Here is a 57,671-nt window from a genome sequence, read left to right on the forward strand (position 1 = left end):
CCCCGTTCTTCCAGCGACGCCACATCTCGGCGTTCTGCTCGGGCTCCAGCCCTCGATCTTTTCTCGATGTCATTCCGGCCTTTCACAACATGAATCATGTTGCATTGACCGGTTGAGACCGCCGGGACCCAGGGCTCCCGATGAAAGCGGCCGCTGGCCGCTTTTCCTTTGAAAGCCCTGGATTCCCGCCTTCGCGGGAATGACGGGGGGGCGGGCGCCTGCGGGAATGACGGGGGCGGGCCCTATGCGGCAATGACGCAGCGCGTTCAGGCCAGCCCGCGCAGCGGATGCGCGTGCGCCGGCCACGGGCTGTCGAAGAACGCCCGCACCATCTCGGTCGTGACGTCCTCGATCCGCGCCGGATTCCACTTCGGCGCGTGGTCCTTGTCGATCGCCAGCGCGCGGATCCCTTCGAAAGTCTCGCTCGCGGTGCCGGGTCGCAGGCGGAAGCAGTGGCGGATCATGTCGCGCTCCATCCGCAGGTCCTGCGCCAGCGTCAGGTGGCGCGCGCGACGCAGGTGTTCCAGCGTGACGTGCAGCATCAGCGGCGAACGCTGGCGCAGCAGCGCCGCCGTGTGCGCGGCCCACGCGGAGCCCTCCGCTTCGAGGGCCGCCACGATCTCGCCCACCGAGCCCAGGCCGAAGAAGCGGTCGATCTCCGTGCGCCGGCTGGCCAGTTCCAGCCCTTGCGCCGGCGTGGCCTGCCGCAGCCGCTCGCACAGCGCCTCGAAGGCCTGCGCATCGGCCAGGCTGTCCCACACGGCGGGCAGTTCCGACGCTGCGAGCACGCCGTCGGCGAGCCGCGCCGCCAGCGCGTCGGCCCAGCCGATCGCCTGCCCGGTCAGCGCGAGGTACTCGCCGATGCGTCCCGGGCAGCGCGCCAGGAACCAGCCGCCGCCGACGTCCGGGAACAGGCCGATGTTGGTCTCGGGCATCGCCATGCGGGTGCGCTCGGTGACGATGCGCAGGCTGGTGTCGCCGCCGTGGGCCGAGATGCCCATGCCGCCGCCCATCACGATGCCGTCGAGGAACACGACGTAGGGCTTGGGGTAGCCGTGGACCAGGTGGTTGAGCGTGTATTCCTCGGTGAAGAAGTCCTCCAGCCGCGGATCGCCCGCCAGCACCGCCTGGTGGAAGAAGCGGATGTCGCCGCCGGCGCAGAAGGCGCCGAACGGGCCCTCGCGGCCCATGCCGCGCACCGCGACGCGCTCCACGCGGTCGTCGTCGCGCCATTCGAGCAGGGCCGCGGCCAGCGCGCGGATCATGGACAGCGACAGCGCGTTGAGCGCCTGCGGCCGGTTCAGCGTGATGAAGCCGGCGCTGCCGCGCACTTCGGCGATGACGTCGCTCATGGGAGCACCTCCCTCAGGCTTCGCAAGCTGGGGGCGCCGCTCATGCCCGCTGCCTCCAGCCCGCCATCTCGTTGAGCACCAGCGCGCCGATCACCAGCGCGCCGCCGGCGAGCACCGTCTGGCGCGGGACTTCGTCGGCGCCCAGCCACGCCAGCACGATGCCGAAGATCACCTCCAGCAGCGCCAGCAGCGCGATCTCCGGCGCCTTGAGCACGCGGGCGCAGACCACCGCCAGGGCGCACGGGATGGCGAGCTGCACCAGCCCCAGCAGGGCCAGCAGGCCGACGTCATGCGCCGAGGCGCGCAGCGGCATGGCCAGCGGCAGCGTGACGATCGAGGAGATCGCCGCACCCAGCAGCACGGAAGGCACGAGGTCGATGTTGCGGCCCTGCGCGCTGGCGCGCTGCGAGACCGTCCAGTTGATGCCGCTGGCGAGCGGCACGCACAGCGCCACCAGCGTGCCGGCAAGCTGCCCGCCATCGAGCTCGGTGCCGTACATCCAGGCGATGCCTGCGCCGGCGACGAGGATCGCCAGCCAGGTGCGGGCGGGAATGCGGTGGCCGATGAAGACGCGCGCGATCAGGGCCGTGAGGAAGGGGCCGATCGCCATGGTGACCAGCACGTTGGCGACGCTGGTGAGCGTGAGGGCCACCATGAAGGCGGTGAACATGACGCTCCAGCACAGCCCCGAGAGCCACAGTGCGGCGCCGCCCTTGCGCAGCTTGTCGAACACGGCGCGGCCCTGGAAGAACGGCAGGATCACCAGCAGCGACAGCACCGTGAAGAAGCTGCGCCAGAAGGTGACCTCGAAGCTGCGCGCCTGTTCGAGATGCCGCGTGATCACGCCCGCGATGGACCACATGAGCGTCACGGCGACCATGAGGAAGACGGCTTTGGTGTGGGTGAGCTTCATTGTTGTTGTTCGCGCTGGATTCGTTCGGTGCGAGGACCGCCAGATTTCAACGCAAAAGCCGCAAAGGAAGCGCAAAAGCCGCGAAAGGAGACCGGTAGAAAGTTCTATCTCCTTTGGCGGCTTTCGCGTACTTTCGCGGCTTTTGCGTTGAAGATCCCTGGATCTTACGCGGCGGCGCTTACGCCGCTTCGCGCAGCGCGCGCTTGCGCTCGTGTTCCTTCAGGTGGCGCTTGCGCAGGCGGATCGACTTCGGCGTGATTTCCACCAGTTCGTCTTCCTCGATGAATTCCACGCCGTATTCCAGCGTGAGGTCGATCGGCGGCGTGACCTTGATCGCGTCTTCCTTGCCGGAGACGCGGAAGTTCGTCAGCTGCTTGGTGCGCGTGGCATTGACCACCAGGTCGTTGTCGCGGTTGTGCACGCCCACGATCATGCCCTCGTACACCGGGTCGTTCGGCTTGACGAACATGCGGCCGCGGTCGTCCAGCTTGCCCAGCGCGTAGGTGAAGATCTCGCCGTCGTCCATCGAGATCAGCACGCCGTTCTTGCGGCTGGCGATCTCGCCCTTGTACGGCTCGTAGCCGTCGAAGATGCTGGCGATCAGGCCCGAGCCCCGCGTCAGGTTCATGAACTCGTTGGAGAAGCCGATCAGGCCCCGCGCCGGGATGCGGTACTCCAGGCGCACGCGGCCGCGGCCGTCCGGCTCCATGTTCACCAGCTCGCCCTTGCGCTCGCCCAGCGCCTGCATCACGCCGCCCTGGTGCTGGTCCTCGATGTCCACCGTCACCAGCTCGATCGGCTCGGTCTTGACGCCGTTCACCTCGTGGAACAGCACGCGCGGCTTCGACACGGCCAGCTCGTAGCCTTCGCGGCGCATGTTCTCCACCAGGATGGTCAGGTGCAGTTCGCCCCGGCCCATCACCTCGAACACGCCTTCCTCATTGGTCTCGTTGACCTTCAGCGCCACGTTGGACTGCAGTTCCTTCTGCAGGCGGTCCCAGATCTGGCGGCTGGTCACGTACTTGCCTTCGCGGCCGGCGAGCGGCGAGGTGTTGACGCAGAAATTCATCGTCAGCGTCGGCTCGTCGACCTTCAGCATCGGCAGCGGCTGCGGATTGAGCGGATCGGTGATCGTCACGCCGATGCCGATCTCCTCGATGCCGTTGATCAGCACGATGTCGCCCGGGCCGGCTTCCTTGACCTGCACGCGCGTCAGGCCTTCGAAGGTCAGGACCTGGTTGATGCGGCCCTTGAAGGACTTGCCGTCGGAACCTTCCATCACCAGCACGTCGGTCTGCGGACGGATCGTGCCCTGGTTCACGCGGCCGACGCCGATGCGGCCGACGAAGCTGGAGTAGTCCAGCGCGGAGATCTGCAGCTGCAGCGGCGCAGCGGCGTCGCCTTCGTGCTGCGGCACGTACTTCAGGATGGTGTCGAACAGGGCCGACATGTCGGGGCCCCACTGCTCGCCCGCCGCGCCCTCTTCCAGCGAGGACCAGCCGTTGATGCCGGAGGCATAGACCACCGGGAAATCGAGCTGTTCGTCGGTGGCGCCGAGCTTGTCGAACAGGTCGAAGGCGGCGTTGACCACCTTGTCCGGATTGGCGCCGGGCTTGTCCACCTTGTTCACCACCACGATGGGCCGCAGCCCGAGGGCCAGCGCCTTCTTCGTCACGAAGCGCGTCTGCGGCATCGGGCCTTCCTGGGCGTCGATCAGCAGCAGCACGCCGTCGACCATCGACAGCGCGCGCTCCACCTCGCCGCCGAAGTCGGCGTGGCCGGGCGTGTCGACGATGTTGATGTGCGTGCCCTTCCAGCTCACGGCGCAGTTCTTGGCCAGGATGGTGATGCCGCGCTCGCGCTCGATGGCGTTGTTGTCCATCACGGTGTCGACCACCTTCTCGTGCTCGGCGAAGGTGCCGGACTGCCTCAGCAGCTGGTCGACCATGGTGGTCTTGCCGTGGTCGACGTGGGCGATGATGGCGATGTTGCGGATTTGCGTGCTCATACGTTCTCTGGCTCGGCCACGCCGAGGATTTGCTGGATTTCGATCGGGCTGAGGAGGCGGGAGGGGATCAGCTCTCCCGCCGTGACGTGTGCAGTCCCGAGAAGGACCTCACTCCTCCCCCCCTTGGGGGAAGGTTGGGAGGGGGGCACCTCGGCCCGCGAGCACCCCCACCCCAGCCCTCCCCCAGGGGGGGAGGGAGCGAAGACCGCCACATCCGGCATGTCTTCCCAATTTCCGCGCCGTCGCAAGCCGCTGAGGAAGCGTCCGGCATCTTCCGTGCCGAGCGTGACCTGCGCGTGACCCGGCAGCAGCGATTCGACCGGCAGCAGCCGGCCGACCCTGTCAGACTCGGGCAGCGCCTCGAGTTCCTGCAACGTGATGCATTGGGCGATGTCGAACGGCCCGGTGGCAATTCTTCGCAGTGCCACGAGGTGGGCGCCGCATCCGAGCGCCTGCCCGATGTCTTCGCCCAGCGTGCGGATGTAGGTGCCCTTGCTGACCTTGGCGATGATCTTCAGGCGATCGGGCGCGAGCAGGTCGAGCTTCAATGTGAAGATCGTGACCTGGCGCGGCTGGCGTTCGACCTCGATGCCGGCGCGCGCGTATTCGTACAGCGCCTTGCCGTCCTTCTTCAAGGCGCTGTGCATCGGCGGTACCTGTGTGACGGGACCGGTGAACTGCGCCTGCACCTGGGCGAGCCGTTCGGGCGTGATCGCCGGCACCTCGCAGCGCGCGATCACCTCGCCTTCGCTGTCGCCGGAAGCCGTGCGCACCCCGAGCTGCGCGACGGCCTCGTAGGTCTTGTCGGCATCGAGATGCAGCTGGCTGAACTTGGTGGCGGCGCCGAAGCACAGCGGCAGCACGCCGGTGGCCTGGGGGTCGAGCGTGCCGGTGTGGCCGGCCTTTTCCGCCCGCAGCAGCCACTTGGCTTTCTGCAGTGCGTCGTTGCTGGAGAGACCCAGCGGTTTGTCGAGCAGCAACACCCCATGCACAGGGCGCCGCTGCACCCTGGTGCGTGGCGCGTTCATTCCCTACTCGTCCTTGGAACGGGACGAGACCGCCTTGGCGATCAGCGCGTTCATGTCGGCCGCACGCTCGGTGGTGCGGTCGAAGTGGAAGTGCAGCGTCGGCACGGTGTGGATGTGCAGGCGCTTGAACAGGTGGTTGCGCAGGAAGCCGGCGGCCTGGTTCAAGGCCTCGGTCGTTTCCTCCGGATCACCGACCAGGATGCTGAAGAACACCTTGGCGTGGGCGTAGTCGGGCGTGACCTCCACCGCATTGATCGTCACCATGCCCACCCGCGGGTCCTTCAGCTCGCGCGCGATCAACTCCGACAGATCCCGCTGGATCTGGTCGGCGATCTGGAAACCGCGGTTGGGTTTGGACGATTTCTTGGGCATGGTGGCTTGATGCGCAGTGCTTGAAGGCGGACTTCTCAACGCAAAAACCGCAAAGGACTCGCAAAGGCCGCAAAAGGGAGAAAGGATCTCGTGAAGGATGTCCTTTCGCGGCTTTTGCGCCACCTTTGCGGCTTCTGCGTTCCTGGCCGTCGGCCTTCCGGGTTTACAGCGTCCGCGCAATCTCCTTGACCTCGAAGAATTCGAGCTGGTCGCCTTCCTTGATGTCGTTGTAGTTGCGCAGCTTGATACCGCACTCGAAGCCTTCCTTGACTTCGCGCACGTCGTCCTTCAGGCGCTTGAGCGACTCGAGTTCGCCCGTGTAGACCACCACGTTCTGGCGCAGCAGGCGGAAATGCGCGTTGCGCGTGACCTGGCCGGACGTGACCATGCAGCCGGCCACCGTGCCGATCTTGGACGCCACGAACACCGTGCGGATCTCGGCCGAGCCGATGACCTCTTCGCGCTTCTCAGGCGCCAGCATCCCGGACATCGCCGTCTTCAGTTCATCCACGGCGTCGTAGATGATGCTGTAGTAGCGGATGTCGATGCCGTTGCCTTCGGCCAGCTTGCGCGCACCGGCGTCGGCGCGCACGTTGAAGCCCACGATCACGGCCTTGGAGGCGATCGCCAGGTTGACGTCCGACTCGCTGATGGCGCCGACGGCGGCATACACCATCTGCACCTTCACTTCCTCGGTCGACAGCTTCAGCAGCGACTGCGCCAGCGCTTCCTGCGAACCCTGCACGTCGGCCTTGATGATGATCGGCAGCGTCTTGACCTCGCCGGCCGTCATGTCCGAGAACATGTTCTCCAGCTTGGCGGCCTGCTGCTTGGCCAGCTTCGTGTTGCGGAACTTGCCCGCGCGGTAGGTCGCGATCTCGCGCGCCCGGCGCTCGTCGGACATGACCATGAACTCGTCGCCGGCCTGCGGCACTTCCGTCAGGCCCTGGATTTCCACCGGCATCGACGGTCCGGCCGCCTTGATGGTCTTGCCGTCTTCGTCCAGCATGGCGCGCACGCGGCCGAAGGTCTGGCCGGCCAGCACCACGTCGCCGACCTTGAGCGTGCCGGTCTGCACCAGCACGGTCGCGACCGGGCCGCGGCCCTTGTCCAGCTGCGCTTCGATCACCAGGCCCTTGGCCATGGATTCCGTCGGCGCCTTCAGTTCCAGCACTTCCGCCTGCAGCAGCACCTGCTCCAGCAGTTCGTCGATGCCCTGGCCGGTCTTGGCAGACACCGCCACGAAGGGCGACTCGCCGCCGTACTCTTCCGGCACGACCTGCTCGGCCACCAGCTCCTGCTTGACGCGGTCGGTGTTGGCATCCGGCTTGTCGATCTTGTTGATCGCGACCACGATCGGCACACCCGCCGCCTTCGCGTGCTTGATGGCTTCCTTGGTCTGCGGCATCACGCCGTCGTCCGCCGCGACCACCAGGATCACGATGTCCGTGGCCTGCGCGCCGCGGGCCCGCATGGCGGTGAACGCCTCGTGGCCCGGGGTGTCGAGGAAGGTGACGGTGCCGCGCGGCGTGTCGACGTGGTAGGCGCCGATGTGCTGCGTGATGCCGCCCGCCTCGCCCGCCGCCACCTTGGTGCGGCGGATATAGTCCAGCAGCGAGGTCTTGCCGTGGTCGACGTGGCCCATCACGGTCACGACCGGTGCGCGCGGCACGGCCTCGGCCGCCTGGGCGGAGGTCTCTTCCTCGGTGAAGGCTTCGGGGTCGTCCAGGGCGGCGGTGACCGCCTTGTGGCCCATTTCCTCGACCACGATCATGGCCGTGTCCTGGTCCAGCGACTGGTTGATCGTCACCAGCTGGCCCATCTTCATCAGGGCCTTGATCACCTCGGACGCCTTCACGGCCATCTTGTGCGCGAGCTCGGACACCGTGATGGTCTCCGGCACGTGGACTTCGAGGATGCGCTGTTCGACCGCCGCGGATTGCTGGTGGTCGTCGCGGTCGCGATGGTCGCGCCGGCCGCCGCCGCCACGCGGGCCGCCGCGCCACGAATTGCGGCCGACGCCGCCGGAGACGTCGCCGCGGGTCTTGATTTCCTTCTTCTTGGCCGGATCGTTGGCCCAGCTGGAGGACAGCTTGGCCGACTTGACTTCCTTGCCGGCCCCGGGCGCAGCCGGGGCGCCTGCTGGCGCGGGGGCGCCCGGCGCGCGGGCCTGCGCCGGCGGCTTGTGCAGCGTGCCCTTGACGCCCGGCTTGCCGGGTTCCGGCGCCTTGGCGACCGGCTTGGCTTCCTCGGGCTTCTTGGCGACCAGCACCTTCTTGGGCTGGGCCATCATGGAACGGATGGCCGCGGCCTCGGCTTCGGCCTTGCGGCGGCGCTCCTGCAGATCGCGGGCGCGCGCGGCTTCCTCTTCGGCGCGCTTCTTCGATTCGGCGGCAGCCTTCTCGCGCGCTTCGGCGGCGGCCCGTTCGCGCGCCTCGGCCTGCGCCTTGGCCACGGCCTGGGCGGCTTCGGCTTCCGCAGCCTTGGCGGCGGTCGCGCCTTCCTTGGCGGCGGAGTACGCATCGGCACGCGCCTGGGCTTCCTGCTCGCGCGCCCGTTCGGCGGCGGCACGCGCCTCTTCCTCGGCGCGCTGGCGGGCCTCGGCCTCCTCGCGCTCGCGGCGCTTGGCGACCAGTTCTTCTTCCTGGCGGCGGATCAGTTCGGCCTGGCGGCGCGCCTCTTCCTCGCGGCGCGCGAGTTCGGCGTCGTCCGGACCGGAGGGCGGCGGCGGTGGCGCGGCGACTTCGGGCGCCTCCACCACGGCGGTGTCGGAGCCTTCGTCGCGCTTGATGAAGGTGCGCTTCTTGCGAACCTCCACCTGGATCGTGCGGGCCTTGCCGCTCGAGTCCGCCTGCTTGATCTCGCTGGTGGACTTCTTCACCAGGGTGATCTTCTTGCGGTCGGTCGTGGCGGTGCCGTGGCTCGCCTGCAGATAGCCCAGCAGCTTCTGCTTGTCGGCATCGGTCAGGGAGTCGGTCGGTGCGCTCTTGACCACGCCGGCACTGCGGAGTTGCTCCAGCAGCGTCTCGGTCGATTTCTTGAGTTCGTTCGCGAACTCGGCGACGGTGGTACTAGACATGTTCTGCTCGTCTTCCTCCCTTTATTCATGGACGGCCGTGGCCGCCTGGCCCGTGAACCAGTGTTCACGCGCCTTCATGATCAGGGTCTTGGCCTCTTCCGCGGACTGGCCAGTGATGTCCGTGAGTTCGTCGACGGCCAGGTCGGCCAGATCGTCGCGGGTGTGCACGCCGGCATCGGCGAGCTTGGCAATCAGTTGCGGATTCAGGCCTTCGAGGTCGCGCAGGTCCTGCGAGACTTCCTCGACGCTTTCCTCGCGCGCGATCTCCATCGTCAGCAGCGCATCCTTGGCGCGCGTACGCAGTTCGTTGACCGTGTCCTCGTCGAAGGACTCGATCTCCAGCATCTCGGAGATGGGCACATAGGCCACTTCCTCCAGGCTGGTGAAGCCTTCGACGATCAGGATGTCGGCGATTTCCTCGTCCACATCCAGCTTTTCCATGAACAGCGCGCGCAGCCCCTGCTGCTCCTCGGCCTGCTTCTGCGCCGATTCGTTGGCGTCCATGATGTTGATCTTCCAGCCGGTCAGCTCGGAAGCCAGTCGCACGTTCTGGCCGCCGCGGCCGATCGCGATGGCGAGGTTCTCCTCGTCGACCACCACGTCCATCGCGTGCTTCTCCTCGTCGACGACGATGGAGCTCACGTTGGCCGGCGCCAGCGCGCCGATCACGAATTGCGCGGGGTCCTCGGACCACAGCACGATGTCGACGCGCTCGCCGGCGAGTTCGTTGGTCACGGCGTTCACGCGCGAGCCGCGCACGCCGACGCACGTGCCGATCGGGTCGACGCGCTTGTCGTGGGAGATCACGGCGATCTTGGCGCGCGAACCGGGGTCGCGGGCGCAGCTCTTGATTTCCAGCAGGCCCTGCTCGATCTCGGGCACTTCCTGCCGGAACAGCTCGATCATGAACTCGGGCGCCGCGCGCGACAGGATGATGGGCGCGCCGCGCAGCGACAGGTCCACCTCCATGATCATGGCGCGCACGCGGTCGCCGTTGCGCAGGTTCTCCTTGGGGATCATCTCGCTGCGGCGCAGGCGTCCTTCGACGCGGCCGCTCTCGACGATGATGTCGCCCTTGTCCATGCGCTTGACGGTGCCGACGAAGATCTTGTCGCCGCGCGACATGAAGTCGTTCAGCAGCATCTCGCGCTCGGCGTCGCGGATCTTCTGCAGGATCACCTGCTTGGCCGCCATGGCACCGATGCGGCCGATCGGCAGCGACTCGATGCCTTCTTCGATGTACTCGCCCGGCTCGGCGCCGGCGATGCGCTCCTGCGCGTCCATCATCAGTTCCTCGGCGTCGGGGTTCTGCAGGCCCTGTTCGTCGGGCACCACCAGCCAGCGGCGGAAGGTCTCGTAGTCGCCGCTGTCGCGGTCGATCGCCACGCGGATATCGACTTCGCCCTGGTAGAGCTTCTTGGTGGCCTGGGCCAGGGCGGCCTCGACCGCGCCGAACACGACATCGCGTTCCACGTTCTTCTCGCGCGAGATGGCATCCACCAGCATCAACAGTTCGCGATTCATGTCCCTACTCCTGAACCCCGGCGCGCCTGCGCCCCTTGAAATCCACAATCGGCGCCAGACGGGCATCCTTGACCTCGTCCAGCGTGAAACCCAGGACCTGCACCGGTGCAGGCTCCTTCTTCTTCGCGCGTTTCTGCCCCGGCTGCGGGGGCGGCGGCTCGTCGCTCCAGGTGATCTCCCACCCGGTATCGGCCTTGTGCAGCGTGCCGCGGAACTTGCGGCGGCTGGCGGACACCTGGCCCGCCGCGGCCGCGCCCATCGGCGCCCTCAAGGTGATATCGATCACTTCGCCGGCGAAGCGTTCGAAATCCCTTTCACCGCGCAGGGGCCGGTCGATCCCCGGGGAGGAGACTTCGAGCCGCTTGTAATCGACCTCTTCGACCTCCAGCGTGTACTGCAGCTGGCGCGTGACGCGCTCGCAGTCCTCGACGTTGACGAAGCGCTCTTCCTCGTCCGCGTTCCAGGGAAAGTCGATCGTCACGCGCAGGGTGCCCCCGGCGGAGCGTTCGAGCTCCACCAGTTCGTAGCCGAGTCCGGCCACCGTCTGTGCAACGAGATCCCCGAGGGACGAAGTACTTGCCAAGGTCGTGGTTCGATCCGCCAAAAAAAACGGGCGGTTGGTACCCGCCCGTTTGGTCGTGAAGCCAGTATTGTAACCGCCAAAGCCAATGGTTCGCAAGGCGTCAGGGTCAATCCGGCCCCCATGTGCGGAGCGCGCCGTGCGCCGGCCCGCGAGCTGGGGAACTGCAATCAGGTGGCTGCCGGCGCGATGATTTCAAGACCCGTCGCCAGGCGCCGCCACCGGGATGCGAACGTGGGCGTCAGAGCCCGCCGCCGGCATGCGGCCGCGGGCCGAGGCTCAGCCGCACGAGGGCCTGCACCAGGGTGACGCTGGCCACCATGCCCCACACCATGCCGGCGAACATGCCGGCCAGCACCGCGGCCGGCTCCCTCACCGCCTGCGCCCAGCCCGCGAGTTCCAGGAACACCACCGAGCCCGCGGCCATGCCGACCACCATCCAGGCGGAACAGACGAGGTTCTGACCGAGTTGCGCGCAAAGCTGGCGCCGGCAGCCGCGGCGCAGGCGCGGCATCAGGGGCAGCACCACCAGGCCGCCCGCCACCATGCCGGCGTGGGCCAGGGGGAGCTGGCTGAGGTGCAGCAGCAGCATCGCGCCCACGCCCGTGGGCCCCGTGCACAGGACCGACAGCGTCTCCAGTCCGCCGGAACGGGCGTCGATGGCCATGCCGGCCAGCATGCCGACGGCCCCGAGCAGCAGCATCCACTGCGGGGAGTTGAGGCCGCCGCGGGCCGGCCGCAGCTTGGCCAGCGCCAGCAGGCCGGCCAGGATCAGCGCGACGCCGAGGGCGGCCCAGGCGGTGCCGGTCATGTCAGGCCTCCGCCGGCTGCGGCAGGCCCAGGCGTTCCAGCAACTGCTGGTACGCCTGCGGGGTGTCGCAGTCGGTGGTGAAGCGATCGTGGTCCACGTCGTACCAGAAGGTCTCCTGCGGGTACTGCTGCGCCAGCTTGCGGCAGCCGATCAGGCGCCGGCCCGCTGCGACCTCGGGTGCGTAGGCGGCGCCGAACACGATCGGGTTGCCGCGTTCGCCCTGGTACCGCGGGATCACGATGGAGCTGTCCGGATGGGCCAGCCAGACGTCCATCAGTTCGTGCAGGTCCCCGGTGCGCAGCAGCGGCAGGTCGCCGGGGCAGACGATGATGGCGTCCGTCGCCTGGGTCAATGCCGCCACGCCAGCGGCGACGGAGCGCATCTGGCCGTCTTCGTACCGCAGGTTGGGCTGCACCGTCACCGGCAGGTCCAGCACGGCGCGCATCACGTCGCGGCCCTGGTAACCCGTGACGACCACGGTCTCCTGCATGCCGGCGGCGAGCACGGTGCGAACGGTGCGCCGCACCAGCGCTTCGCCTTCGAAGGGGAGCAGCAGCTTGTTGGCGCCGCCCATGCGGCTCGACTGGCCGGCCGCCAGGACGACGGCGGAAAAGCGGGTGCTGGAACGCTCGGGCTTCATTGCAGTGCCTCCAGGAGGTGGGGCAGGACGGCGCGGATGCTGGCCAGGTCGGCCCCGGGCGCCAGCAGGTCCAGGTGGGGCAGCGCCGCCTGCATGCCCTGGCTGACCGGCGCGAAACCGGGCCGGCTGCACAGCGGGTTGAGCCAGACGATGCGGCGGGCGCGCCGGCGCAGTTGCGCGAGCGCCCCGGACAGCAGCGCCGGATCGCCGGTGTCGTAGCCGTCGCTCATCACGATCACGGCGGTGCGCGAGTGCACGAGGCGCGACGCGTGGTCGGCATTGAACTGCGCCAGGCTTTCGCCGATGCGCGTGCCGCCGCCCCAGCCCTGCGCCATGAGGTGCAGGCGTTCCTGCGCGCGCCACGGGTCGGGGTCGCGCAGCGCCTCCGACACCGCCGTGATGCGGGTGTGGAAGATGAAGGTGTGGACGTCGGCCAGCTCCGCGCTCAGGGCCCGCGCCAGGCGCAGGTAGAAGAAGCTGTAGGCCGCCATCGAGCGGCTGACATCCAGCAGCAGCACGAGGCGCGGCCGCACGCGGCGCGGTGCCTGCCAGGCCAGGTGGATCGGCGTGCCGCCGCTGGCCACGCTGCGCCGGATCGTGGCCTGCAGCGCCAGCCGCCGGTGCTGGTGGGCGCGCGCCTGGCGGCGCAGCCGCAGGTGCTTGAGCCGCCGCGCGAGTTGCCGCATCAGGGCCTCGACGTCCAGCGCGTGCTCGCGGGCGAGGTCGCGGAAATCGGTGGTGGACAGCACTTCGGCGCGACTTGCGGCGTCGCGCGGCTTCAGGGGCTCGCCGGCGTCCTTGCCTGGCTCGCCGCCACCGGCGCGGCTGGCGGCCTGCTGCATCCCGCTTTCGACGATGCGCTGCTGCGGCGCGGCCCAGCGGTTGGCGGGCAGGAACCAGGCGTCGAACAGGGTATCGAAGCGCCGCCACTCGTCGCAGCGGCCGCACAGCAGCGCCTTGAGGCTCCAGCGCAGGACCTGCGCGTCGAGCACGCCGACCTCGCGCGCCGTCTGCAGCACTTGCACCGCGTCGGCCGCGCCGACGCCGAAGCCGTTGGCGCGCAGGAAGGCGGGGAAGCCCGCGAGGCGGTCGGCGGCGCGGGATTCCATGCAGAGGACGCCCTGGATTCCCGCCTCCGCGGGAATGACGGCAACCGCCTGCTCAGGGATGGCGAATCGGTTCAACATGCCGCCGCCAGTCGCGCGACCGCTTCGCGCGGAAACGCCGCGCGGTCGTCGCGGGTCTTGATCAGGGTGCCCAGCGTCGAAAGGATGCGCTCGGCGCCATCGCGCTCGATCGTCGCAATGCCCAGGCGCAGCAATGCCGCCGTCCAGTCCAGCGTCTCGGCGACGCCGGGCTTCTTCTGCAGTTCCATGCGACGCACGCCCTGCACGAAGGAGACGATCTGGCGCGCGAGCGCCGGCGCGGCCTGCGGCGCCTTCAGCCGCACGATCGCCAACTCCTTCTCGGGCTCGGGATAGTCGATGTACTGGTACAGGCAGCGGCGGCGCAGGGCGTCCGAGAGTTCGCGCGTGCCGTTGGAGGTGATCACCACGAGGGGCCGCGACGTCGCGCGCACGGTGCCCAGCTCGGGAATCGAGAGCTGGAAGTCCGACAGCAGTTCCAGCAGGTAGGCCTCGAAGGCCTCGTCGGCGCGGTCGACCTCGTCGATCAGCAGCACCGGCGGCTCGGCACACGTGATCGCCTCCAGCAGCGGGCGCTTGAGCAGGTAGCGCTCGGAGAAGATGTCCTGTTCCTTCTGGAAGACGCTGCGCTCGTCCTGTTCCAGCAGCTTGATCGCGAGCAGCTGCCGCTGGTAGTTCCACTCGTACATCGCGGCGTGGGTGTCCAGGCCCTCGTAGCACTGCAGGCGGATCAGGCGCGTGGCGCGCACGGCGGCCAGCGCCTTGGCGATCTCGGTCTTGCCGACGCCTGCGTCGCCTTCCAGCAGCAGCGGCCGCTGCAGGTCCAGCATCAGCAGCAGCGCCGCGGCGAGCGAGGGCTCGGCGATGTAGCCGGCCTGCGCCAGGTCGGCCTGCAGAACCGCCACTTCGGTCATCCGGCCCTCCTGCATGGGCGCCCTTCGTCAGGCCCGGCGGGCCGGGAACAGGTCGTGCAGCCAGGCCCGGAACATGGCCCACAGCAGCGCCAGGCCATTGAGTTCGCGCTTGGCCGCGGGAGGCGGGTTCGGCGCAGGCTCGGCGGGCGCCGCCTCCGCCGGCCTGGCGGCGGGCTCGTCCGGGGCCTGCACCGGCAGGCTGCGCAGCTTCTCGGCGAAATTGGCCGCGAACTGCTGCAGCACCTGGTCGGCCACGGCGGACATCAGCCGGCCGCCGAAGGTGGCCGCCTTGCCGCTGACGGAGACCTCCGCCGCGCCCACCAGGCGGCAGGCCGTGGTGCCCGCTTCCTCGATGTGGGCGCGCAGGTCCATCGCGGCGCCCGAGGTGCCGGTCGTGTCCGTGCCGCGGCCCACCAGGAACAGGCTGCGCGCGGCGGCGTCGACGTCCTTGACCTCCACCTCGCCGCGGAACGCGAGGCTGGCGGGGCCGAGCTTCACCGTGACCGTGCCCTTGACGTGGCGATCGTCCACGCGTTCGGTGATGCGGGCCCCGGGCATGCAGGCGGCGACCGCTTCCAGGTCCTGCAACAGCGTCCAGGCCGCCGCCGCGGGCCCGCCCAGCGCGAACGATTTCTCCAGCTGCACCTTCATGCCATGTCTCCCCGAGCGACTTTGCGTTTGTGATGGTTCATTCAGTGGCCGTCTATGCCCAGCGCATGGCACTGCTGCCAGACGCGATAGGCCGTGTGCGGCATGTCCATGTGCGTCACGCCCAGGTGCGCGAAGGCATCGATCACTGCGTTGCTGATGCAGGGGATGCCGCCGACGTGGGGCGACTCGGCGACGCCCTTGGCGCCCAGCGGGTGGTGCGGCGATGGCGTGACCGTATGGTCGGTTTCCCAGCGCGGCGTCTCGACCGCCGTCGGCAGGAAGTAGTCCATCAGGCTGTTGCCCAGGTGGTTGCCGTTCTCGTCGAACGGGACCTGCTGCCCCATGGCGACGGCGAAGGCTTCGGTCAGGCCGCCGTGGATCTGCCCCTCGATGATCATCGGGTTGATGCGGGTGCCGCAGTCGTCCAGGGCGTAGAAGCGCCGCACCTTCACCTCGCCGGTGTGCTTGTCGATGTCGACCACGCAGACGTAGGCGCCGAAGGGGAAGGTCAGGTTGGGCGGGTCGTAGTACGCCACGGCGTTGAGGCCCTGCTCCATCCCGTCGGGGATGTTGCCGGTGTGCGAGGCCATGCAGATCTCCTTCATGGTCTTGGTGGCCTCGGGATTGCCCTTCACGCGGAAGCGGTCGACTTCCCATTCGAGGTCGCCCTCGCCCACTTCCAGCAGGTGGGCGGCGATCTGCTTCGCCTTGTCCTTGATCTTGCGGGCCGCCTTGGCGGTGGCCGCGCCCGAGACCGGCGTGGAGCGCGAACCCCAGGTGCCCGCGCCGTAGGGCGCCTTGTCGGTATCGCCCTCCTCCACCACGATGTCGCTGGCCGGCAGGCCCAGTTCGGTTGCGATGATCTGGGCGTAGGTGGTGGCGTGGCCCTGCCCCTGGCTCATGGTGCCCAGGCGCGCGATGACGCCGCCGGTGGGATGCACGCGGATCTCGCAGCTGTCGAACAGGCCGATGCCCAGGATGTCGCAGGTCTTGGTGGGCCCCGCGCCGACGATCTCGGTGAAGGTGGAAATGCCGATCCCCATCAGCTCGCCCCGGGCGCGCTTTTCCGCCTGCTCGCGGCGCAGGCCTTCGTAGTCGACCGCCTGCAGCACCTTCTCCAGGGCCGGGGCGTAGTCGCCGCTGTCCAGGGTCCAGCCCATGGAGGTGGTGTACGGGAACTGCTCCTTCGCCACGAAGTTGCGGCGGCGGATCTCCGCCTTGTCGATCCCGAGCTTCTGCGCCAGCACGTCGATCATCCGCTCGATCAGGTACACGGCCTCGGTCACGCGCAGCGAGCAGCGGTAGGCCACCCCGCCGGGCGCCTTGTTGGTGTACACCGCGTCCACCCGGCAATACGCATTCGGGATCGCGTAGGAGCCGGTGCAGATCGAGAACAGGCCGGCCGGGAACTTGGAGGCCGAGACGTGCGAGTTGAAGGCCCCGTGGTCGGCCAGGGCGGTGAAGCGCAGGCCCTTGATGCGGCCGTCGGCATCCGCCGCCAGTTCGCCGACGCCGTGGTAGTCGCGGGCGAAGCCGGTGGTGGAGATGTTGTCGATGCGCGATTCGATCCACTTGACCGGCACGCCGGTGACGATGGAGGCGACGATCGCCACCACGTAGCCGGGATAGACCGGCACCTTGTTGCCGAAGCCGCCGCCGATGTCGCCGCCGACCACGCGGATCTTGCTTTCCGCGATGCCCGAGAGCATGGCCAGCACGGTGCGCACCAGGTGCGGGGCCTGCGTCGTCATGTAGACCGTGAGGTAGCCGGTGGTCTTGTTGAAGGAGGCCACGCAGCCGCAGGTTTCCAGCGGGCACGGATGCACGCGCGGGTTCAGGATCTCCTCGCGCACGGTGATGGGCGCGTTCTCGAAGGCGCTGTCCGCCGCCGCCTGGTCGCCCGCTTCCCAGGTGAAGATGTGGTTGGGGTGCACGCGCGGGCCGTGGCCCACGTCCTTCTTCTCGGCGATGTCCTCGCGGATGGTCGGCGCGTCGGCGTCCATGGCCTTCTTCGGATCGACGATCGCCGGCAGTTCCTCGTAGTCGACCTCGACCAGCGCCGCCCCGTCGGCCGCGGCGTAGCGGTCGTTGGCCAGCACCATCGCGACTTCCTGCAACTGGAAGCAGACCTTCTTGTCGGCCAGCACCGCCTGCACGTCGCCGCCCAGGGTGGGCATCCAGTGCAGGTTGACCGGCTTGAGGTCGTCGGCCGTGAGCACCGCCACCACGCCCGGCGAGGCCAGCGCCTTGCTCTTGTCGATGCCGCGGATGCGCGCGTGCGCGTAGGGGCTGCGCACCAGCGCGCCGAACAGCATGCCCGGGAGCTTGACGTCGTCGACGTAGCTGCCCTGCCCGCGGATGAAGCGCGCATCTTCCTTGCGCAGCAGGGACGTGCCCATGCCCTGCAGGGCATCTTCGCGTTGCTGGAGTTCCGACATGTCGCCCATGGTGCTCTCCTTCAGGCCGGTTGAGCCGCCAGTTTCTGCGCGGCGGCCTGCACGGCCTTGACGATGTTCTGGTAGCCCGTGCACCGGCACAGGTTGCCCGAGATCCAGTAGCGGATCTCTTCCTCGGTCGGATTCGGGTTCTCCTGCAGCAGCCGGTAAGCCCGCGTGATCATTCCGGGCGTGCAGTAGCCGCACTGCAGGCCGTGCTGTTCATGGAAGGCCTGTTGCAGCGCGTGCAGCGCGCCGTTCTGCTCCAGGCCCTCGATGGTCACCATGGACGCGCCCTCGCACTGCACCGTGAGCATGGTGCAGGACTTGACGCTCATGCCGTCGATGTCGACCGTGCAGGCGCCGCAGTGCGAGGTCTCGCAGCCGATGTGCGGGCCGGTGTGCAGCAGCCGCTCGCGCAGCGTGTGGATCAGCAGCTCGCGCGGTTCGACCGCCACGTCCGCTTCCTTGCCGTTCAGGGTGAACGACACCAGGATCTTCTGGGCCATGCTCGTCTCCTTGGGGGCGGTTCGGTCAGGCGGCGGCGCGGGATTGCGCCTTCAGCAGGGCGCGGCGCGTCATCTCGCCGGCCATGGCGCGCTTGTAGTCGGCGTCGCCGCGCTGGTCGGCCACGGGGTCGCAGATGTCCATCGCGAGCCGGCCGGCTTCGGCGAGGCTCGCTTCGTCGAGCGGCTGGCCGACCAGGAAGTCTTCCGCCGCGCTGGCCCTCAGCGGCGTCGGTCCCACGTTGGTCAGCGCGATGCTGGCGCTGGCCACCTTGCCGCCCTGGATGCGCAGCAGCACGGCGGAAGCGGCGGTGGCGAAGTCGCCGATCTTGCGTTTGAGTTTTTCGTAGGCATATCCGGTGCCGGCCGGCGGAACGGGCACCTGGATGCGCGTGAGGACCTCGCCCGGCTCCAGCGCGGTGGCGTAGAGGCCGAAGAAGAAGTCCGCGGCCTTGACGGTGCGCTCGCCTTTGGGGCCGCGCAGCGCGAAGGTGGCGTCGAGCGCGAGCATCAGCGCCGGATGGTCGTTGCCGGGGTCGCCGTGCGAGATGTCGCCGCCGATGGTGCCGCGGTAGCGCACCTGCGGGTCGGCGATGGCGCGGGCGCCTTCCACCAGCAGCGGCAGTTTCTCGGCCAGCAGCGGCGACCAGATCAGCTGGTTCTCGGTGGTCATCGCGCCGATGTGGATCTCGTTGCCCACCTCGGCGATCCCGCGCAGGTCCGGGATGCGCCCGAGGTCGATCAGGTGCGCCGGCTGGGCAAAGCGCAGCTTCATCATCGGCAGCAGGCTGTGGCCGCCGGCCAGCAGCTTGGCCTCGTCTCCGTAGCGGCCGAGCAGCGCGATCGCATCGGGCAGGCTGGTGGGGGCGTGGTATTCGAACGGGCTGGGAATCACGCTGGTCTCCTTCCACGCCTCGAACGCCGGACGTGGTCGCGCGACTGTAGGAAAAGCGCCGAGCTCCGAGCGGGGCAGCAAACCAAAGCGGGGAATCGCTGCACGAACGGCAGCCCGCCTGCACGAACGCGCGGCCGTTATTCGCGCGCCGCGTGCGCGAGCGAATCGCCCAGGCCGAGCTGCTCCATCAGGTGGGGCGCGCTGGCACGCGACACGGGGATGTCCGCCGGCGTCAACCCCATCATGCGCAGGGTCAGGCGGCCGTCGTCGCGCACGATCTCGTCGACCTGCGCCAGGTTGACGATGTAGCTGCGGTGCACCCGCAGGAACAGCTGCGGATCCAGCCGTGCCTCCAGGTCGCTGATCGCGAGGTTGCAGAACTGCGCGCCCTGGCTGGTGTGCACCCAGGTGTAGTGGCCCTCGGAGCGGATGAAGGAAACGGAGGGCACGTCCACCAGCAGCACGCGGTTCTTCTTGATTGTGGGGATCTTGCGCAGGCGGCGCCGCTCGGGCGCCTCCGCGGTGCCGCGCTCGGGGCCCTCCTCCACCTTCTGGCTCACGACCTCGGTGATGTCGTAGAAGACCAGCGTGTAGCCGGTGGTGGCGCCCTGGGCGTCGCCGATCTTGGAGACCTTGATCAGCAGGACGCGGTCGGGGATGTTGATCATCAGCGCCATCGGCGGCGCGTTGTTCACCGGACATTCGGCTTGGCCCAGCAGGAACTTGAGCTTGGCCTTGGCCGCCTCGGGATGGAAGGAAGTGACGATCTTGCCGAAGGGCAGCTTGTCCTGCACCGGCAGGCTGCGGCGGGCGAAGTCGTTCATGCCCGTCACGCGCAGTTCGCGGTCGACGTTCACCACGCCGACGTCGAATCGCTCGAGCAGGTACAGCCACGAACTCGAGGATGAGGGCGCAGGAACGGCAGCGCTGAACGGGCAGGACTTCACCTTCTCTCCTCGGCAACGGGACCGCAAAAGTACTCCGAACGCCTGGCCCTCGCAAGGCACCAAGGAGCCGGGCCGTGCTGCAGCGCAGCGCACTCCGTCCATCCTCTGGGGTCTTGCCTCCCCGCGGCCCCGGGCGGAGCATGGCCGGTGCCGCGCTGCTCATTCGTGGCCGCGGTCACCTCGAAGAGGAGCCCACCATGATCGAAACCCTGCGACCGGACCCGACCTTCCACCCCTCGCCGAAGATGGCGATGGAGGCGGAAGCCGAACACATCTGCTACACGGCGCTGCTCTCGCCGGACCGCTCGCGGCCCGATGCGCTGGCGGTGGTCGACGTCGATCCCGCCTCGCCCACCTATTCGACCGTGCTGCGGCGCGTGGACCTGCCGAACCGCGGCGACGAGCTGCACCACTTCGGCTGGAACGCCTGCAGTTCGGCGCTGTCGCCGCTGACCGGCCACGCCTTCCTGCAGCGGCGCTACCTGATCGTGCCGGGCATGCGCTCCTCGCGCATGTACGTGTTCGACACCCAGCCCGATCCCACCACGCCGAAGCTGGTGAAGACCATCGAGGCCGAGGAAATCCTGCGCAAGACCGGCTACTCGCGGCCGCACACCGTCCACTGCGGGCCGGAAGGGATCTACGTCAGCACGCTGGGCGGCGCAGGGCCGGACGGCACGCAAGGCCCGCCCGGCATCTTCATCATGGACTGCCAGAGCTTCGAGGTGCTGGGCCGGTGGGAGATCGACCGCGGCCCGCAGAAGCGCCACTACGACTTCTGGTGGAACCTGCCGCGCGACTACATGGTGTCCAGCGAATGGGCGCTGCCGCCGCAGTTCGAGAACGGCCTGGTGGCCGAGGACCTGCTGGCCAACAAGTACGGCCATGCCCTGCACTTCTGGAACCTGCGCGAGCGCCGGCACGTGCAGACGATCGACCTGGGGGCCAACCACCAGATGGCGCTGGAGATCCGGCCGGCGCACGACCCGACGCGCGAATACGGCTTTCTCGGCGTGGTGGTCGATACGACCAACCTGGAAGCCTCGGTGTGGACCTGGTGGCGCGAGAACGGCAAGTTCCACGCCCGCAAGACCGCCACGATCGCGCCGGAGCCGGCGCCGGCCGACCAGCTGCCGCCGCTGCTCAAGGGCTTCGGAGCCGTGCCGCCACTGGTGAGCGACATCGACCTGTCGCTCGACGACAAGTACCTCTACGTCGCGTGCTGGGGCACCGGCGAGCTGCGGCAGTACGACGTGAGCAACCCGATGCTGCCGGTGCTGGCGGGCAGCGTGCGCATCGGCGGTGTGGCGCGGCACGAGAAGCATCCGACCGGGCGCGATTTCGGCGGCGGCCCGCAGATGATCGAGATCAGCCGCGACGGCCAGCGTGTCTACTTCACCAACTCGCTGTACAGCACCTGGGACGCGCAGTTCTATCCCGACGGCGTCCCCGGCGTGCAGGCGATGTGCAAGGTGGGCGCCGGTGGCGGCCTGACCCTGGACCGCGAGTTCCTCGTGGACTTCGGGCCGGAGTACGGCGCGCACCAGGTGCGGCTGCAGGGCGGCGACTGCTCCACCGACTCCTTCTGCTATCCCTCGGCTTGAACTCCAGCGCGGCGCTCTGGACGACCGTCATCGTCCTGGGCGCGTACCACGGGCTCAATCCCGCCATGGGCTGGCCGCTGGCCGTGGCCAACGGCCTGACCGCCCGGCGCGGCGGCGCTGTCCTGGGGACGGCGCTGCCGCTGGGCGGCGGCCATTTCGCGGCGATGGCGGTGGTGCTGGTGCCGCTCGCGGCCCTGGCTTGGCTGGTCGAATGGAACCGGCCGCTGCGGCTCGGGGCCGGTGCCCTGGTGCTGCTGTTCGGGCTGTGGAAGCTGGCGGACCCGCGGCATCCGCGCGCGTTGGCGCGCATCCCGCCTTCGCGGCTGGCGTGGTGGTCGTTCCTGATGGCGACGGCGCATGGAGCGGGGTTGATGCTGGTGCCGTTCATGCTGCGGCTGTGCGAAGCGCCTGCCGTTCCCGTTGGAGGTCTCGAGCGTGCCCACGGGCGCGTGATGGAGACGCTGGCGCGCTCGGATGTGGCGACGGCACTGGCGGTCGCGGGCGTGCATACGCTGGCGATGCTGCTGGCGGGTGTGGGGATGGCTTATGCGGTGTACCGCTGGCTGGGGCTGCAGTTCCTGCGCCGGGCCTGGTTCAACCTGGATCGGGTGTGGGGGGCGAGTCTGGCGGTGGCGGGGGCGGCGGGGATTGTGATGGCCTGGTAGGCTGGCACGCGTAGGCGGGGCTCGCCGGCAAGGACGTCGAAACGGCCGGTGCGCGGGTCGCTGCCGCATCGCTGGGGTTCCGGCGCTGCGCGCGTCACCGCCAGCCTACGAAGAGCGCTGGCGCGCGGGAAGAACCGCGGCACCCGTAGGCTGGCGGTGAGCCGCGCCAGCGCGCGAACCCCAGCGCTCGCGCCGCCAAAAAATCCCGCGCCTCAACTCGCCGCCGCCACCAGCGTCTGCGTATAAGGGTTCTGCGGATTCTGCAACACCTGCGCCACCGTCCCCGACTCCACCACCTGGCCGTCCTTCATCACCAGCACGTCGTGGGCCATCGCCCAGATCACGTCCACGTCGTGCGTGATCAGCAGGTAGCTCAATCCGCGCTCCCGCTGCAGCCGCTGCAGCAGCTTCAGCACCTGCTTCTGGATCGTCACGTCCAGCGCGCTCGTGGGTTCGTCCAGCACCAGCACCTGCGGCTGCACGATCAGCGCGCGCGCGATCGCGAGGCGTTGCCGCTGGCCGCCGGAAAATTCGTGCGGGTAGCGCCCCAGCAGCCCCGGGAACTGCGCCTCGGTGAGGCCGACCTCCTGCAGCACCTGGTAGACGTGCTCGCGCCGCTGCTCCAGGCTCAGCGCAGGCTCGTGCACGAGGAGCCCTTCGCCGACGATCTCCTCCACCGTCATGCGCGGCGAGAGCGACGAGAACGGGTCCTGGAACACCACCTGCACCAGTCGGCGGATCGAACGGTTCTTGGCGCTGTCCGGGCCCCAGCGGGTGCCGACCACATCGAGCGCCCCGTGGTGCGGGATCAGGCCGAGCGCCGCGAGCGCCATGGTGGACTTGCCGGAACCGGATTCGCCGACGATGCCCAGCGTGCCCCCGGGCGGCACCTGGAACTGCGCGCCCTGGACGGCCACGAACTCGCCCTTGCGGAACCAGCCGCGAAAGCCCGGGATCGGCACCGGATACGACACGCGCAACTCCTGCGCCTGCATCACCGGCGCTTCGCCGGCACGCGGGTCCTGCACGTCGCGCTCGGGCCGGCTGTTCATCAGCTTGATCGTGTAGGGATGCTGCGGCTGCTCGAACACGCGCGCCACCGGCCCCTGCTCCACCAGGTCGCCGTTCTCCATCACCGCCACGCGGTCGGCGAAACGGCGCACGAGATTCAGGTCGTGCGTGATCAGGAGCACCGCCATGCCGTTCTGGCGCTGCAGGTCCGCCAGCAGTTCGAGGATCTGCTGGCGCAAGGTGACGTCCAGCGCAGTGGTCGGCTCGTCGGCCAGCAGAAGGCGCGGGCGGCAGGCCAGCGCCATCGCGATCATCGCGCGCTGCCGCTGCCCGCCCGAGAGCTGGTGCGGATAGGTGGAGGCGCGGCGCTGCGGCTCCGGGATGCCGGTGGCCGCCAGCGCCTCGATCGCCGCGTCCCAGGCCTGCTTGGGCGACAGGCCCTGCTTGACCTGCAGCACTTCCGCGATCTGGTCGCCGATCGTGTAGACCGGGTTGAGGGCCGTCATCGGCTCCTGGAAGATCATCGCGATGTCGCGGCCGCGGATACCGAGCAGCTCGCGCTCGGAGGCTTCCAGCAACTCCGTGGGCGCGGCGCCGGGCTCGCGCGGGGCCAGCCGCGCCGAGCCGGTGACGCGGGAGTTGTGCACCAGGCGCACGAGACTCAGGGCGGTGACCGACTTGCCCGAGCCGGACTCGCCGACCAGGGCCAGCTTCTCGCCGGGCGCGATGGAGAAGTCGACGCCGTGCACGACCTCCTTGGCGCCGAAGGAGACGCGCAGGTCCTTGACTTCGAGCAGGGGTGGGAGGGGGGTGTTCTGCTTCATGCGGGGACACCCTCACCCCTGCCCTCTCCCGCAGGCGGGAGAGGGAGAAAGTCGAAGGCCGCGCTGGTCATGTATCCGCCTTCCGCGGGTCCAGGGCATCGCGCAGCGCGTCGCCCATGAACGTGAGCAGCAGCAGAGTGATCACCAGCACGGCGAAGGTGGACAGGGAGATCCACCAGGCGTCGATGTTGTTCTTGCCCTGGCTCAGGAGCTCGCCCAGCGACGGCGTTCCCGGCGGCACGCCCAGACCCAGGAAGTCGAGCGAGGTCAGCGCCAGGATGGCGGCACTCATGCGGAACGGCAGGAAGGTGATGACGGGCGTCATGCTGTTCGGCAGGATGTGCTTGGCCATGATGCGGCCGTTGCCCACCCCCAGCGCCTTGGCGGCGCGCACGTAGTCCATCTGCCGGTTGCGCAGGAATTCGGCCCGCACGTACTGCGACAGGCCGGTCCAGCCGAACAGCGACAGCAGGATCAGCAGCAGCGCGACGCTGGGCGAGAAGATCGCACTGAAGATGATCAGCAGGTACAGCTCCGGCATCGACTCCCAGATCTCGATGAAGCGCTGGAACGCCAGGTCCGTCTTGCCGGCGAAGAAGCCCTGGATGGCGCCGGTGATCACGCCCAGGATCACGCCGATGAAGGTCAGCGCCAGTCCGAACAGCACGCTGAGGCGAAAGCCGTAGATCAGCTGGGCCAGCATGTCGCGCCCCCGGTCGTCGGTGCCCAGCAGGTTGTCGCGCGTGGGCTTCGACGGATTCGGCTCCTTGGCGAAGTAGTTCAGCGTCTTGGGGCCGTACGGGTTCGGCGGGTAGATGGCGAAGTTGTCGCCCTTGGTGAGCTGCTGGCCGATGAAGGGGTCGAGGTAGTCGGTCTCGGTGAGGAAGTCGCCGCCGAAGGTGGTTTCGGGATAGCTGTGCACCAGCGGGAAGTAGTACTGGCCGTTGTAGCGCACCACCAGCGGCCGGTCGTTCGACAGCACTTCGGCGAACAGGCTGAGGATCACGAGCGTGAGGAACAGGACCAGGCTGACGAAGCCCAGCTTGTTCTTGCGGAAACGCCGCCACGCCCTGCGCGCCGGCGAGACGTGCACCCACAGCGCCGGCGGCGTGGGGTTGGCCGAACCGGCGCCGGCCGTCTGGCCCGCCGCCGTGGGGTCCGCCAGCAGCTGGGGACTAGTCGAACTTGACACGCGGATCCACCCAGACGTACATCAGGTCGCTCAGGAGCTTGGTCAGCAGCCCCAGCACCGTGAACAGGTACAGCGTGCCCAGCACGACCGGGTAGTCGCGGCGGATCACGCTCTCGTAGCTCAGGAGCCCCAAGCCGTCGAGCGAGAACAGGGTCTCGATCAGCAGCGAGCCGGTGAAGAAGGCCCCCAGGAAAGCGGCGGGGAAGCCGGCGATGATCGGCATCAAGGCGTTGCGGAACACGTGCTTCCACAGCACGCGGCTCTCGTCGAGGCCCTTGGCCCGCGCCGTCAGCACGTACTGCTTGCGGATCTCCTCCAGGAAGGAGTTCTTCGTGAGCATCGTGGTCACGGCGAAGCTGCCGACCACCATCGCCGTGACCGGCAACGTGATGTGCCAGAGGTAGTCGACGATGCGCGCGCCCCAGCTCAGTTCCTCCCAGTTGCCGGAGGTCAGGCCCCGCAGCGGGAACCATCCGAGCTGGCCGCCGAAGATCACCAGCAGCGCCACCCCGAGCACGAAGCCCGGGATCGCATAGCCGATCAGCACGATCAGCGTGGTCACCAGGTCGAAGCGCGAGCCCGCCCGCACCGCCTTGGCCACGCCCAGCGGGACGGCGATGAGGTAGCTGATGAAGAAGGTCCACAGGCCCAGGCTGATGGAGACCGGCAGCTTGTCGCGGATCAACTCGCCCACGTCCCGGTTCTGGAAGAAGCTCTTGCCGAGGTCAAAGCGGGCGTACTGCCCCAGCATCTGGAAGAAGCGCTCGTGCGCCGGCTTGTCGAAGCCGTACAGCTTCTTGATCTGCTCGATGCGCTTGGGGTCCACGCCCTGGCCGCCCCGGTAGCTGAAGCTGCCGCCGCCCTCGCCGGCGCCACCGGCGTTATTCGCCCGCGCCTCGGCGAGGTACTGTTCGACCGGGCCGCCGGGCACGAACTGCGTGACGATGAAGGTCACCAGCAGCACGCCCAGCAGCGTCGGCAGCATGAGGAGCAGGCGCTTGAGGATGTAGGAGGCCATTACAGGTTCGCCTGCTGCGGCTTGGCCCACCAGGTGTCGATGGCCCAGCCCTCGCCCTGCGAATACGGCGGCATGGTGGCCGTGGGCTGCAGCCGCCAGGCGTTGTAGACGATGCGGTGGGTGGGCGCCGTCCACTGCGGGATGAGGATGTGCGACTGCATGATCACGCGCTCCAGCGCGCGGCACGCCGGCAGCATCTGCGCCTTGGTTTCGGCGCTGGTCATCTTGCGCAGGAGGTCGTCGACGGCGGGGCTCTTGATGCCCGTGAGGTTACCCGAATCCTCGATGTCGGCGGACTTGCTGCCGAACAGGTCGACGTAGTCCTGCCCTGGGGTCGCCGTGCCGGGATAGGCGAGCGAGATGATCTCGAACTCCTTCTTCTGGAAACGCTGCTGGTACAGCGCGAAGTCCACGGTGCGGAAGTTCAGCGTGATCCCGAGCTTTTCCAGGTTGCGCATCCAGGGCGTGACCGTGCGGGCGCCGCCCTCCTGGCTGTCCAGGTATTCCAGCACCAGCGGCTCGCCCTTGGCATTGCGCAGCGCCCCGTCGCGCACTTCCCAGCCGGCCTGCTTGAGCAGTTCGCGGGCCTGGCGCAGGTTGTCGCGCAGCGAATGCGGAGGATCGGTGCGCGGCGCCTGGTAGGCCGGGCCGAACACCGCGTCGGGCACCTGGCCGCGCCACGGCGTGAGCAGCGCCAGTTCCTCGGGCGACGGTGTCCCGGTGGACTTGCACTCGGTGTTGCCGAACAGGCCCTGCACCCGCTGGTAGGAGTTGTAGAACAGCTGCCGGTTCATGTACTCGAAGTCCACCGCGAGGTCCAGCGCCTGGCGCACCCGCGCATCCTGCAGCTTCGGGATGCGGATATTGAGCACGTAGCTCTGGAAGCCGGACGGCAGCTGGTGGCGGAACTCCGCCTTCACCAGCTCGCCGGTCTTGAAGCGCCGGCCGTTCACGCGCCGCGCCCAGTCGCCGGCGGAGAAGAAGCGCATCAGGTCGAACTCGCCGGCCTTCAGGGCCTCCAGGCGCGCCGTGTTGTCCTTGTAGATCTTGACGGTGATGCGGTCGAAGTTCGAGGTGCCGCGCCGCACGTTCAGTTCGCGGCCCCAGTAGTTCGGGTCGCGCACGTAGGTGATGTCGCGTCCGAAGTTCACCGGCCCGATCCGGTACGGCCCGCTGCCGATGGGGATGTCCATCACCACCTCGTCGAAGCGCTTGGGCTTGCCGTCCACCATCCCCCACTTGCGGCTGAAGATCGGCATGCCGCCCACGGTGAGGGGCATCTCGCGGTTCTTGCGCTTGAAGCGGAAACGCACCGTGCGGTCGTCGATCACGTCGAGGCCGGCCAGGTCGTCCAGGGTCGTCTTGTAGGCGGGCGAGGTGTAGGGGCCCAGCAGCGTGTCGAAGGTGTACTTCACGTCGGCGGCGAGCACCGGGTCGCCGTTGTGGAAGCGGGCTTCCTTGCGCAGGCGGAAGGTGGCGGCCAGGCCGTCGGGCGTGACCTCCACGTCTTCGGCCAGCAGGCCGTAGCCGGAGCCGATCTCGTCCTGGGCGCCGGAGAGCAGCGTGTCGAACATCAGCCCCGGCAGGTAGGCCGGCGGCGAGCCCTTGATCGTGAACGGGTTGTACTTGTCGAAGGTCGAGTAGCGCAGGTTGCTGACCAGCCGCAATTCGCCGCCCTTGGGGGCCTGGGGATTCACGTACGCGAAGTTGGGGAAATTCGGCGGGTACTTCAGGTCCCCCCACAGCGCATAGCCATGGGCGGCCCAGGCCGCCGGGCTGAACGCCAGGGCCAGCAATATCGGCAAACCTTGCATGCGACAATTCTGCCGAGAATTTTCAAACGAGAGACCCATGGGCTTCCTCACAGGCAAGAAATTGTTGATCACCGGCGTGCTGTCGAACCGTTCGATCGCCTACGGCATTGCCCGCGCCTGCCGCGACCAGGGCGCGGAGCTGGCCTTCAGCTATGTCGGCGAGCGGTTCAAGGACCGCATCACGGAATTCGCGGCCGAGTTCGATTCCACGCTGGTGTTCGAGTGCGACGTCGGCGACGACGCCCAGATCGACAAGCTGTTCAAGGACCTCTCGGCCACCTGGCCGACCTTCGACGGCTTCGTCCACAGCATCGGCTTCGCCCCGCGCGAGTCGATCTCCGGCGACTTCCTCGACGGCCTCTCGCGCGAGGCCTTCCGGACGGCGCAGGACATCAGCGCCTACAGCTTCCCGGCCATGGCCAAGGCTGCGCTGCCCTACCTGAACCCCAAGGCCGCGCTGCTGACGCTGACCTACCTGGGCGCGGTGAGCATCGTGCCGCACTACAACACCATGGGGCTGGCCAAGGCCTCGCTGGAGGCGTCGGTGCGCTACCTGGCGGGTTCGCTGGGCCCCAAGGGCATCCGCGTCAACGGCCTCAGCGCCGGGCCGATCAAGACGCTGGCGGCCAGCGGCATCAAGGACTTCGGCAAGCTGCTCAGCATCGTCGCCAGCGCCGCGCCCCTGCGCCGCAACGTGACGATCGAGGACGTCGGCAATGTGGCCGCCTTCCTCCTGAGCGACCTGGCCAGCGGCATGACCGCCGAGATCACCTACGTCGACGGCGGCTTCTCGCAGGTGGCCATCGGCGTCGAAGACCAGCCGACGCCGTAGCCGTCCGCTGCGCGGACGCGCAAGGCGGCGTCCCCGCGCAGGCGGGGATCCAGATCCGTCGTCCCCGCGCAGGCGGGGATCCAGATCCGATGATGACGGGGCTCAGTCCCCGTTCTTCACGCAGTCCGCGTAGTACCGCAACTTGCCCGCGTCATCCACTTCGGCCACGAGCCCGTGGATGTCGGTCTCGAAGCCTGGGCACTCCGCGTTGAAGGCCCGCGCGAACTTCAGGTAGTCCACGATCTTGCGGTTGAAGACCTCGCCGGGGATCAACAGCGGGATGCCGGGGGGATACGGCGTCACCAGGCTGGTCGTGATGCGGCCTTCCAGGTCGTCGATCTCCACCCGCTCGGTCTTGCGGTGGGCGATGTACGCGAAGGCCTCGCTGGGCTTCATCACCGGCTGCAGGTCGGACAGGTAGATGTCGGTCGACAGGCGCGCGATGTCGTACTTGGCGTACATCTCGTGCACGTACTGGCACAGGTCGGCCAGGCCCATGCGCTCGTAGCGCGGGAACTGCTGGCAGAACTCCGGCAGGATGCGCCACATCGGCTGGTTCTTGGCGTAGTCGTCCTTGAACTGCTGCAGCGCCGACAGCAGCGTGTTCCAGCGGCCCTTGGTGATGCCGATGGTGAACAGGATGAAGAAGCTGTAGAGGCCGGTCTTCTCCACGATCACGCCGTGCTCCGCCAGGAACTTGGTGACGATCGAGGCCGGGATGCCGGTCTTGGCGAACTTGCCGTTCAGGTCCAGGCCCGGCGTGACCACCGTGGCCTTGATCGGGTCCAGCATGTTGAAGCCTTCGGCCAGGTTGCCGAAGCCGTGCCACTTGGCCGCCCTCGCCTCGCCCTTGATGATCCAGTCGTCGGCGCGGCCGACGCCGGACTCGACCAGCTTGTCGGGCCCCCAGACCTTGAACCACCAGTCCTTGCTGCCGTACTCCTGTTCCACCTTGCGCATGGCGCGGCGGAAGTCCAGCGCCTCGGCGATCGACTCCTCCACCAGCGCGGTGCCGCCCGGCGGCTCCATCATCGCCGCCGCCACGTCGCAGCTGGCGATGATCGCGTACTGCGGGCTGGTCGACGTGTGCATCAGGAAGGACTCGTTGAACAGGTGCCGGTCGAGCTTGTTCTCCTGCGCGTCCTGCACCAGCACGTGGCTGGCCTGGCTGATGCCGGCCAGCAGCTTGTGGATCGACTGGGTCGAATACACCAGCGAGGTCTGCGGCCGGTTGCGCTTCTTGCCCATGGCATGGAAGGTGCCGTAGAACGGGTGGAAGGCGGCGTGCGGCAGCCAGGCCTCGTCGAAGTGCAGCGCCTCCACGTAGCCATCGAGCATGGCCTTGATGGTCTCCGTGTTGTACAGGATGCCGTCGTAGGTGGACTGCGTGAGCGTCAGGATGCGCGGCTTGACCGTCTCCGCATCGACGCCCTTCAACAGCGGGTGGGCGCGGATCTTCGCCTTGATGGCTTCCGGCGTGAACTCGCTCTGGGGGATCGGGCCGATGATGCCGAAGTGGTTGCGCGTCGGCCGCAGGAACACGGGGATCGCCCCGGTCATGATGATCGAGTGCAGGATCGACTTGTGGCAGTTGCGGTCCACCAGCACCACGTCGCCGGGCGCCACCTCGTGGTGCCACACCATCTTGTTGGAGGTGCTGGTGCCGTTGGTGACGAAGAAGCAGTGGTCGGCGTTGAAGATGCGCGCCGCGTTGCGCTCCGAGGCCGCCACCGGGCCGGTGTGATCGAGCAGTTGCCCCAGTTCGTCCACCGCGTTGCAGACGTCGGCGCGCAGCATGTTCTCGCCGAAGAACTGGTGGAACATCTGGCCCACCGGGCTCTTGAGGAAGGCGACGCCGCCCGAATGGCCCGGGCAGTGCCATGAATACGAGCCGTCCTCCGCGTAATCGAGCAGCGCCTTGAAGAACGGCGGCTGGATCCCTTCGAGGTAGGACTTGGCTTCGCGGATGATGTGGCGCGCCATGAACTCCGGCGTGTCCTCGTACATGTGGATGAAGCCGTGCAGCTCGCGCAGGATGGCGTTGGGCAGGTGCTGCGAGGTCTTGGTCTCGCCATAGACGTAGATCGGCACGTCGGGGTTCTTGCGCCGCACCTCCGAGATGAAGTTGCTCAGGTTCAGGACGGCCGGATCGAGGTCCGGCCCCGGCGAGAACTCCTCGTCGTCGATCGACAGGATGAAGGCGCTGGCACGGCTTTGCTGCTGCGCGAACTGCGACAGGTCGCCGTAGCTCGTGACGCCCAGCACCTCGAAGCCTTCGGAGACGATCGCCTCTGCGAGCGCGCGGATGCCCAGGCCGGAGGTGTTCTCGGACCGGTAGTCTTCGTCGATGATGACGATGGGGAAGCGGAACTTCATGAAGGGGCGTCGCGCGGGCGAAAAAGGGCGAAGGAAGGGGCGAAGTGTATGAAATCCGCAGCGCCCCCCGTGTCGGACGGAGGGGGAATTGGCCACAATGCGCACAAAGGGGGCTTATGGCTGACTCCACACTCTGGTGGCTGCTCGCCGGCGCGGCGGTGGCTGTCGAACTCCTGACGGGGACCTTCTACCTGTTGATGCTGGCCATCGGCGCGGCCGCCGGCGCGCTCGCGGCGTCCTCCGGCGCCGACCGCACGATCCAGCTGGTGGTGGCGGCGCTGGTGGGCGGCGGCGCGGTCGCGGCCTGGCACCTCAAGCGCGGCCGGCAGGCGGCGGAAGCGCCGGCCCAGGCCAACCCGAACGTGAACCTCGACGTCGGCGAGGAGGTCCAGGTGGAGCACTGGGGCCCGGACCACACCGCCACCGTCCGCTACCGCGGGGCGAACTGGACGGTCGTGCCCCTGGGCGGCACGTCGCAGGGGCCGGGCACCTACCGCGTGCGCGAGGTGGTCGGCAGCCGGCTGGTGGTGGAAAAGACCTGAAGACAAGGAAAACAAGAATGACCGTTGCACTCGTCCTGTTCGTGATCGCCGTCATCTTCGTGGTGCGCGCGATCAAGGTGGTCCCGCAGCAGAACGCCTGGGTGGTGGAGCGCCTGGGCAAGTACCACGCGACGCTTTCGCCGGGGCTGAATTTCCTGGTGCCCTTCGTCGACCGCGTCGCCTACAAGCACGGGCTCAAGGAGATCCCGCTGGACGTGCCCAGCCAGATCTGCATCACGCGCGACAACACGCAACTGCAGGTCGACGGCATCCTGTACTTCCAGGTGACCGACCCGATGCGGGCCAGCTACGGCTCGTCCAACTACATCGTGGCCATCACCCAGCTGGCCCAGACCACGCTGCGCAGCGTGATCGGCCGGCTCGAACTGGACAAGACCTTCGAGGAACGCGACATCATCAACTCGCAGGTGGTGCAGGCCATCGACGAGGCCGCGCTGACCTGGGGCGTGAAGGTGCTGCGCTACGAGATCAAGGACCTGACGCCGCCCAAGGAAATCCTGCATGCCATGCAGGCGCAGATCACGGCGGAGCGCGAGAAGCGCGCGCTGATCGCCGCTTCCGAAGGCCGGCGCCAGGAGCAGATCAACATCGCCACCGGGGAGCGGGAAGCCTTCATCGCGCGCTCGGAGGGAGCGAAACAGGCCGAGATCAACAAGGCCCAGGGCGAGGCGGCAGCCATCGTGGCGGTAGCGGATGCGACGGCGGACGCGATCCGCAAGGTGGCGGCGGCGATCCGCGAACCGGGCGGCGAGCAGGCGGTGCAGCTCAAGGTCGCCGAACGCGCGGTCGACGCCTTCGGCAAGGTGGCGGAGGATTCGAACACCACGCTGGTCATTCCCGCCAACATGAGCGAGGTCTCCGGCCTCATCGCATCGGCGATGAAGATGGTGGCCGGGACGCGGTCACCGGGCGTCCCCGGCGCGGCTCAATCCTCGGCCGGCCGGCTGGACCGGTAGCTTCCGTCCAGCGGGCTGGTGCGCGCGTGCAGGCCGCGCGGCAGCAGTTCCTGGAACAGCTTGCCGAGCGCATCGACCCTCTCGCGGGCCGCGGCTTCGCCGTCGATCTTGGCCAGCTGCCCCATCAGCTCGCCGCGTGAGAACCAGAGCGACTCCACGCTGACCGCATAGCGGATCCGCCGGGCCAGCGCTTCGGAGCGCGGGCTGCTGGTGAGAGCGGCCAGGGCCAGCATCTTGCGGCGGATCACTTCCAGCTTGTCGGCCTGCTCCTGAGCGCTCGGCGGCGCGGTGCTCACCGCGAAGAGGGCGGAAATGGTGCTCCTCAGCTCCTTCGTGTTCAACCAACGCATGGGGACTTCCTTCTCTCTCTCTTTTATGTTCTTCAGCGGGAACCGCCGGGGGACAGGGTTGCAGTTGCGTGCAGCGCCAGGAGTTCGGCCACGGCCAGGTCGGCCACCGCGGCCGGCGCCGCACCGGGGCCGGCCAGGTCGGCCAGCCGCGCAAAGGTGAAAAGAAGGGGTGCGTCGCCGGGCGTGCCCTCCGGGCGACGCACCCCATAGGTCAATTGCTGGCGCTCGTCGCGGGTGAGCCTGCCCACGAGGTTGCGTGTGAGCAGGATGGCGCCCATGCGGCTGCAGCGTGAAAGGTGCGTGGCACGGTCGGCGGCGTCGCCGAGCACGCGCAGGTCCGATTGCCCCGGCAGGCCGAGGGTGCCCAGCCAGTCCTGGCCCTCGTCGATGCCGATGTTGATGCGCAACTCCAGGTCCCAGCCCTTGCGCACGCGCCAGCGCTGGCTGACCCGCCGCATCGCCTCGCGTGCCTGGTGCGCGGCCGCGAGGGCGTTCCACAGGTAGCTGCCCCGGGGCTGCGGCAGGAAGTAGCAGGCGAGCGCCTGTCCTCCCGGCAGGCCGCGGCGGCCCTGATGGCTGCGGAAGATCGCGTCGAGCCCGGCGCCGACTTCGTTCAGGAGCTCGAAGTACTCCTCGGCGCTCAGGCGCACCCACAGGTCCGCCGCGTCCTGCAGCACGGCGACGAGCACGGCCACCGGCGTGAGCGCGGGCGCGCTGGCCGGCGCCGCTGCGGGCGGCAACACGGGTGCCTGCGAGGCGGCCTCCCCGAGCGCGAACAGAACGCCTTGCTGGAAATGCACGGCGTGGATCCAGCGCGCCGGCATGGCCTGCGTCGCGGGCAGCAGGAGCTGCGCGACCAGCGCCAGGGCCGGTGGCGGCGGCAGTTCGCGTGCCATCGCCTGCAGGGATTCGCGGGCCTCCGCGGCGAGCCCGGCCAGCAAGTGGGCAATCTCCAGGCCGCGCGCGCGCGCGGCTTCGAGGTGGAAGCGCACGAGCGCGTCGCGCCCGCTCGCCGGCTCCACGTGCAGCAGGTGCTCGAACACGCTGCCCGAGGCGGGCCGGCCTGCGATCGGGGAGATCGGCGAGGTGGCCGCCGGCTGGTTGGCCCAGACCAGGCCGAAGCCCTCGTTCACCAGGTAGGCCGGGTGGGAGGCATGGGCCGGGGTGAGCGCGAGGGCCGCGCCGGCCAGGGACCCGACGAAAGCGGGGGCCGGCGGCGTTGGCGTGGTCGAGGGCGCTGGCATGGCGGCTGCGTCGACGCGATCCCGCTCACCCGCTTCGGCGGCCGCAGCGGGTGTCGCGGCAGCGGGCGCGCGGGTCTCGCCGCCCGCGGCAAAGTGCTCCGCGATGCGGGTGATGCTCCAGCCTTCGCGCTTGAGACGCTGGACCGCCTCGATCCGTTCCAGGGTGTCGTCCGGGAAGTAGCCGATGCGCGGCGCGGCCCCATCCTCCGGGCCGGGCGGCAGCACCCGCGGCTTCGCGATGAGGCCGCTGGCGATGTAGTTGTTGAGAGTGGCCCGCGAAATGCCGGTGCTCTCGATGATTTCCTTGCTGGTCAGCAAGACACATTGCTCCTGGACTGTTCAGACACAACTGTAGACATAGATCAACAGTTAGTCAAACATGTTTTGGACACAGGTTGCCCGGGAGCGACGGGTGCTCCATGAAATGACCGCTCGGCCGTGGCTTTTACTGAGCAGACATGCACCGGAGTCGAAGAGGCGATCTGTCTACGTGGCGCACTTTCTGAGAGTAAGTGTCTAAGTCAGGAGGCTTCTGTCTAGGTACACTTAGACAATGAGATGGAGGCCAGAATGACCCGCCGGCGCGAGGCCATCGGAACGCGACCGGCCTTCACGGCATCTGTGGACGCAGAACCAGGAGAGCACTATGGATACGCAGACCATGCTTCGCACCGCGATCGTCCTGCTGGCCGTCACTGCAGTGGGTGGCTTGCTCATGGCCGGCATGCGCTTCAGCGGGCGCCCTCACCCGCCCAGCTTCCTCGCCATGGTGCACGGCCTGCTCGCGGCCTCGGGCCTGACCTTGATCCTGTACGCCGGCCTGACCAGCGGCCTGCCCGGGGGGGCCTGGGGCGGGCTCGTGCTGCTGCTGCTCGCGGTGCTCGGAGGCCTGGTGCTGAACCTGCGTTACCACTGGGAAAGGCGCGAGCTGCCCATCGGCCTCATGCTCGGACATGCCGGCCTGGCGGTGGTCGGCTTCGTGGTGCTGGCGATTTCGGGGTGGAACGTCGGCGGCGCCTAGCGGGGAGCACGGCTCACAAGGGCTCCCGTTCGCCCAGTTCCTGCTCGTAGAAGAGGATGCCGTGGGCGGCGATGCCAGGCGCGCGCCCCACCGGCCGCGCCAGCACCCGCGAGAGCGTGGCGTAGAGCTGCACCTTGGAGACGTGCTGCGCCAACCGCTCCAGGAACGCGATGTTCTCGCCGGGGCGGAAGAAGACAGCGAATTCTTCCTCCGTCGCGGCGAACAGCTCATGCTCGGCCGAGTCCGTGCTGCTGACGATTTCGATGTTCTTCATGCAGTCGGTGAGCCCCGGGTGCGCGGGCGTTTGGCATTCAACACGACAACGGCCGACATTCTCGGCCCAGACGCTCAAAAAAAACCCGCCGGTGGCGGGCTTTCGTTTCGGCTGGCGGAGGGGCGTGTCTCTAGACGCGGGAGACCGCCGCCAGTCGCTCTGGAGTGTACGGCCTGCGCAAGATCAGCCGTGCTCCCCCCGGCGCGGGAATGCGCCTGCCTCCCCCGTGCGGCCGTCGACCGCCGGAAGGACTTGCGTTCAACCCGCCTTCCGGCGCTCCGCGATCGCCAGTTCCTCGTCGACCAAGGTGCGCAGCTGGTCGTATCCGAACGACGGGAGCGGCCGGCCGTTCACGAAGTACTCCGGCGTGGCCGACACGTTGAGCGTGTTCGAGTCGGCAACGTCCTGCGCCACGATCCGGGCAACTTCGGGCGATTGCATGTCGACCTTGAGCCGCTCCACGTCGAGACCCGCGCGCGCGAGCGGCTGCCAGATCAGGTCAGGCTGGGCGCGATGCTGGATGACCCACTGCGGCTGCGACTCCAGCAAGGCCTCCAGGGCCTGCCAGAACTTGCCTTGCCGGCGGCTGGCCTCCAGCGCCTTCACGACCTGGTCCGACCCCGGGTGGAAGGGCGCATAGCGCAGCACGAGGCGGATCTCCTCGCGATGCGCCGCAGCCATCTTCTTCACCAGCGGGTAGAACTGCGCGCACGTTTCACACGCGGGATCGAAGAACTCCACGAGCTGGACCGGCGCCTCGGCACGCCCCAGCGCCGGTGAGTGCATGCGCACGAGGGCTTCGCGCCGGAGCTGCGCAGCGGCCGCGTCGGTTGCGCTGGAATTCCCGCCGAACTGCCATGCACCGGCGGCGACAGCACCGAGCGCCACTGCGCCCGAAATGAACAAAGTTCTACGTTTCATGGTGCTTGTCAGCGTAGGCAGGCCGCCGCCGCTCGCGCTTGATGGACGTCAACGGGACCCGGATCGCTGATCGCGGCCTTGAAAAACGCCCCGCGAGGGGGCGTTTCAGGAACTTCGCTGGAGCAAAGGGTCCCCCGCACCGCCATAGGGTAAACACGGAGTTGCATACGAATGCAAGACGGAGACACTGAGGGCTTGCATACGAATGCAAACATACCTCAGCGAAGACCAAGGACATGATCAGATACCTCAAGCGAGGCCGCGACGTGCAGGCCCGAAGTGCAGACGACGCCAAGGTGCGCGCCACCGTCGAGGGCATCATCCGCGACATCGAGCAGCGCGGCGATGAGGCGGTGCGCGAGTACAGCCGCAAGTTCGACCACTGGGACCCGGCGGACTTCCGGCTGTCTCAGGCGCAGATCGAGCAGGCCATGAAGAGCCTGACGGCGCGCGAACTGGAGGACATCCGCTTCGCCCAGGCGCAGATCCGCAACTTCGCGCAGGTGCAGCGCGACTCCATGCGCGACGTGGAAGTGGAGACGCGCCCGGGCGTGTTCCTGGGCCACCGCCACATCCCGGTGAACGCGGTGGGCTGCTACGTGCCCGGGGGCAAGTACCCCATGATCGCCTCGGCGCACATGAGCGCCCTCACGGCCAAGGTCGCCGGCGTGAAGCGCATCGTCGCCACCGCGCCGCCGTTCCAGGGCGCACCGCATCCGGCCATCGTCACGGCCATGCACCTGGCGGGCGCCGACGAGATCCTGGTGCTGGGCGGCGTGCAGGCCGTGGTCGCGATGGCCGTCGGCACTTCGCTGCTGAAGCCGGTCGACATGCTGGTCGGACCCGGCAACATGTTCGTCGCCGAAGCCAAGCGCCAGCTGTTCGGCCGCGTCGGCATCGACCTGTTCGCCGGCCCCACCGAAACGCTGGTGATCGCCGACGACTCCGTGGATGGCGAACTGGTGGCCGTGGACCTGCTGGGCCAGGCCGAACACGGCCCCACCTCGCCCTCGGTGCTGCTGACCGACAGCGAGGCCCTGGCCCACGCCACGATGGCGGAGATCGAGCGCCAGCTGAAAATGCTGCCCACCGCGGCCATCGCGGCGCAGAGCTGGGCCGATTTCGGCGAGGTGATCGTCTGCGACACCCGCGAGGAAATGCTGCAGAAGGCGGACGAACTCGCCTCCGAGCACGTCCAGGTGATGACGCGCGATGCGGACTTCTTCCTGGCCAACATGACCAACTACGGCGCGCTCTTCATCGGCCCGCGCACCAACGTGGCCTTCGGCGACAAGGTGATCGGCACCAACCACACCCTGCCCACCAACAAGGCGGCACGCTACACGGGCGGCCTGTGGGTCGGCAAGTTCCTCAAGACCTGCACCTTCCAGCGGGTGGAGACCGACGAAGCCAGCGCCCTGATCGGCGAGTACTGCTCGCGCCTGTGCCACATGGAGAACTTCGCCGGGCACGGCGAACAGGCCAACATCCGCGTGCGCCGCTACGGCACCCGCGCTGAAGTGCCCTGGTACCAGCCCGTGCCGGCGCTGGAGCCGTGAGCATGGGCACGCAGCCCCTGCCCTCCTTCCCGGGTTTCCGGGTGGACGGCAAGCGGGCCCTGGTCACCGGCGCCAGCCGCGGGCTGGGACTGGCCGCGGCCACGGCGCTGGCCCAGGCGGGCGCCGCCGTCACCCTGGCGGCGCGCTCGGCCGGGGAACTGGCGTCGGCCTGCGAAGCGATCCGGGCCCAGGGCGGCCACGCCGATGCCCTCGTTCTCGACGTCACCGATTCGAAGGCGGTTTCCGCCGCCCTCGCGGCGCGGCCCGCCTTCCACATCCTCGTCAACAACGCTGGCATGAACCGGCCCAAGCCGCTGGCCGACACGCCCGACGAGGACATCGATGCGGTGTTCGACCTCAACGTGAAGGCCACCTTCTACGTCACGCGGACGGTGGCGCGCCGCATGGTGGCGGCCGGCGAGGGCGGCTCCATCATCAACGTCAGCTCGCAGATGGGCCACGTGGGCAGCCCGCGCCGCACGCTGTACTGCGCCAGCAAGCACGCGGTGGAAGGCATGACCAAGGCGCTGGCCTGGGAACTGGGGCCGGCCCGCATCCGGGTCAACACGGTCTGCCCGACCTTCATCGAGACCGCCTTCACGGCGCCCATGTTCGCCGACCCCGCCTTCCGCGACTTCGTCGTCGGCAGGATCGCGCTGGGCCGCATCGGCCGGGTCGACGAGGTGATGGGGCCCATCGTGTTCCTGGCCAGCGAGGCCTCCAGCCTCATGACCGGCAGCGCCCTGATGCTCGATGGGGGCTGGACGGCGGCATGAAAGCCAACCCCACGGCGCACGACGTGGCGCGGCTGGCGGGCGTGTCGCAGTCGGCGGTGAGCCGCGCCTTCACGGCCGGCGCCAGCGTGGCGCCGGCCACGCGCGAACGCATCCTGGCGGCCGCCCGCGAGCTCGGCTACCGCCCCAATGCGATCGCCCGCACGCTCATCACGCGCCGCAGCCGCATCGTGGGTCTCGTCATGAGCTACCTCGAGAACCAGTTCTATCCGCTGGTGATCGAGCGCCTGTCGCAGGCCCTGCAGCGCAATGGCTACCACGTGCTGCTGTTCATCTGCGAAACCGCCGAGGCCGACGCCGTCCTGGCCGACATCCTCCAGTACCAGGTGGACGGCATCGTGATGGCTTCCACCACGCTGTCGTCCGGGCTGGCGCAGGACTGCGCCGAAGCCGGCATCCCGGTGGTGCTGTTCAACCGGGTGGCGCAGCTCGGCACCCTGGGCGGCTTCGCCACCAGCTCGGTCACCTCGCAGAACCGCGAGGGCGGCCGGCTGGTGGGCGAGATGCTGGTGCGCACCGGGCACCGGCGCGTCGCCTGGCTCGCCGGCCTGGAGAACGCCTCGACCAGCCTGGACCGCGAGGCGGGCCTGCGCGATGCGCTGGCCGAGGCCGGCATGGGGCTGCATGCGCGGGCCGTCGGCCGCTACGACTTCGCCGTGGCCCGGGAGGCCGTGCTCGCCTTGTTCCGCGATCCGGCCGACCGGCCCGACGCGCTCTTTGCCGCCAACGACCACATGGCCATCGCGGCGCTGGAGACGCTGCGCAGCGAGCTCGGCCTGAGCGTGCCGCAGGACGTCTCGGTCGTCGGCTTCGACAACGTGCCGCAGGCCGCGTGGCCCTCGTTCGCGCTGACCACGGTGCAGCAGGACGTGGACCGGATGGTGGAGGCCACCCGCGACCTGCTGTTCGAGCAGATCCACGGCGAGGTGATGGCCCGCAGCGTGACCGTCCCCTGCGCGCTGGTCGAACGCGGGACGGTGCAGACAAGGAAACGAGAGAGATGACGGAAATCGAAGAACTCAGTCGCGGCCGTCCGGTCGCGATCGTGGGCGCCGGGCTGGTGGGCTCCGGCTGGGCCATCGTGTACGCGCGCGCCGGCCTGCGGGTGAAGATGTTCGACCGCGATCCGGAGATCACCCGCAAGGCCTTTGCGCTGATCGCGGGGCAGCTCGCCAGGCTGCACGCGCACGGCCTGGTCGCCGAGGATCCGGCGGCCATCCTGGCGCGCATCACGCCGGCGGCGACGCTGGCCGACGCGGTCGAGGGCGCGTTCTACGTGCAGGAATCGGTGCTGGAGCGGGTCGACGTGAAGCGCCAGTTGATGATCGACCTGGACGCCCTCGCCGGCCCGGACCTGGTCGTCGGCAGCTCCACCTCCGGCATCCCCGGCTCGGCGTTCGCGCTGGGGCTGGGCCTTTCGGCGCGGGTGCTGATCGTGCACCCGGTCAATCCGCCATACCTGGTGCCGGTGGTCGAACTGGTGCCGTCGCCGGAAACCGTGCCGGCCACCGTCGCCTTCGCCGATGCCCTGATGCGGGCGGTGGGCCAGGCCGTGGTGCACGTGCGCAAGGAGGTCGAGGGCTTCGTCCTGAACCGGCTGCAGGCGGTGCTGCTGCGCGAAGCGTGGGCCCTGGTGCAGGACGGCGTCGCGAGCTGCGAGGACATCGACAAGACGGTGCGCGACGGCCTGGGCTGGCGCTGGTCCTTCATGGGCCCCTTCGAGACCATCGACCTGAATGCGCCGGGCGGGGTGGCCGACTACGCGGTGCGCCTCGGTCCGCTGTACCAGCGCATTGCCGATTCGCGCCGCCATCCGCAGCCCTGGGACGAGGGCCTGATCCGGGAGGTCGAGGCGCAGCGCCGCGAACGCCTGGGCCGCGACGAACTCGAAGCGCGCCGCGCCTGGCGCGACGAGCGCCTGATGGCCTTCGCGGCACGCCGCAACGCGGCTTCGGACGACTGACGCCGTCGGCGTCAGCCGGCCTGCTCCTGCTGCAGCCAGCGCCACAGCGTGCTGCGGCTGACGCCCAGCGCGCGCGCCGCGGCCTGCCGGTTGCCGCCATGCTGCTGCAGCGCCTGCCGGGCCAGCGAGGGGCGCATGTCGGCGGCCGCGGCCGGCAGCTCGGGCAGGATCGCGATCGGGGGCAGCGGCACGGGCGCCGACGCGCGCGGCATCGGAGCGGTCGCGCCGAACAGCTCGGGGCAGTCCTGCACCAGGCCGCTCCAGTCGATAGCCTCGCCGGGGCCGAACTGCAGCAGGAACACGGCCAGCCGTTCGCAGATGTTCTCCAGCTCGCGCACGTTGCCGGGCCAGTCGTAGGCCTGCAGGCGCGGCATCAGTTGCCGCAGCGCGGCTGGCGTGGAGTCGGCGGAACCCAGGCGCGCCAGGCAGCGCTGCACCCGGCGTTCGGCCATCAGGGCAACGTCGCCGGCCCGCTCCCGCAGCGGCGGCAGGGACAGCCGCAGGGTGTTGATGCGGAAGTACAGGTCCTGCCGGAAGCGGCCCTGCGCCACCATCTCCGCCAGCGGCTGGTGGGTGGCCGCGATCACGCGCACGTCCACCGGCACCGGTTCGGCGCTGCCCACCCGCAGCACCTCGCGTTCCTGCAGCACCCGCAGCAGCCGGGTCTGCAGCGAGGTCGGCATGTCGCCGATCTCGTCGAGGAACAGGGTGCCGGTGTGCGCCGCCTCGAACAGGCCGCGCTTGCCGCCGCGCCGGGCGCCGGTGAAGGCGCCCTCTTCGTAGCCGAAGAGTTCGCTCTCCAGCAGGCTCTCCGGGAAGGCGGCGCAGTTGACGGCGACGAAAGGCCGGTTGGCCCGGGTGCCCTCGTTGTGGATCGCCTGCGCGAAGAGCTCCTTGCCGGTGCCGCTCTCGCCGGCGATGAGGATGGTGAGGTCGGTGCGGGCGAAGCGCCGGGCGCTGGCCACCGCGCGCAGCAGCGCCGGGCTCTGCCCCTCCAGGTCGTCGAAGCTGTGGCGCGCGGCGGCCTGCTGGCGGCGCTGCTGCATGCGCAGACGGGTGTCGGCTTCGTGGATGGAGCGGGCGTCGTACAGGGTGAGCGCGGCGCCCACCACCTCGCCGCGCACCCGCACCGGGGCGCGCCGGGCCACCCAGTTGCGCCGGCCTATGTGCAGGACGACGCCGCCCTCCGACACGCCGCTGGTCAGGGTCTCGCGCAGCGACAGCTCCGGCTGCAGCGCCGAGAGCTCGCGTCCCAGCAGGCTGCCCGTATCCGCGCCGAGGATGCGTTGCATGGGCGGGTTCATCGCGATCACGTGGTGGCTGCGGTCGACGGCCAGCACCGCGTCGTCCAGCGTATGCAGCACCGCGCCGAGCTGGGCGTGGCGCTCGGCCTCCATGCGCGCCACGCGGGCCAGCTCGATGGCGTCCTCGAAGCCCTGGCGGATGCTGGCCTGCGAGTAGGCCAGCAGGCCGCACAGGCCCGCGGCCTCCGCCATCTCCACGACGATGCTGGAGCCCACGATCACCGAGAACCCCTCCGCCCGCAGCGCCTCCACGCTGCGGCGGGCATCGTCGGGCGTCTGGTAGGCGTACTGGGCGATCTCGAGGCGCAGCAGGTTTTTCACCGCCTCCAGGTCGGGAAGGGTCTGGCCGTAGACCACCACGCCCACCCGGCGTGAGCTGCGGCGCGCGGTGATCAGGGCCTGCAGGATGTCCAGCCCGGCGAGCTGGATGGTGGCCACGGGCGCGCGGACCTGCCGGCGCAGCAGGCCGGCGTTGGCGCCGGCGCTGATGAACGCATCCACCAGGCCCTGTTCGACCCGCTGCCGCGCCAGCGCCACCGTCTGGCTCACGGTGCCGTCGACCAGCTCGATCTCGGCCCGGTCGCGGTACTGCTCGATGACGGGCGCGGAAAACTCCCGCAGGTGGCGGTAGCCGAGGAAGCAGAGGCGCGGCAGACGGGGCGGGGCCGCAAAGACGTCGGAGGTCATGTTCCAGCAATGTTGCAGAGCGCAACGCGATTGTTGCACGGATCTGCAACACCGCAACACCGATGCAACACGAGCTTCCATAAGAATCAAGCACTTGCGCGTTGCAAGGGGCTGGCACGGGTTCTGCGAAACAGAGGCCCTGCCCCGCCAGCCGGCTCGCCCGCTGGACCCGCAAGCACCAGGAGACAAGCATGCAGAACACCCCGCCCGCCCTGACCGGCGCCTTCAACCGCCGCACCGCCCTCGGCGGCCTCGCCGCCCTGGCGCTCGCCAGGCCCACCCTGGCCGCCGGCTATCCCGCCAAGACCGTGACGCTGGTCGTGCCCTATTCGCCCGGCGGCGGCACCGACATCGTGGGGCGGCAGCTCGCCCAGAAGCTGAGCGACCGCTGGGGCCAGTCGGTGGTGGTGGACAACCGCACCGGTGCCAACGGCGTGATCGGCTCCAGCCTGGTCTCCAAGGCGCAGCCGGATGGCTACACACTGCTGCTGGTGGTGGGCTCGCACGCGGTCAATCCGGTCCTGATGAAGAAGATGCCGTACGACACCCTGACGGCCTTCACGCCCATCACCAACGTGGCGACCTCGCCCATGGTGCTGGTGGTCTCGGCCAAGGGCCCCTACAAGACGCTGCCGGACGTGCTCAAGGCGGCCCGCACCGAGGAACTGGGCGTCGGCAACTCGGAAGGCCAGACGCGGCTCACCGGCGAACTGATGCGCCAGGTCGCCGGCCTGAAGACCGTGGAGGTGTTCTACAAGGGCGGCGCGCCCATGATGGTGGACGTCATCGGCGGCCACCTTCCCATGGGCTTCACCAGCGTGCTGACCGCCCTGCCCCACGTGCAGGCCGGCAACCTGCGCGTGGTGGGCGTGGCTTCGCGCGAGCGGCTCAACGTGTTCCCGGACGCGATGACCTTCGCCGAAGCCGGCGTGCCGGGCATCGAGTCCCTGAGCTGGTACGGCATGTTCGGCCCGGCCGGCATGCCGCCCGCGCTGGTGGAGCAGATCGGCCGTGACCTGCGTGCCGTCGCCAACGAACCCGCCGTGGCGAACCAGCTGCGTGACCAGGGCGCCCAGCTGGTCCTGAGCAGCCCCGCCGACCTCGATCGCTTCCTGCGCAGCGAAGCCGCCAAGTGGGCCACCGTCGCCCAGCGCGGCGGCATCAAGCCCGAATGAGCGTCCCGTCCCAACAACTCCGGAGACATCGCACCGTGAACCTGCCCCTCCCGACCGCCCGCCGCCGCCTGCTGGCTGCCGCCCTTGCCGTGGCTGCCTGCGGCGTGACCACCGCCCACGCTCAGGACAAGTACCCCAGCCGGCCCATCCGCCTGGTCGTGCCCTTCGCCACCGCCGGCGTCACCGACACCAGCGCCCGCATCGTGGCCGAGAAGCTCAGCCACGAACTGGGCCAGCAGGTGGTGGTGGACAACAAGCCCGGCGCGGCGGGCAACATCGGCACCCAGATGGTGGCCAATGCCGAACCGGACGGCTACACCCTGCTGCTGGCCTACGACGGCACGCTGGTGATCAACCCCAGCGTGTACGCCAAGGTGCCCTTCGACCCGGTCAAGGACTTCGCCCCGATCGGCAAGATCGGCGACGCCGTCCTGATCGTGGTGGTCAATCCCAAGGTCCAGGCCACCAACCTGGCCGAGCTGCAGGCGGTGGCCAAGGCCACGCCCGGCGGCCTCTCCTACGGCAGCGCCGGCACCGGCGCCACCACGCACATCGCGGGCGAGATGCTGAAGCAGCGCACCGGCATTCCCCTCGTCCACGTGCCCTACAAGGGCGGCGGCCAGGCCATGGGCGACGTGGTGAGCGGCGTCCTGCCGATGAACTTCACGGCCGTGGCGGGCGCCATGCCCTTCATCCAGAGCAAGCAGCTGCGCCCGATCGCCGTGGCCTCGCGCCAGCGCGTGGCCTCGCTGCCGAACGTGCCCACGTTCATCGAATCGGGCCTGAAGGACTTCGAGATCAACTCCTGGGTCGGTCTGGCGGCGCCGGCCCGCACGCCGGCGCCGGTGATCGCCCGGCTCAACCAGGCCCTGAACAAGGTGCTGGGCACGCCGGAAATGCGCGAGCGCCTGGCCAAGCTGGGCATCGTGGCGCAGCCCAACACGCCCGCGGCCTTCGGCGAGGAGATCGTGCGCGACCTGGCGAAGAACAAGGCCATCGTGAAGGCCGCCGACATCCGGATCGACTGACCCGCCTCGATGACGACGCTGTTCGACAAGATCTGGGCCGCCCACGCGGTGGCCCGCAACGAAGCCGGCGATGACCTGGTCTACATCGACCGGCACCTGGTGCAGGAGGTGTCGAGCCCGCAGGCCTTCGCCAGCATGAAGGCCTCCGGGCATGGCCTGCGCTCGTCCGCCCGCCACATCGCGGTGCAGGACCACAACGTGCCGACCAGCGCCGACCGGCTGGTGAACATCCCCAACGCGGAGAGCGCCGAGCAGATCGCCACCTTGCGCCGCAACACGCAGGCCACCGGCATGCGCCTGCTGGACCTGGACGACCCGCTGCAGGGCATCGTGCACGTGATCGCTCCGGAACTGGGCTTCGTGCTGCCGGGCAGCACCGTCGTCTGCGGCGATTCGCACAGTGCCACGCTGGGCGCCATGGGCGCGCTGGCGTGGGGGATCGGCACCTCCGAAGTCGCCCACGTGATGAGCACCCAGGGCCTGTGGATGCGCAAGCCGCGCACCCTGGGCATCGAGGTGTCCGGCGCGCTGGGCCCGGGCGTCTACGCCAAGGACCTGGCGCTGGCCCTGATCCACCACATCGGCACCAGCGGCGGCGTCGGCCACGGCATCGAGTACTTCGGCCCCGCGGTCGCGGCGCTCTCCATGGAAGCGCGGCTGACGCTGTGCAACATGACGATCGAGGCCGGCTCCCGCTTCGGCCTGGTGGCGCCCGACGCCACCACCCTCGCCTACCTGCGCGAGCGGGTCCAGGGCCCGGCCCGCGAGCATTTCGAGCGCGCTGCCCAGGCCTGGGCCACGCTGCGAACCGACGCCGCGACCGATTTCGACCGCCTCGTGCGGTTCGACGCCGCCACGGTCACCCCGCGCGTCACCTGGGGCACGACCCCCGCCGACAGCGCCGCCTTCAGCGGCCGGGTGGGCGACGGCACGACGCCGGCCGATGCGGCCGAACGCAGCCGGATCGAGAAGAGCCTGGCCTACATGGGCCTGCAGCCCGGGCAGGCGCTGTCGTCGGTGCCCATCGACGTGGCCTTCATCGGCTCCTGCACCAACGGCCGCCTCGAGGACCTGCGTGCCGCCGCCGCAGTCGCCCGCGGCCGCCGCGTCGCGGCCGGCGTGCGCGCCCTGGTGGTGCCGGGCTCGGGCAGCGTCAAGCGCGCGGCGGAAGCCGAGGGGCTGGCACAGGTCTTCGTGGATGCCGGCTTCGAATGGCGCGAGCCCGGCTGCTCGATGTGCATCGGCATGAACGGCGACAGCCTGGCGCCCGGCCAGCGCTGCGCGTCCACCTCCAACCGCAATTTCGAGAACCGGCAGGGCCAGGGCGGACGCACCCACCTCATGAGCCCGGCCGCCGCGGCCGCCTCCGCCCTGCGCGGCACGCTGACCGATCCCCGGGAGTTCCTGTCATGAAGGCCGTCACCGCCCAGGTGTCCGGGCGCGCGGCCCTCATGCAGCGCGACGACATCGACACCGACGCCATCTTCCCCGGCCGCTTCCTGCGCCTCGTGCAGCGGGACGGCATGGGCGTGCACCTGTTCGCCGACTGGCGCGCCGAAGGCCGGCCCGAGGTCGGCTTCATGCAGCGCCCGGAGCCGGCGCGCCTCATCGTGGGTGCGCAGAACTTCGGTTGCGGCTCCTCGCGCGAGCATGCCGTGTGGGCCCTGGCCGACTACGGCGTGCAGGCGGTCTTGGCCCTGTCCTTCGGCGACATCTTCCGCAACAACTGCGTGAAGAATAGCGTGGTGGCCGCCACCGTCACGCCGGCCGACCATGCCACGCTGCTGCAGGCGCTCGCCGCGGCGCCCGAGGGCGTGCTGCGCCTGGACGTCGCCACGCGCTGCCTGCACCTGCCCGACGGCCGCCAGCTGCCCGTGACGCTGGCCGAGGGCCATGCCGAACAGCTGCTGTCCTCCGAGGACGAAGTGGACCGCACCCTGCGCCACGACGCCGCGCTGCGCGCGTACGAAGAGCGCGTGCGCCAGCAGCAGCCCTGGCTCGCCTCCATCGCCTGATCCCCTTTCCAGAATCCACCGAAAGCCCGCAATGGCCAATCCCATCCTCCGTCAGAAGCTCGCCGCCGGCGAATTCCTCGTCATCCCCGGTGTGCAGGACATGATCGCCACCGTCATGACCAACAAGGTCGGCTTCGACATCGTCTACGGCACCGGCTACTGGCTCACCGCCTCCGCGCTGGGCCTGCCCGACGCCGGCATCGCCACCTACACCCAGATGGTCGACCGCATGCGCACGGTGGTGCGCACCAGCAGTGCGGCCCTGATCGCCGACGCCGACACCGGCTACGGCGGCCTGCTGAACGTGCACCACACCGTGCGCGGCTACGAGGAAGCCGGCGTGACCGCCATCCAGATCGAGGACCAGGAGTTCCCCAAGAAGTGCGGCCACACGCCCTACAAGCGCTGCGTGCCGACCGAGGACATGGTGGAGAAGATCAAGGTCGCCGCCGAGGCCCGCGAGGACAAGGAGAACTTCCTGATCATCGCCCGCACCGACGCCCGCGCCAGCCTGGGCGTGGACGAGGCGATGCGCCGCATGGAGGCCTACGCGAAGGCCGGCGCCGACATCCTGTTCTTCGAGGCGCCGCAATCCGAGGAGGAGATGCGCCGCGCCTGCGAGGCCTTCGACAAGCCCATGCTGGCCAACATGGCCGACGGCGGCAAGACGCCCATCCTGCCGGCCAAGGTGCTGCAGGAGATCGGTTATGCGCTGGCGATCTATCCCTCGATGACCAGCCTGGTGGCCGCGGCCGCCATGGAAAAGGCGCTGCGCACGCTGAAGGAGCAGGGCGTGAGCCAGGCCCCCGGCATCGACATGTTCGACTTCGGCGAGTTCTGCAAGCTGATCGGCTTCCAGGAAGTCTGGGACTTCGAGAAGCGCTGGGCCCGCTGAAGAAAGGAGGCCGGACATGAAGACGCGCGCAGCCGTCCTCGGCGCCATGGGCGCCGCCCGTCCGTACGCGACGAGCCGTCCCTTGCGCATCGAGGAGGTCGACCTGGCCCCGCCGGGGCCGGGCGAGGTGCTCATTCGCATCGCGGCCGCCGGCCTGTGCCATTCGGACCTCTCGGTGATCAACGGCGACCGGCCGCGGCCCATGCCGATGGCCCTGGGCCACGAGGCCTCGGCGGTCGTGGTCGAGACCGGCGCCGGCGTGGCGGACCTGCACGCGGGTGACCACGTGGTGGTGATCTTCATGCCCAGTTGCGGCCATTGCCTGCCCTGCGCCGAAGGCCGTCCCGCCCTGTGCGAGCCGGGCGCGGCCGCCAACGGCGCGGGCACCCTGCTGTCCGGCGCGCGGCGCATCTCTCACGTGGGCCACGCGATCAATCACCACCTGGGCTGCTCGGTGTTCGCCGAACACGCGGTGGTCTCGCGCCATTCGCTGGTGCGCATAGCCCGCGACATCCCCCTGGTGGAAGCCGCCCTCTTCGGCTGCGCCGTGCTGACCGGCGTGGGCGCCGTCATCAACACCGCGCGGGTGCCGGCTGGCGCCTCGGTGGCGGTGGTCGGCCTCGGCGGCGTCGGCCTGGCGGCCCTGCTCGGTGCCCATGCCGCGGGCGCGCGGCAGATCGTGGCCATCGACCTGTCGGACGACAAGCTCGCCCATGCGCGCAAGCTGGGCGCCACCCACACGATCAACGCCAGCCTGCCCGATGCGCGCGAGCAGGTGCGCGCGCTCTCCGGCGGCGGCGTCGAATACGCCTTCGAATTCGCCGGCTCGGTGCGGGCGCTCGAACTGGCCTACGGCATCACCGCGCGCGGCGGCACCACGGTCACCGCCGGACTGCCGCCCGCCAGCGCGATGCTGCCGGTGCCGGCCGTCAGCCTGGTCGCGGAGGAGCGCACGCTCAAGGGCAGCTACATCGGCACCTGCGTGCCGGCGCGCGACATCCCGCGCTACCTCAGCCTCTGGCGCCAGGGCCGGCTGCCGGTCGACCAGTTGCTCACCGGCACGCTGCGGCTGGACCAGATCAACGAGGCCTTCGATCAGCTGCACGAGGGCAAGGCCATCCGGCAGGTGGTGGTCTTCGACCAGACGTCGTGACCATCAGCGCGGCCCGGGATGCGCCCACCGGCGGCGCGGGCACCCTGCGCGCCATCGCCGGGCACCTGGGGCTGTCGGTCTCCACCGTCTCGCGCGCGCTCTCGGGCCACCCGGCCATCAGCGCGCGCACCCGCGAAGCGGTGATCGCGGCCGCCACGCAGGTGGGCTACCGCTTCCCGGCCCAGGGCCGTGGCCGCGTGGGCGGCACCCGCATGGTGGGCGTGGTGGTGGGCGCGCTGCACAACACCTTCATGACGCTGCTGCTGCAGCACCTGCACGACGCCCTGCAGGGCGCCGGCTACCAGGTCGTGCTGCTGATCGATCCCATGACCGACCCCGAGCGGCTGCTGGCGTTCCGGCCGCTGATCGAGAGCTATCTCGACGGCCTGATCTTCGCGACCGCGACGCTGGACTCCCCCATCGTCGGCGAAGTCCGCCGCCGCGGCATTCCGACCGTGCTGGTGGTGCGCAGCGTGGAGGACGTCGGCGTGGACACCGTGGAGGTGGACAACTTCCGGGCCGGCGAGGAAGCGGTGCGCCACCTGCTCGCGCTGGGCCATCGCCGCCTCGGCTTCATCATGGGGCCGGAGAACACCTCCACCAGCCGCAACCGCGTGGCCGGCGCGCTGCGGGCCCTGCAGCAGGCTGGCCTGGACCCCGGGACGGCGCAGCTGGTGTGGGGCGAGTACACGGCCGAAATGGGCTATTCCAAGGCGATGGCCCTGATGGCCGTGCCGCAGCCCGTCACGGCCGTCGTGGCCGGCAACGACACCATCGCGCTGGGCGTGCTCGAGGCCGCCCGCGCCTGCGGCCGCGCGGTGCCGCAGGAACTGTCGGTGATCGGCTTCGACGACATGCCGCTGGCGGGTTCTCCCATCGTGGGCCTGACGTCCATTCGCCAGCCCGTGGAGGCCATGGCGCGCACCGCGGCGCGGCGCCTGCTCGATCGCATGCGCCCCGGCCAGGCCATCAGCCCGGCTTCGCACGACGTGCTGCCGATCGAGCTCATACGCCGGGGCACCACGGGCCCGGCCCGCGCGTGACGCTGCCGGCGCCAGGGAACGACCCTAGCGTTTGCGCAAGCGTTGCATCCGCATTTCACCGACAGTGGATCCCATGCAAGGAACCAGGATGCCCGCTCTTTCCAACTCTCCTCTGAAGCGCAACGTCTGCGCCATGGCCGTCGCCAGCCTGTGCGCGCTCGCCGCACCCTCGCACGCCGAAGCGCAGCCCGCGTGGAAGCCCACCCGCCCCGTCACCATCGTCGTGCCCTACGTGCCCGGCGGCGGAACCGACACCACGGCCCGCGCCACCGCCAGGCTCCTGGGTGAACTCTGGGGCCAGCCGGTGGTGGTGGAGAACCTGCCCGGCGCCGACGGCCTCATCGGCGGGCGGCGCGTGATCGAGGCCCGCGCGGACGGCCACACGCTGCTGCTGCAGACCCCGGCCATCGTGCTCACCAAGCACGCGCCCTCGTTCAAGGGACCCGATCCGCTGGCGCGACTGCTGCCGGTGACGAACATCGCGCAGTCGCCGGGCGTCATCGTGGCCAATGCGAAGATCCCGGCGAGCACGCTGCCGGAGCTGGTCGCCTGGTGCAAGAGCGCAGCGACGCCCTGCTCCATGGGCACCGGCGAGAACGTCGCCAAGCTGTTCGGCCGGCAGTTGCAGGCCGAGGTGCTGCCCAACCTCATCGTCGTCAACTACAAGGGCACCTCGGCGATCATCACCGACATGATCGCCAACAACGTGAACTTCGCCGTGACCGGCATCACCTCCGCCCTGCCGCACCAGAAGGCCGGCACGCTGAAGGTGCTCGCGAGCCAGGGCAGCAAGCGCCACAGCGCCGCGCCCGACGTGCGCACGGTGGGCGAGACCGGCATGGCGCAGTACGAGTACACCACCTGGTTCGGCCTGTTCGCGCCCAACGAGACGCCGCCCGCGGTGGCCAAGGGCATCTACGCCGCGGTGCAGGAAGTCATGCGCAATCCCGAACTGCAGAAGGCCATCGCGGCGGCCGGCGCGACTCCGCTCGTCAACACGCCCGAGGAATTCGCCGAGCAGGTTCGCAAGGAAGACGAACGCTTCACCAGCCTGGCACGCCGCTTCCCGCTCGACTGAGCCCGGGCGCACGCGGCGCGGTTCAGGATGCGCGATCCCGAATGTCGGGCTACCCGTGGCAATGATGACCCGTTCAGGGGGTAAGGCTATCCGAGGCCTTCCAGAAGGCCCGCCTCCCAATGAAAAACGCCCCGCGAGGGGCGTCTTCATTTGTTTGCTGGCGGAGAGGGCGGGATTCGAACCCGCGGAGGGCTATTAACCCTCACACGCTTTCCAGGCGTGCGACTTAAACCGCTCATCCACCTCTCCAGCAGAGCCCGCGATTGTAGCAGGCGCGCTCACCCCGTCACGCCCCTCAGGCCGTCGCTGCGACCTTGCCGCGCGCCTCGTCCGGATCGGCGAGCATCGTCAGCAGCAGGTTCACGTCGGCGGGCTTGACCATGTGGAAGTCGAAGCCGGCCTGGGCCGAACGCGAGCGGCTCTCGGCCTCGCCGTAGCCCGTCAGCGCGATCAGCAGCGCATCCTGGCACTCGGGCAGGTTGCGCAGGCCGTGGGCGACCTCGAAGCCGTTCATGCCCGGCAGGCCGATGTCCAGCAGCACCACGTTGGGCTTGAACTCGCGCGCGATCTCGAGCGCGGCCTGCCCTTCGTGCGCCACGCGCACCTCGAAGCCTTCCATCTCCAGCAGCGTCATCAGCGTCTCCGCCGAGGCGGCCAGGTCGTCGACCACGAGGATGCGCGAAACGACGGTGCGGCCGGGGACGGGCTTGTGCGAGACCGAGGGCAGCGGCTGCGCCGGCTCGGTGGCAGGCCGCGCGGGCAAGGCCAGGCACACCTGCGCGCCCTTCCCCAGCCCTTCGCTCATGGCCCACACCCGGCCGCCATGCAGTTCGACCAGGTGCTTCACCAGCGTGAGGCCGATGCCCAGGCCGCCCTGCGAGCGGTCCAGCGACTGGTCTGCCTGGGCGAACAGCTCGAACATGTGCGGCAGGAACTCCGGCGCGATCCCGGCGCCCTCGTCCTTCACGGCGATCTGCAGTTCGCCCTCCTCGAAGCTCGCCTCCAGCCGGATGCGGCTCTTCACCGGTGAGAACTTGCTGGCGTTGTTGATCAGGTTCGACAGCACCTGCGACAGCCGCACGGCGTCGCCGTCGACCTCGATCGCATCCTGGGGCAGCAGGACGTCGAGGACCTGTTCGCGCTGGCCCACGCGCGGCGCGCTGGCTTCGACCGAGCGCTCGACCAGCGTGGCCAGCTGCAGCTTCTCGGGCTTGACCGTCACCTTGCCCTGCACGATGCGCGAGACGTCCAGCAGGTCGTCGATCAGGCGCGTCATGTGGTCGGCCTGGCGGCCGATCACGTCGCGGGCCCACGCCAGCTTGGGCGGCAGCGACTCCGCCGTCGCCAGGATGTGCACCGCATTGCGGATCGGCGCCAGCGGGTTGCGCAGTTCGTGCGCCAGCATGGCCAGGAACTCGTTCTTGCGGCGGTCGGCCTCCTGCACCGCGGAGTACAGGCGCGCGTTCTCCATCGCGATGGAGGCGCGGCTGGCGAATTCGCGGATCAGCGAGACATGGCCCGAATCGAACTTGGCGGACTCCCCCAGCAGCGCGATGGCGCCGCGGATCTCGTCGCCCGCCGTCAGCGGGCAGATCGCCGCCGCCCTCCCCTCCTTCTTCCACAGCCGGAACTGCTTGTCGCGGATCACCTGGTCGGCGGCGGCACGCAGTTCGGGCGTGAACACTTCCGGGTCGTCGGCGCGCGGCGCCGGATGCATTTCCAGCCGGCGCACCCCGCCATCCTTGTCGGGGATGCCGAGGATGGCGCGGTCGCCCAGCATCGGCACCGACAGCGTCAGGATCGCCGCGATCGTGTCGTCGATGTTCAGCGAGCGCGAGAGCACCTGGCTCGCCTCGGCGAGGTAGTCGGCGCGGTGGATCGCCTCCTCCGCCGCGGTGCGGGCGGCTTCAGAGCGGGCCAGTTCCTCGCGCTGCGCCGCCTGCTTCTGCAGCTGGCGGTTCATGCGGAACAGCTCCACGAACACGCGCACCTTGGAGCGCAGCACCTCCGGCACCACCGGCGACGGGATGTAGTCGACCGCGCCCAGCGCATAGCCGCGCCGGGCCTGCAGTTCATCGACGTAGGCGGTGATGAAGACGATCGGCGTCTGGGCCGACTTCTTGTACTGGCGGATCAGGCCGGCCGTCTCGAGCCCGTCGATGTCGGGCATGTTGACGTCCAGCAGGATGACCGCGAACTCCATGTCCAGGATGTACTTCAGCGCCTCCTGCCCGGACCGGGCACTCACGATGTTCTGATCGAGCTCCTCGAGGATCGTGCGGAAGACGATGTGCTTTTCCGGCAGGTCGTCCACCACCAGGATGTTGACCTTGTCCGAGGCTTCCTGCGGATGCGCAGCGTTCGTCGTCACCGAAAACTTCCTCATCGGTCCGGGGACGGGGCAGGCATGGCCGCGCCCTGTCCCCAGGGTGGTTGCTTCATCACTGCTGCAGCCAGGCGCGCAGGACGGCGAGAAGGTCCGGCGTGTTCACCGGCTTGGCCAGGTAGTCCCAGGCACCCGCCTCGATGCATTTCTCGCGGTCGCCCTTCATCGCCTTGGCGGTCACTGCGATCATAGGCAGATTGCGGCCTTGCGGGAGCTTGCGGATCTCCTTCATGGTGGCCATGCCGTCCATCTCCGGCATCATGATGTCCATCAGGACCACCTGGATGCCCGGGTCGTTGGCCACGCGGTTGATCGCTTCCCGGCCGTTGTCGGCCCACACGATGTCCATGCCGTGCTCTTCCAGCACGGTGGCCAGCGCGAAGATGTTGCGCATGTCGTCGTCCACGATGAGCACGCGCTTGCCGGCCAGCGGCTTGGCGGATTCGTAGACGTTGTCGATCACGTTGCGCTTCACCTCGGGCAGCCGCGCCAGGCTCTTGTGCAGCGCGATCAGCGCGGCGTCGAACAGCCGCGCCTCGCCGCTCACCTCCTGCACCGTCAGGCTCTCATCCGAGTGCCAGGCGTGCCGCACGCCGCTTTCCCCGCGGTACAGGATCAGCGGCATCGGGCCGAGGCTGGCCTGCGCCGCGATGGCGCGCCGCAGGTCGCGCGGGTCGGCACCGGCGAAGCCGTCTTCCAGCACCACGGCATCGAAGCGCGCGTCGTCCAGCGCCTGCAGCAGCTGCTGCGCGCTGGCGACCACCGTCACGTCGATCTGCTCGCCCTCGATCTGCGCCAGCAGTTCGTTGCGCACGTCCTGGTCGTCCAGCGCCACCAGCAGGGCTTTCTCGCTGCGCGCCACGTAGGCGTGCAGCTTCTCGAGGATCGAGTCCAGCACTTCCTTGGAGCGGATCGGCTTTTCCAGGAAGGCCAGCGCGCCGGACTTGAACGCGCGGTCCTTGCTGTCGTCGGTGGAGATCACGCAGACCGGCACGTGGCGCAGCGACAGGTCGTGCTTGATGCGATCGAGCACGCGCCAGCCCGCCATGTCGGGCAGGTGCATGTCCAGCGTCACCGCCGAAGGCTTGTGGTGGTTGGCCAGCGTCAGGGCGCCGGCGCCGACGGTGGTGACCAGGCCCTTGAAGCCCTTGGCGCGCGCCGCATCCAGCAGGAAGCGTGCGAACGCGAGGTCGTTCTCCACGATCAGCAGCACCTGGTCGCCCTGGTGGATGGAGTCGCGATCGTCGTTGGCCACGTTGTCGGCGGCCAGCACCTCCTCGGGCTCGGCCGGCACTTCCACGACGTCGGGCTGCAGTTCCTCCGCCGGCGGCGCGGGCCGCGCGTTCTGCGGCTGCGCCGCGGGCAGGCGCTTGGGCACCGGCGTGATCGTCGTGTCGCCGCGGAAGTCGGTGGTCAGGCGCCGCGCCGTGCGCGTGGCCATGTAGACCAGCGGCAGGTACAGCGTGAAGGTGGAGCCCTGGCCGGGCACCGACACGAGCCGGATCTCGCCCCCGAGCAGCTTCGACAGCTCACGGCTGATCGCCAGGCCCAGGCCGGTGCCGCCGTACTTGCGGCTGGTGGAGCCGTCGGCCTGCTGGAAGGCCTCGAAGATGATCTGCTGCTTGTCCGGCGAGATGCCGATGCCGGTATCGGACACCGAGAAGGCCAGCACCTGCTGCGCCCGGTTCAGGTCGTCGTTGTCGCCGCTCCAGCCGGCGAAGACTTCCTCGACGGTCAGCGTGACGTGGCCCTGGTGGGTGAACTTGAAGGCGTTGGACAGCAGGTTCTTCAGGATCTGCTGCAGGCGCTTGGCGTCCGTGACCATCGAACCGGGCAGGTTCAGGCCGGTGCGGACCGTGAAGTCCACGTTCTTCGCCTCCGCCACGTGGCGGAAGGTGCGCTCCACGTACAGCTGCAGGTCGGACAGGCGCAGCTCGTTGACGTCGACCACCACCGTGCCGGACTCGATCTTGGACAGGTCCAGGATGTCGTTGATCAGCATCAGCAGGTCGTTGCCGGACGAGTGGATCGTCTTGGCGAACTCCACCTGCTTGGGCGTGAGGTTGCCCTCCGGGTTCTTGCACAGCTGGTCGGACAGGATCAGCAGCGAGTTCAGCGGCGTGCGCAGCTCGTGCGACATGTTGGCCAGGAACTCGGACTTGTACTTGGAGGTCAGCGCGAGCTGCTTGGCCTTTTCCTCCAGGGCCTGGCGCGCCTGTTCCACTTCCGCGTTCTTGCGCTCCACCTCCTGGTTCTGGTGCGCCAGCAGGCGGGCCTTTTCCTGCAGCTCCTCGTTGGTCTGCTGCAGTTCTTCCTGGCGGGACTGGAGCTCCTGGGCCAGCGACTGGGACTGCGCCAGCAGGTCCTCGGTCCGCATGTTGGCCTCGATCGTGTTGATCACGATGCCGATCGATTCCGTCAGCTGGTCGAGGAAGGCCTGGTGGGTCGGGTTGAAGCGCTCGACGCTGGCCAGTTCGATCACGCCGCGCACCTGGCCTTCGAAGATGATCGGCAGCACCAGCACGTTCAGCGGCGTCGTCTCCGTCAGGCCGGAGGCGATCTTCAGCGCCTCGGGGAAGCTGGAAGTCAGCAGGATCTTCTTCTTGTCGAAGGCGCACTGGCCGACCAGGCCCTGCCCCAGGTCGACTTCCTTGCCGTAGGCGCCGTGGCCTTCGGACGCATAGGACGCCATCAGGCGCAGCTTCGGTTGCTCGTGCGTGTAGCGCAGCACGTAGAACTCCGCCTGCTGCGCGCCCACCACGGGGGCCAGCTCGGACAGGATCAGGTGGCCCACCGCGACCAGGTCGCGCTGGCCCTGCAGCATCCGCGAGAACTTGGCCAGGTTGGTCTTGAGCCAGTCCTGCTCGGTGTTGACCTGCGTGGTGTCGCGCAGGTTGCGGATCATCTCGTTGATCGTGTCCTTCAGCGCCGCCACCTCGCCTTGCGCTTCCACGGTGATGGACCGCGTCAGGTCACCCTGCGTCACGGCGGTCGCCACTTCGGCAATGGCGCGCACCTGGGTGGTGAGGTTGGCGGCCAGCTGGTTCACGTTCTCCGTCAGGCCCTTCCAGGTGCCCGCCGCGCCCGGCACCTTGGCCTGGCCGCCCAGCTTGCCTTCCACGCCCACTTCGCGCGCCACCGTGGTCACCTGGTCGGCGAAGGTGGCGAGCGTGTCCGTCATGGAGTTGATCGTGTCGGCCAGCGAGGCGATCTCGCCCTTGGCTTCCACGGTCAGCTTCTGTTCGAGGTCGCCGTTGGCCACCGCCGTCACCACCTTGGCGATGCCGCGCACCTGGGAGGTGAGGTTGCCGGCCATGAAGTTCACGTTGTCCGTGAGGTCCTTCCAGGTGCCGCCCACGCCCTGCACGTAGGCCTGGCCGCCCAGCTTGCCTTCCGTGCCCACTTCGCGGGCCACGCGCGTGACTTCGGAGGCGAAGGAGGACAGCTGGTCCACCATCGTGTTGATGGTGTTCTTCAGCTCCAGGATCTCGCCCTTCACGTCCACGGTGATCTTCTTCGAGAGGTCACCGGCCGCCACGGCCTTGGTCACGTCCGCGATGTTGCGCACCTGCGAGGTCAGGTTGCCGGCCATGAAGTTCACGTTGTCCGTGAGGTCCTTCCAGGTGCCGGCCACCCCCTGCACGTAGGCCTGGCCGCCCAGCTTGCCCTCGGTACCCACTTCGCGCGCCACGCGGGTCACTTCCGAGGCGAAGCTCCGTAGCTGGTCCACCATCGTGTTGATGGTGTTCTTCAGCTCCAGGATTTCGCCCTTCACGTCCACCGTGATCTTCTTCGAGAGGTCACCGGCCGCCACGGCGGTCGTCACCTCCGCGATGTTCCGCACCTGCGCAGTGAGGTTGCCGGCCATCGAGTTCACGGAGTCGGTCAGGTCCTTCCAGGTACCGGCCACGCCCTGCACGTCGGCCTGGCCCCCCAGCTTGCCCTCGGTACCCACTTCGCGCGCCACCCGCGTCACTTCCGAAGCGAAGGATCGCAACTGGTCCACCATCGTGTTGATGGTGTTCTTCAGCTCCAGGATCTCGCCCTTCACGTCCACCGTGATCTTCTTCGAGAGGTCACCGGCCGCCACGGCCTTGGTCACGTCCGCGATGTTGCGCACCTGCGA

At 69.0% G+C, this 57,671-nt stretch carries 47 protein-coding genes and 1 tRNA gene (1 of these 48 running past the window's edge); 18 read left to right on the plus strand and 30 right to left on the minus strand.

The window, feature by feature from the left end:
* Positions 1-266: 266 nt before the first annotated feature.
* From JI746_RS07500 to JI746_RS07580, 17 genes are all read right to left on the minus strand, one after another.
* Positions 267-1,352, minus strand: coding sequence for an enoyl-CoA hydratase/isomerase family protein (locus JI746_RS07500; protein WP_201688201.1), 1,086 nt, complete (start codon positions 1,350-1,352; stop codon positions 267-269).
* 40 nt (positions 1,353-1,392) lie between these two features.
* Positions 1,393-2,265: a DMT family transporter gene (locus JI746_RS07505; RefSeq protein WP_201688202.1), complete on the minus strand. Its 873-nt coding sequence runs from the start codon at positions 2,263-2,265 to the stop codon at positions 1,393-1,395.
* Between the two features lie 178 nt (positions 2,266-2,443).
* Positions 2,444-4,273: a translational GTPase TypA gene (gene typA, locus JI746_RS07510; protein WP_201688203.1), complete on the minus strand. Its 1,830-nt coding sequence runs from the start codon at positions 4,271-4,273 to the stop codon at positions 2,444-2,446.
* A complete protein-coding gene (truB, locus tag JI746_RS07515) occupies positions 4,270-5,301 on the minus strand; it encodes a tRNA pseudouridine(55) synthase TruB (RefSeq protein ID WP_201688204.1) in 1,032 nt (343 codons plus the stop codon). Before truB ends, typA begins: the two co-directional genes overlap by 4 nt.
* A 3-nt stretch (positions 5,302-5,304) precedes the next feature.
* Entirely contained in the window at positions 5,305-5,673 is a 369-nt protein-coding gene (gene rbfA / locus JI746_RS07520) for a 30S ribosome-binding factor RbfA (RefSeq protein ID WP_201688205.1), read from the minus strand.
* Between the two features lie 163 nt (positions 5,674-5,836).
* Complete coding sequence (gene infB, locus JI746_RS07525) at positions 5,837-8,752, minus strand: translation initiation factor IF-2 (RefSeq protein WP_201688206.1); 2,916 nt, start codon at positions 8,750-8,752, stop codon at positions 5,837-5,839.
* A gap of 21 nt (positions 8,753-8,773) precedes the next feature.
* Positions 8,774-10,276 carry a transcription termination factor NusA gene (gene nusA, locus JI746_RS07530; RefSeq protein WP_201688207.1) on the minus strand — a complete coding sequence of 501 codons (1,503 nt, stop codon included), beginning with the start codon at positions 10,274-10,276 and terminating at the stop codon, positions 8,774-8,776.
* A 4-nt stretch (positions 10,277-10,280) separates the two neighbouring features.
* Positions 10,281-10,859: a ribosome maturation factor RimP gene (gene rimP / locus JI746_RS07535; protein WP_201688811.1), complete on the minus strand. Its 579-nt coding sequence runs from the start codon at positions 10,857-10,859 to the stop codon at positions 10,281-10,283.
* Between the two features lie 238 nt (positions 10,860-11,097).
* Entirely contained in the window at positions 11,098-11,667 is a 570-nt protein-coding gene (locus tag JI746_RS07540; protein WP_201688208.1) for a hypothetical protein, read from the minus strand.
* Position 11,668: 1 nt separating this feature from the next.
* Positions 11,669-12,307, minus strand: a complete 639-nt coding sequence (locus JI746_RS07545; RefSeq protein ID WP_201688209.1) for a nucleotidyltransferase family protein — start codon at positions 12,305-12,307, stop codon at positions 11,669-11,671.
* Positions 12,304-13,416 (minus strand): vWA domain-containing protein, encoded by a 1,113-nt coding sequence (locus JI746_RS07550; RefSeq protein ID WP_201688210.1) that lies wholly within the window; start codon positions 13,414-13,416, stop codon positions 12,304-12,306. Before JI746_RS07550 ends, JI746_RS07545 begins: the two co-directional genes overlap by 4 nt.
* 71 nt (positions 13,417-13,487) lie before the next feature.
* The gene (locus tag JI746_RS07555; RefSeq protein WP_201688211.1) at positions 13,488-14,381 is read right to left on the minus strand and encodes an AAA family ATPase; all 894 of its coding nucleotides are present in this window, start codon (positions 14,379-14,381) and stop codon (positions 13,488-13,490) included.
* A 12-nt stretch (positions 14,382-14,393) separates the two neighbouring features.
* Positions 14,394-15,017, minus strand: coding sequence for an SRPBCC family protein (locus tag JI746_RS07560; protein WP_201688212.1), 624 nt, complete (start codon positions 15,015-15,017; stop codon positions 14,394-14,396).
* Between the two features lie 41 nt (positions 15,018-15,058).
* The gene (locus JI746_RS07565; protein ID WP_201688213.1) at positions 15,059-17,464 is read right to left on the minus strand and encodes an aerobic carbon-monoxide dehydrogenase large subunit; all 2,406 of its coding nucleotides are present in this window, start codon (positions 17,462-17,464) and stop codon (positions 15,059-15,061) included.
* Between the two features lie 11 nt (positions 17,465-17,475).
* Positions 17,476-17,961 carry a (2Fe-2S)-binding protein gene (locus JI746_RS07570; RefSeq protein WP_201688214.1) on the minus strand — a complete coding sequence of 162 codons (486 nt, stop codon included), beginning with the start codon at positions 17,959-17,961 and terminating at the stop codon, positions 17,476-17,478.
* A gap of 25 nt (positions 17,962-17,986) precedes the next feature.
* A complete protein-coding gene (locus tag JI746_RS07575; protein ID WP_201688215.1) occupies positions 17,987-18,853 on the minus strand; it encodes an FAD binding domain-containing protein in 867 nt (288 codons plus the stop codon).
* A 137-nt stretch (positions 18,854-18,990) separates the two neighbouring features.
* Complete coding sequence (locus JI746_RS07580; RefSeq protein WP_201688216.1) at positions 18,991-19,800, minus strand: LytTR family transcriptional regulator DNA-binding domain-containing protein; 810 nt, start codon at positions 19,798-19,800, stop codon at positions 18,991-18,993.
* A gap of 197 nt (positions 19,801-19,997) precedes the next feature.
* Between JI746_RS07580 and JI746_RS07585 the strand changes: the two genes are divergently transcribed.
* A complete protein-coding gene (locus JI746_RS07585; protein WP_201688217.1) occupies positions 19,998-21,404 on the plus strand; it encodes a selenium-binding protein SBP56-related protein in 1,407 nt (468 codons plus the stop codon).
* Positions 21,401-22,069 (plus strand): hypothetical protein, encoded by a 669-nt coding sequence (locus JI746_RS07590; protein ID WP_236599667.1) that lies wholly within the window; start codon positions 21,401-21,403, stop codon positions 22,067-22,069. Before JI746_RS07585 ends, JI746_RS07590 begins: the two co-directional genes overlap by 4 nt.
* 212 nt (positions 22,070-22,281) lie before the next feature.
* Here JI746_RS07590 and JI746_RS07595 read toward each other — a convergent pair whose 3' ends face one another.
* From JI746_RS07595 to JI746_RS07610, 4 genes are all read right to left on the minus strand, one after another.
* Positions 22,282-23,904: an ABC transporter ATP-binding protein gene (locus tag JI746_RS07595; protein ID WP_201688218.1), complete on the minus strand. Its 1,623-nt coding sequence runs from the start codon at positions 23,902-23,904 to the stop codon at positions 22,282-22,284.
* Between the two features lie 67 nt (positions 23,905-23,971).
* A complete protein-coding gene (locus tag JI746_RS07600; RefSeq protein ID WP_236599687.1) occupies positions 23,972-25,003 on the minus strand; it encodes an ABC transporter permease in 1,032 nt (343 codons plus the stop codon).
* Between the two features lie 76 nt (positions 25,004-25,079).
* On the minus strand, positions 25,080-26,114 hold the full coding sequence (locus JI746_RS07605) for a microcin C ABC transporter permease YejB (protein ID WP_201688219.1): 1,035 nt from the start codon (positions 26,112-26,114) through the stop codon (positions 25,080-25,082).
* Positions 26,114-27,928, minus strand: coding sequence for an extracellular solute-binding protein (locus JI746_RS07610; RefSeq protein WP_201688220.1), 1,815 nt, complete (start codon positions 27,926-27,928; stop codon positions 26,114-26,116). The genes JI746_RS07605 and JI746_RS07610 overlap by 1 nt, the downstream gene beginning before the upstream one ends.
* A gap of 37 nt (positions 27,929-27,965) precedes the next feature.
* On the opposite strand from JI746_RS07610, the gene fabI reads away from it, so the two are divergent.
* Positions 27,966-28,760, plus strand: a complete 795-nt coding sequence (gene fabI, locus JI746_RS07615; protein ID WP_201688221.1) for an enoyl-ACP reductase FabI — start codon at positions 27,966-27,968, stop codon at positions 28,758-28,760.
* Between the two features lie 102 nt (positions 28,761-28,862).
* On the opposite strand, the gene JI746_RS07620 is transcribed toward fabI, so the two are convergent.
* The gene (locus tag JI746_RS07620; protein ID WP_201688222.1) at positions 28,863-31,136 is read right to left on the minus strand and encodes an arginine/lysine/ornithine decarboxylase; all 2,274 of its coding nucleotides are present in this window, start codon (positions 31,134-31,136) and stop codon (positions 28,863-28,865) included.
* Positions 31,137-31,252: 116 nt separating this feature from the next.
* Between JI746_RS07620 and JI746_RS07625 the strand changes: the two genes are divergently transcribed.
* Positions 31,253-31,678 carry an NfeD family protein gene (locus tag JI746_RS07625; RefSeq protein WP_201688223.1) on the plus strand — a complete coding sequence of 142 codons (426 nt, stop codon included), beginning with the start codon at positions 31,253-31,255 and terminating at the stop codon, positions 31,676-31,678.
* Between the two features lie 17 nt (positions 31,679-31,695).
* Entirely contained in the window at positions 31,696-32,655 is a 960-nt protein-coding gene (locus tag JI746_RS07630) for an SPFH domain-containing protein (RefSeq protein WP_201688224.1), read from the plus strand.
* Here JI746_RS07630 and JI746_RS07635 read toward each other — a convergent pair.
* Positions 32,625-33,005 (minus strand): hypothetical protein, encoded by a 381-nt coding sequence (locus JI746_RS07635; protein ID WP_201688225.1) that lies wholly within the window; start codon positions 33,003-33,005, stop codon positions 32,625-32,627. The two genes, JI746_RS07630 and JI746_RS07635, sit on opposite strands and share 31 nt — an antisense overlap.
* 32 nt (positions 33,006-33,037) lie before the next feature.
* Complete coding sequence (locus JI746_RS07640; RefSeq protein WP_201688226.1) at positions 33,038-34,567, minus strand: MerR family transcriptional regulator; 1,530 nt, start codon at positions 34,565-34,567, stop codon at positions 33,038-33,040.
* Positions 34,568-34,895: 328 nt separating this feature from the next.
* Here JI746_RS07640 and JI746_RS07645 point away from each other — a divergent pair, with 328 nt between their 5' ends.
* On the plus strand, positions 34,896-35,270 hold the full coding sequence (locus tag JI746_RS07645; protein ID WP_201688227.1) for a hypothetical protein: 375 nt from the start codon (positions 34,896-34,898) through the stop codon (positions 35,268-35,270).
* Between the two features lie 13 nt (positions 35,271-35,283).
* Here the strand turns inward: JI746_RS07645 and JI746_RS07650 are convergent, their stop codons facing one another.
* Both JI746_RS07650 and JI746_RS07655 read right to left on the minus strand, forming a co-directional pair.
* Entirely contained in the window at positions 35,284-35,544 is a 261-nt protein-coding gene (locus JI746_RS07650) for a hypothetical protein (protein ID WP_201688228.1), read from the minus strand.
* 258 nt (positions 35,545-35,802) lie between these two features.
* Positions 35,803-36,465 carry a DsbA family protein gene (locus JI746_RS07655; RefSeq protein WP_201688229.1) on the minus strand — a complete coding sequence of 221 codons (663 nt, stop codon included), beginning with the start codon at positions 36,463-36,465 and terminating at the stop codon, positions 35,803-35,805.
* A gap of 236 nt (positions 36,466-36,701) precedes the next feature.
* Between JI746_RS07655 and hisD the strand changes: the two genes are divergently transcribed.
* Genes hisD through JI746_RS07675 form a run of 4 tightly spaced genes read left to right on the plus strand, consistent with a single transcriptional unit; the run spans position 36,702 to position 40,781 of the window.
* Complete coding sequence (gene hisD / locus JI746_RS07660; RefSeq protein ID WP_201688230.1) at positions 36,702-38,024, plus strand: histidinol dehydrogenase; 1,323 nt, start codon at positions 36,702-36,704, stop codon at positions 38,022-38,024.
* Between the two features lie 2 nt (positions 38,025-38,026).
* On the plus strand, positions 38,027-38,800 hold the full coding sequence (locus tag JI746_RS07665) for an SDR family NAD(P)-dependent oxidoreductase (protein WP_201688231.1): 774 nt from the start codon (positions 38,027-38,029) through the stop codon (positions 38,798-38,800).
* Positions 38,797-39,822, plus strand: a complete 1,026-nt coding sequence (locus JI746_RS07670) for a LacI family DNA-binding transcriptional regulator (protein WP_201688232.1) — start codon at positions 38,797-38,799, stop codon at positions 39,820-39,822. The genes JI746_RS07665 and JI746_RS07670 overlap by 4 nt, the downstream gene beginning before the upstream one ends.
* On the plus strand, positions 39,819-40,781 hold the full coding sequence (locus tag JI746_RS07675; RefSeq protein WP_201688233.1) for a 3-hydroxyacyl-CoA dehydrogenase: 963 nt from the start codon (positions 39,819-39,821) through the stop codon (positions 40,779-40,781). The genes JI746_RS07670 and JI746_RS07675 overlap by 4 nt, the downstream gene beginning before the upstream one ends.
* A gap of 11 nt (positions 40,782-40,792) precedes the next feature.
* Here JI746_RS07675 and prpR read toward each other — a convergent pair whose 3' ends face one another.
* A complete protein-coding gene (gene prpR / locus JI746_RS07680; RefSeq protein WP_201688234.1) occupies positions 40,793-42,772 on the minus strand; it encodes a propionate catabolism operon regulatory protein PrpR in 1,980 nt (659 codons plus the stop codon).
* Between the two features lie 191 nt (positions 42,773-42,963).
* On the opposite strand from prpR, the gene JI746_RS07685 reads away from it, so the two are divergent.
* The 8 genes from JI746_RS07685 (at position 42,964) to JI746_RS07720 (ending at position 51,159) form a co-directional block, all read left to right on the plus strand.
* Positions 42,964-43,947, plus strand: a complete 984-nt coding sequence (locus JI746_RS07685) for a tripartite tricarboxylate transporter substrate binding protein (protein ID WP_201688235.1) — start codon at positions 42,964-42,966, stop codon at positions 43,945-43,947.
* Between the two features lie 35 nt (positions 43,948-43,982).
* Positions 43,983-44,975 (plus strand): Bug family tripartite tricarboxylate transporter substrate binding protein, encoded by a 993-nt coding sequence (locus JI746_RS07690; protein ID WP_408004083.1) that lies wholly within the window; start codon positions 43,983-43,985, stop codon positions 44,973-44,975.
* A 9-nt stretch (positions 44,976-44,984) separates the two neighbouring features.
* A complete protein-coding gene (gene leuC / locus JI746_RS07695) occupies positions 44,985-46,388 on the plus strand; it encodes a 3-isopropylmalate dehydratase large subunit (RefSeq protein WP_201688237.1) in 1,404 nt (467 codons plus the stop codon).
* Positions 46,385-46,990: a 3-isopropylmalate dehydratase small subunit gene (gene leuD / locus JI746_RS07700; RefSeq protein WP_201688238.1), complete on the plus strand. Its 606-nt coding sequence runs from the start codon at positions 46,385-46,387 to the stop codon at positions 46,988-46,990. The genes leuC and leuD overlap by 4 nt, the downstream gene beginning before the upstream one ends.
* Positions 46,991-47,021: 31 nt before the next feature.
* Positions 47,022-47,885: an isocitrate lyase/PEP mutase family protein gene (locus tag JI746_RS07705; protein WP_201688239.1), complete on the plus strand. Its 864-nt coding sequence runs from the start codon at positions 47,022-47,024 to the stop codon at positions 47,883-47,885.
* A 16-nt stretch (positions 47,886-47,901) separates the two neighbouring features.
* A complete protein-coding gene (locus JI746_RS07710) occupies positions 47,902-49,038 on the plus strand; it encodes a zinc-dependent alcohol dehydrogenase family protein (protein WP_201688240.1) in 1,137 nt (378 codons plus the stop codon).
* Positions 49,035-50,081, plus strand: a complete 1,047-nt coding sequence (locus JI746_RS07715; RefSeq protein ID WP_201688241.1) for a LacI family DNA-binding transcriptional regulator — start codon at positions 49,035-49,037, stop codon at positions 50,079-50,081. The genes JI746_RS07710 and JI746_RS07715 overlap by 4 nt, the downstream gene beginning before the upstream one ends.
* Positions 50,082-50,169: 88 nt before the next feature.
* On the plus strand, positions 50,170-51,159 hold the full coding sequence (locus JI746_RS07720; protein ID WP_201688242.1) for a Bug family tripartite tricarboxylate transporter substrate binding protein: 990 nt from the start codon (positions 50,170-50,172) through the stop codon (positions 51,157-51,159).
* Positions 51,160-51,317: 158 nt separating this feature from the next.
* On the opposite strand, the gene JI746_RS07725 is transcribed toward JI746_RS07720, so the two are convergent.
* The 3 genes from JI746_RS07725 to JI746_RS07735 all read right to left on the minus strand — a co-directional run.
* Positions 51,318-51,408, minus strand: a tRNA-Ser gene (locus tag JI746_RS07725).
* Positions 51,409-51,454: 46 nt separating this feature from the next.
* Positions 51,455-53,530: a hybrid sensor histidine kinase/response regulator gene (locus JI746_RS07730; protein ID WP_330892964.1), complete on the minus strand. Its 2,076-nt coding sequence runs from the start codon at positions 53,528-53,530 to the stop codon at positions 51,455-51,457.
* Between the two features lie 70 nt (positions 53,531-53,600).
* A protein-coding gene (locus tag JI746_RS07735) for a HAMP domain-containing protein (protein WP_456239075.1) crosses the window boundary here: on the minus strand, positions 53,601-57,671 show its 3' portion. The gene runs 2,085 nt beyond the window's last position; 4,071 of the gene's 6,156 nt are visible here — the last part of the coding sequence; its start codon lies off the right edge, out of view — the gene reads right to left on this strand; the stop codon is at positions 53,601-53,603.

This window comes from Ramlibacter alkalitolerans (assembly GCF_016722765.1).
GTDB classification, from domain to species: Bacteria; Pseudomonadota; Gammaproteobacteria; order Burkholderiales; family Burkholderiaceae_C; genus Ramlibacter; species Ramlibacter alkalitolerans.

What these genes read in the sequence shown, in the direction of transcription:
- infB (WP_201688206.1), bottom strand. Translation starts at nt 8,752, where the DNA reads ATGTCTAGTACCACCGTCGCCGAGTTCGCGAACGAACTCAAGAAATCG.
- truB (WP_201688204.1), bottom strand. Translation starts at nt 5,301, where the DNA reads ATGAACGCGCCACGCACCAGGGTGCAGCGGCGCCCTGTGCATGGGGTG.
- JI746_RS07620 (WP_201688222.1), bottom strand. Translation starts at nt 31,136, where the DNA reads ATGAAGTTCCGCTTCCCCATCGTCATCATCGACGAAGACTACCGGTCC.
- JI746_RS07665 (WP_201688231.1), top strand. Translation starts at nt 38,027, where the DNA reads ATGGGCACGCAGCCCCTGCCCTCCTTCCCGGGTTTCCGGGTGGACGGC.
- JI746_RS07500 (WP_201688201.1), bottom strand. Translation starts at nt 1,352, where the DNA reads ATGAGCGACGTCATCGCCGAAGTGCGCGGCAGCGCCGGCTTCATCACG.
- JI746_RS07540 (WP_201688208.1), bottom strand. Translation starts at nt 11,667, where the DNA reads ATGACCGGCACCGCCTGGGCCGCCCTCGGCGTCGCGCTGATCCTGGCC.
- prpR (WP_201688234.1), bottom strand. Translation starts at nt 42,772, where the DNA reads ATGACCTCCGACGTCTTTGCGGCCCCGCCCCGTCTGCCGCGCCTCTGC.
- JI746_RS07650 (WP_201688228.1), bottom strand. Translation starts at nt 35,544, where the DNA reads ATGAAGAACATCGAAATCGTCAGCAGCACGGACTCGGCCGAGCATGAG.
- JI746_RS07560 (WP_201688212.1), bottom strand. Translation starts at nt 15,017, where the DNA reads ATGAAGGTGCAGCTGGAGAAATCGTTCGCGCTGGGCGGGCCCGCGGCG.
- JI746_RS07710 (WP_201688240.1), top strand. Translation starts at nt 47,902, where the DNA reads ATGAAGACGCGCGCAGCCGTCCTCGGCGCCATGGGCGCCGCCCGTCCG.
- JI746_RS07675 (WP_201688233.1), top strand. Translation starts at nt 39,819, where the DNA reads ATGACGGAAATCGAAGAACTCAGTCGCGGCCGTCCGGTCGCGATCGTG.
- hisD (WP_201688230.1), top strand. Translation starts at nt 36,702, where the DNA reads ATGATCAGATACCTCAAGCGAGGCCGCGACGTGCAGGCCCGAAGTGCA.
- JI746_RS07545 (WP_201688209.1), bottom strand. Translation starts at nt 12,307, where the DNA reads ATGAAGCCCGAGCGTTCCAGCACCCGCTTTTCCGCCGTCGTCCTGGCG.
- JI746_RS07705 (WP_201688239.1), top strand. Translation starts at nt 47,022, where the DNA reads ATGGCCAATCCCATCCTCCGTCAGAAGCTCGCCGCCGGCGAATTCCTC.
- typA (WP_201688203.1), bottom strand. Translation starts at nt 4,273, where the DNA reads ATGAGCACGCAAATCCGCAACATCGCCATCATCGCCCACGTCGACCAC.
- fabI (WP_201688221.1), top strand. Translation starts at nt 27,966, where the DNA reads ATGGGCTTCCTCACAGGCAAGAAATTGTTGATCACCGGCGTGCTGTCG.
- JI746_RS07550 (WP_201688210.1), bottom strand. Translation starts at nt 13,416, where the DNA reads ATGGAATCCCGCGCCGCCGACCGCCTCGCGGGCTTCCCCGCCTTCCTG.
- nusA (WP_201688207.1), bottom strand. Translation starts at nt 10,276, where the DNA reads ATGAATCGCGAACTGTTGATGCTGGTGGATGCCATCTCGCGCGAGAAG.
- JI746_RS07685 (WP_201688235.1), top strand. Translation starts at nt 42,964, where the DNA reads ATGCAGAACACCCCGCCCGCCCTGACCGGCGCCTTCAACCGCCGCACC.
- JI746_RS07505 (WP_201688202.1), bottom strand. Translation starts at nt 2,265, where the DNA reads ATGAAGCTCACCCACACCAAAGCCGTCTTCCTCATGGTCGCCGTGACG.
- JI746_RS07720 (WP_201688242.1), top strand. Translation starts at nt 50,170, where the DNA reads ATGCCCGCTCTTTCCAACTCTCCTCTGAAGCGCAACGTCTGCGCCATG.
- JI746_RS07565 (WP_201688213.1), bottom strand. Translation starts at nt 17,464, where the DNA reads ATGGGCGACATGTCGGAACTCCAGCAACGCGAAGATGCCCTGCAGGGC.
- JI746_RS07655 (WP_201688229.1), bottom strand. Translation starts at nt 36,465, where the DNA reads ATGAAACGTAGAACTTTGTTCATTTCGGGCGCAGTGGCGCTCGGTGCT.
- JI746_RS07610 (WP_201688220.1), bottom strand. Translation starts at nt 27,928, where the DNA reads ATGCAAGGTTTGCCGATATTGCTGGCCCTGGCGTTCAGCCCGGCGGCC.
- JI746_RS07570 (WP_201688214.1), bottom strand. Translation starts at nt 17,961, where the DNA reads ATGGCCCAGAAGATCCTGGTGTCGTTCACCCTGAACGGCAAGGAAGCG.
- JI746_RS07625 (WP_201688223.1), top strand. Translation starts at nt 31,253, where the DNA reads ATGGCTGACTCCACACTCTGGTGGCTGCTCGCCGGCGCGGCGGTGGCT.
- JI746_RS07630 (WP_201688224.1), top strand. Translation starts at nt 31,696, where the DNA reads ATGACCGTTGCACTCGTCCTGTTCGTGATCGCCGTCATCTTCGTGGTG.
- leuD (WP_201688238.1), top strand. Translation starts at nt 46,385, where the DNA reads ATGAAGGCCGTCACCGCCCAGGTGTCCGGGCGCGCGGCCCTCATGCAG.
- JI746_RS07605 (WP_201688219.1), bottom strand. Translation starts at nt 26,114, where the DNA reads ATGGCCTCCTACATCCTCAAGCGCCTGCTCCTCATGCTGCCGACGCTG.
- leuC (WP_201688237.1), top strand. Translation starts at nt 44,985, where the DNA reads ATGACGACGCTGTTCGACAAGATCTGGGCCGCCCACGCGGTGGCCCGC.
- JI746_RS07585 (WP_201688217.1), top strand. Translation starts at nt 19,998, where the DNA reads ATGATCGAAACCCTGCGACCGGACCCGACCTTCCACCCCTCGCCGAAG.
- JI746_RS07645 (WP_201688227.1), top strand. Translation starts at nt 34,896, where the DNA reads ATGGATACGCAGACCATGCTTCGCACCGCGATCGTCCTGCTGGCCGTC.
- JI746_RS07595 (WP_201688218.1), bottom strand. Translation starts at nt 23,904, where the DNA reads ATGAAGCAGAACACCCCCCTCCCACCCCTGCTCGAAGTCAAGGACCTG.
- JI746_RS07670 (WP_201688232.1), top strand. Translation starts at nt 38,797, where the DNA reads ATGAAAGCCAACCCCACGGCGCACGACGTGGCGCGGCTGGCGGGCGTG.
- rbfA (WP_201688205.1), bottom strand. Translation starts at nt 5,673, where the DNA reads ATGCCCAAGAAATCGTCCAAACCCAACCGCGGTTTCCAGATCGCCGAC.
- JI746_RS07555 (WP_201688211.1), bottom strand. Translation starts at nt 14,381, where the DNA reads ATGCAGGAGGGCCGGATGACCGAAGTGGCGGTTCTGCAGGCCGACCTG.
- JI746_RS07635 (WP_201688225.1), bottom strand. Translation starts at nt 33,005, where the DNA reads ATGCGTTGGTTGAACACGAAGGAGCTGAGGAGCACCATTTCCGCCCTC.